Raw genomic sequence first — 57671 nt, 5'->3', positions numbered from 1 at the left:
TTCAGTACTTCCTTTAAGAACTACTTTCGCCTTAATGTCTTTTTCTTCCAGGTCGGATCCCTTAAGTGTGAAAGTTCTCTTTCCGTCCTCAGTAGGAGACATAACAGTTGAATCTTCAACTTCAGTTAAAGCACTTGTCTCTTTTGCATAACTACTTATTCCGATAGAACTGAATGTTATTGAAAACAAAAGTACAAATGCAAAGATTTTTTAAGCATTTTCATTACAATGCTACCTCCTTAAAAATATTTTATCACCTATAGATTATATATTATAAAAAATTTTTTTGCAAATATTTTATCAATCAATAAGTTTTTCTAATGAATATCCCCTTATTTATTAGAATTTCTTATTAAAAACTCTTTCAAAAGTAAATTAAGCATATTTTTGTCTTTTATATTGACAATGTTTATTATTTATGTTATACTCAACTTGTCTTCAGGGCGAGGGTCGTTTCCTCACCGGCAGTAAAGTCTGCGAGCATTATGCTGAATTGGTGAAATTCCAATACCGACAGTTAAAGTCTGGATGAGAGAAGAAATTGTTATGCCCTAAAGATGGCATTTTTTTTGCTAAAATTTAGGAGGTTATTATGAACAACAAAAAATTTGGTATTTCAGAAATTACAAAAATTGCAATTCTTGCATCAATATCAGTGCTTTTAATGTTTATTAAAGTCCCACTACCTTTTGCCCCGACATTTATGGAAATGGATATTGCAGAATTACCTGCATTAATCGGTGGATTTGCAATGGGACCGTTAGCAGGATTTTTAATTGTATGTATAAAAATTTTACTTAATATTGTAATTAACGGAACAAAAACTTTTTATGTCGGAGAGCTTTCAAACTTAATAGTTTCATCAGCTTTCGTTTTAACAACTGCTTTTATCTATAAACACAATAAAAGCAAAAAATCTGCTTTACTAGGACTTGTAATAGGTAGTATTTCAATGTCAATAATTGCAACTTTGAGCAATTATTTTATAATATTTCCACTTTATGCAAAACTTTTAAAAATTGACTTAAATGCTTTTGTCGGAATGGTAGCAAAAATTAATCCACTGGTAAAAAGTTACTTTACATTAATGCTATTCTCAGTATTACCTTTTAACTTAGTTAAAACAGCTGTTACTTCAATAGTAACATCATTATTATACAAAAGAATATCACCAATATTAAAAAGAAAATAAAAAATTTAAACATAAATACAATCAAAAAACGACAAATCTTTTAGATTTGTCGTTTTTTATATTATTTGTTAATATTAATTTATTCCCTTTGATTTTTCCATTCTTCCATAAAGATATAGTGCAATTAAAGTAAATACTAATGGTCCTGCAACTGACATTATAGTTGTTAACCAGTCTCCTGATGTGATTGCAGGTTCAATAACTGTAAATAAATTTGCAAAACCTACTATAAAACAAGCAACCGCAACCGCAACTTTAGCTGATGCATAAGTTTTGAATTTTACAAAAGGTCTTTCTATCTTATCATCTCTTTTAAACGCCAAGAATGAATAAGCGATGAAGAAATATGGTAAAGTCATTGAAACATTTGTCATTGAAACTAAAACTTGGAAAAATTGTTGTGCACTTTTTCCACCGAATGATACTATAAAGATTATTATAATTACACAAACTGCTTGATAAACCATTGGTTTAGTATAAATTCCATTTTTTTGTTCAGTCCATGATTTTGGCCATAATTCTTTAGGAGTTCCACCAATTAATTGTTTTAGTGGAGAATAAATAAGAGCAAAGAAAGCTCCTGTTAATGCTAGGAACATTGAAATACCCATATAACGAGAAACCCAAAGTCCTACATTTCTAGCAGCAGATTCTGCAAGCCCAAAAGCAAGACCTAATTGATATCCCATATGGTTCATAGCAATATATGATACATTACCTAAAGTAATTTTTTGACTAGAAAATTCTGCAAATGCAAATGACCATTTAGTAAATGTACCAAAAATTAAAATACCTAATGAGTATCCTAAAGATATTACAATGGCTGAAATAACAACTCCTTTTGGAAAGTTCTTTTCAGCATTTTCAGTTTGATCAACAAGTCCTCCGACAATTTCCAAACCACCGTATGCAAATATAGCATAAACAACAAATGACAAAACTTGTAAGCCTCCGGCATAAGCAGGATTTGGTGAACGAACAAAAGCATCAGCAGTTATAGGATCTCCAACTCCACCTTTATTAAGGATTAACATTAAAATTCCACCAACAAATAAAAATACATTAATCAATGCTACGGCACTACCCCCAAAAGATGTGAACTTCTTAATTTTATCAACACCCTTTGTGGATATGAATGTTAAAACAATAATCCATATAATAGCAAGAATACCTAATGTTTTTACAGAGTCAAGTCCGAATAGTGACCAGCTTTGAGTTTTATCAATTCCAAAAATTGCATTTGATAAAACAATCCATATACCTGAACCAACATTTACCATCCATACAATAAATGCTGAATACCACATAAATGTTACAACAAATGCATACTTACCTCCTGAAGTTCCTTCAAGCCAAGAATACATTCCACCTTCAGAATCCTTAAAAGCTGCTCCGTATTCTGCAATCATAAATGCAAATGGTAAAAAGAAAGTTAAACAAGATATAATAAACCAAGGAATAGCTGCGTATCCCATAAGATAATATGATCTTGTTACATTAGTAAAACCAAATACAGAAGTGAACACCATTAAAACGAGTGCTCTTAAACTCAATTTCTTTTTAGACATAATATCCCTCCAATTCTTAATTTATTCAATTTGAATGATAACACAAAATAACAGGTATGTCAACATATTATAAATAAATTTTATACTTTTTAATAAAATTAACTTTTAAAGTGTTGAATTATAATTTTTAAAAATAATAATATTTTATGAAAAATAGTCAGTTAATTTTAAAAATAATTTATTATAATAAGAATTTAAAGTCTATTTACAAATAAATTATAAAGCTTGAAATTGAATATCATAAGAAATTTTAATAAAATAAATCAATATAAACTTAAAATAGACATTATCTTGTATTTTAAATAATAATTTTTAAAATAATCATTTATCTTTCTATATTATATATTTTAAAATTATAAAATAAAAAACAGCTATTTTCAGAAATTAACCGTTTTTTTAAACTATTTTAAAAATCTACTTTTTTCATAATTACATTTCCATCTATCACCTTAATTATATTATCAAATTTTTTAAGATGCTCAGTAGATGTATTATGTGTTACAATCAAAACTGTTTGATCAGATTTCAATAAAATATCTTCTAGTCTTGAAACACTTTCCGTATCAACGCCCGTAAAAGGTTCATCCAAAACTAGTATTTCTCCTTTTCTGCATAATATACGAAGTAATGCTAGAACTCTTTTTTCACCACCACTAAAGTTTGAACAATCAGGAGTATTTCTACCGAGTATATCTTTGACTATCGTAACTTCGTTGGCATTATTAGGAATATAATCATAGGAATATGAATCAAAAACAGTTATATTTTCTTTTACAGATGCACGATAAATATGCTCATGTTGACTCATATAAAGCAATGTATTTGATAAATTAAGCTCTTTTACATTTTCTCCATCAATAATGACTTTCCCCTGATTTGGCTTATGTATTCCAAGTAATAAATTTAAAAAAGTTGACTTTCCTGCACCTGATTTACCAACAATTGCATATTTTTTTCCTTTTTCTATTTTTAAATTTATATCTTCTAGTTGTAATTTATCAACCGTGAAATTTACATTATCAAAAATAAGCTCGTTTTTAAAAGTTTCTAATTCTTTTTTATTTATTATTTCTGATTTTTGATTTAAAAATGAAAGTATATTTTGTTTTGTAGAATTAACTGAACGTATAGCAGTAATGTCATATAGCAAACTATCAATAGGGTCAATAAATGCAGAAGAATAGCTTAGTGTCGCTATTGCCACACCTACTGTTATCTCTTTTTTATAAAATAAATATCCTACAATAGTAAAAGTTAACGCCCTAACCATTTTGGTCATAAAATCACTTACTCCAAGTACAAGAGCCTTTTTCTTCCCAAATTCATACCTTTTATCTGCTGTTTTATATAGAATTTCATTATGTCTATTTTTTATATTTTCAATTGTTTTAGAATTTATTAAACCAAAACCTTCAAGCAAATCGGAAATAGTTGAAGTATATTTTCCAAGATGTTTTTGATAATTACTTCTACTATTATCCAACATTTTTCCAAATATCTTTGGGATAAAAATCGCAAAAATAGAAGATAAAACTACAACTAAACCAATTTTATAGTTGATATTCATAAAAATAATAACTCCATAAATCAACATCATATTTACAGAACGAATTACATCTACAATAGGTTGTAAATAATCTTGTTCTAATGCAGTAATATCATTTGATTGAATAGAAATATATTCCCCTATCGGCTTCTCTTGAAAAACTTTAGCATTCATATTAAAAATTTTATCAAAAAAACTCTTTTTAAGTCTTGTTTCAAATGAAATTCCTGATTTAAATGCTACTAAAATGCAAAAATATTGCATTAGAGAATAAATTCCAAGTAATAAAGCATATAATAGAATGGCTAAAATTATTTGACTTGACGTACTTTGTAATCCATAGTCGAATAACCACTTTTGAATCAATGGAGTTAATGCTAAACAAATAACTCCAATAAAATCCAAAATTATTTGAAGAATAATATATTTTTTAACTTTAGATAAATAATCTTTCATTTCTTACTCCTAAATAATTTATAATAGTATAAAATAATACCTTCATACCTTTATATTATATCATACTTTTCATTTTTAAAATGATTTTAACTTAAAAGTATGATGACATTAAGTTTCCTTTTTGAAATGTTTAATGTAAACCTAATTATAGTAAGCTAAAACTCAAAATGGAAATTTTAATTTTTAATGATATTCTTTAATTTTTATAGTTTTTAAAACTTTACTTTTTGTTTTTTATGATGTATAATTGTAAAGATAAATTTAAGGAGGTAAGTTATGGCAAATTTAGTTAAGTTTTTTAAAACAAATCTATTTAACTTTTTTAACTTTGTTTTAACGATACTCTTTTTCAATTTTAATAGTGGACTTACTGTCTTTAAAAATATTTTACTTAATTATTAATGGAATAACTGTTGTTATTTCATTTTTTTATATGTTTTTAAAGCTTAAGTCAAAGGAGGATTTATGAATAATAAAGAAATTATCGGTGTAAGGGATAAAGTTCCCGTAACAATGCTTATACCTTTGAGTTTACAACATACTTTTGCTATGTTTGGAGCTTCAGTTTTAGTTCCAATTTTGTTTAATGTAAACCCTGGCATTGTTCTTTTGATGAATGGTATAGGTACATTATTGTTTATTTTTATCACAAAAGGAAAAGCTCCTGCATATTTAGGTTCAAGTTTTGCATTTTTAGGAGTAGGTACTGTTATTATTAATACTATGGGTTATAGATATGCACTTGGAGCATTTGCAACAACAGGATTTTTAGGTTGTATCTTGGCTTACCTAATATACAAATTTAGAACTGATTGGATAAATATTGTACTTCCACCGGCAGCAATGGGTGCGGTTGTATCTCTTATTGGTCTTGAACTTGCAGGAAATACAATAACAGGCGGAAAAATCGGTGCAAATATATTGACTGAAACTTCAACAAGTGCAGACGTTTGGGTGTTCATGATTACACTTTCAGTTGCAATTTTAGGCTCAGTTGTATTTAGAAAATTTTTAGGAACTATACCAATACTAATTGCTATCATCTGTGGATATATAGCAGCCTTAGCTTTTGGAATGATTGACTTTTCTACAGTTACATCTTCAACATTATTTACAATACCGGAATTTCAATTCCCGATTTTTGACTTCAAAGCAAGTTTGATAATGTTTCCTGCATTACTCGTAATAACTTCAGAACATATAAGTCATCAAGTTGTAACAAGTAATATAATCGGACAAAATCTTTTAGAAGATCCGGGCTTACATAGAAGTATCTTTGCTGATAACTTCTCAACTATGTTATCCGCTCTTGTAGGTGGAGTTCCAACAACAACTTATGGAGAAAACATAGGTGTAATGGCAGTTACTAAAGTTTATTCAGTTTATGTAATTGCCGGTGCAGCAGTAATCTCAATATGTATGGCATTTATCGCCCCTTTAAGTATGTTAATTCAAAGCATACCGGGAAATGTAATTGGTGGAATAACATTCTTACTTTACGGAATGATTGGTACTTCCGGAATAAGACTTTTAGTTGATTCAAAAGTTGACTATTCAAATAGCCAAAATTTGATTTTGACTTCAGTTGTATTTGTAACAGGACTTAGTGGAATTTCAATTAATTTCTTTGGAATGCAATTAAAAGGAATGGTTCTTGCAAGTATGGTTGCAGTGGTACTAAGTTTAATATTCCATTTTCTAAACAAGTTTGGACTTTCAAATCATAAATAAATAGGACAAAAACAAAAACTCAGCTTTTTTCAAAGTTGAGTTTTTTAATTCTATAAAAAGTTAATTAATACTTTCGTTAAGATTTCTTTCAGAAATATAAACAAGCAATAGTTGAGATCTCCATTATTGAATGTATCTTCGATACATTTATTTTTGCTTGTTTACAAGCAAAAATATGAGATTTCTCCATTCCGCTATCGCTACAGTCGAAATGACGTATAAGGGAAATCCCTTTGTTTAAGAGATAGACGTGAACAGTAAATAAACTTCAAAATATATTTATATTCTGAATAAAAATGTAATATTTCACGTCTTAGTACCTAGCAAAACAAATCTCCCCAACACGTCATCTTGAGCGAAACGTAGTGTAGTCGAAAGATCTCAACTATTATTTGTTTACAAATAATAGTAAGTCCTGTACAGGACTTATAAAAAACAAAACAGCTATATAATTACAACGAAGTTATCCTAAAAATTTTTAGTTAATATATTTTTTATCCGATGTATCTTCGATACGTTTACTTTTGCCATTACAAAAGTATGAGATTTCCACAGTCGATTGTACTCAAATTAAAGATTTGAACAATCTTTGTGTCAGACCTACTTTTTGTTGTTTATGAATAGACAACAAAAGTTAGGGCTAGATTCACTACGCCAAAATGACGTATAAAGAATAATCTTCGCCTATTAGCTTAACGTGAACAGTAAATAAATTCTAAATACTATTTGAAAAAAGTAAAAACTCAACTTTTCGCAAAGTTGAGTTTTTCTATAAAATCCATAATTTTATAAGTTATTTTCTAGCCATTTTTGTAATTCATCAAAATCGTAAAATGCACTTAAGGCTAATCCATCTTTTACTGTATAATTTTTACATCTATATTTTTCATTTTCTCCTTTACTCTCCTTCTAAATTTCAGCAAAAAAACAGCAAACCAATTTGATTTACTGCTTCATGAATTACTATGGTATAGCATGTTATTTGTTAACTACGCTATAAAAAATTTCAATCATAAAATCTTTTTTACTTATCCCACTTTGAACCTTTTTTACATATATAAAAATCACAACAATCTGCACCGGTAGCTATTGTTCCTTTTCTTTTTAGTACACCGCCCATCATAGCAATAGTCTCATAATCCATCTTACACATATATGGTATCAATTCCTCGTGATGTTCCTGTTTACCCAAGGCACAAAGCCCACATCTATGATATATCACTGTATATTCATTTTCGTCTCTACCTAAAATGAGTTCTGTATTCCAATTAAACTCACTATCAGAAACTGCATTTGCAATCTTGTTTTTTTCTATTTTCTTTTTTTGCGTTTTTATATCAAAAGCCTTTTGTTTTTGGAAGTTTTTCTTTAATATAGGAGCTTCCATTGTAGCGCTGACCATTTCTCCAAACTGTTCTTGATCCATTTTTCCTTCCATCGCTTCATATATGGACAGCCACAAAATTCCGCTGGTAAGACACACTCTCAGAGGATTTTTTCTAAGGCTTCCTATATCCGGTGTCCGTTTAATCATATCCTTATAATTTTTTTAGAAATCCTTTTTACATTCTTTATATCAATATCTTTCCAATATTGTTTTATAAATTGAAATATGGTAGGCGATAAGACATACCACATTATCTTTTCGCATAAAGAATTTTTCATAATTTCCCTTCCTTTCAAAATTTTTCAATATATAAGTATTATAGCAAATTTAGGTTAATTTTACCATTGATATGTTTGCCGTCCGCTACGTTCTGTTCTTTGATTTTTCTGTTTCGAACGTTAAGCTATAAATAGAAGAGTTTTCTTTATACGTCATCTCGACCGGAGTGAAACGGAGTGGAGAGATCTCATAGTTTTGCTTGTAAACAAGCAAAATTAAATGTATCGTAGATACATATATAGATAAAATTTCGCAAGGTTTTATATTCAATTATAATTGAATAAAAAATTTAAAATAGTATAAAACTTTATAAAACTAGCATAGAAAAAAACTCAACCTTTCACAAAGTTGAGTTTTTCTATAAAGTCCATAATTTTATAAATTATTTTCTAGCCATTTTTGTAATTCATCAAAATCGTAAAATCCACTTAATGCTAATCCATCTTTTACTATGGAATTTTTACATTCTTTCTTTATATCATCAATCATCATTCCAAATCCCCCACCACCATGAGTGCAGAAAGGAATAATTGTTTTGCCATCCAAATTTGCATTACGTAAAAAAGTAAGAACTGGTGGTGCAAAAGTCTTAAGCCAATTAGGTGAGCCTATAAAAACTATATCTACATCATCAATATTTCCTATTTCTTCAGTTAAAGGCGGACAGTATCCCTTATCAATTTCAATTCTAGCTTCTTTTACTGCTGTGTTATATGAAAATGAATAAGGTCTTAGTGGTTTTAATTCCAATAAATCTCCATCTGTAATCAAAGCGATATCTTCCGCTAATCTTCTAGTTATTCCTGAATAGGAATAATACACAACTAAAATTTTCATCAAAATCTCCTTAAAGTTTCAAATTGAAACTAAATTTTTAATTATTTTTTAAGATAGCTTTGAAGAATTCTTTATTGTTTTCAGTTTTCTTTATATTTTTTACTAAATTTTCCATAATTTCATTAGTATTTGTATTTGAAAGTTTTCTACGAATTAAATTTGCAGATTGCATTTCTTCTTCACTCAAAAGTAAATCGTCTTTTCTAGTTCCTGATTTATAAATATCTATGGCAGGGAAAATTCTAAGTTCTGAAAGTTTTCTACTCAAATGAATTTCCATATTTCCCGTTCCCTTAAATTCTTCATAAATCATATCGTCCATTTTACTTCCCGTATCCACCAGAGTTGTCGCAATTATGGTTAAACTTCCACCATTTTCAACATTTCTCGCAGAACCGAAAAATCTTTTAGGCTTATGCAAAGCAAAAGGATCAAGTCCACCTGTAAGAGTTTTTCCGGAAGACGGTGTATTTACATTGTATGCTCTTGAAAGTCTTGTTATGCTGTCAACCAAAATAACTACATCTTCTCCGAGCTCTACAAGTCTTTTTGCTCTTTCAAGTACAAATTCTGCAAGTCTTATATGATTTTGAGGCAATTCATCAAAAGTTGAAGCTATTACTTCCGCTTTTGTAAATCTCTTCATTTCCGTAACTTCTTCAGGTCTTTCCCCAATAAGTAAAACAAAAATCTTGCTCTTTGGATTATTGATTTCTATGCCTTTTAAAATTGAACGAAGTAGGCTTGTCTTTCCTGCCTTTGGAGGAGCGACTATTAAAGCTCTCTGCCCCTTTCCAATCGGTACTAAAAAGTCAATTATTCTAGTTGAAACCTCATTCTTTTCAGTTTCTAAAGTATATTTTTCATTCGGATAAATCGGAATTAAATCGTCAAAATCTTTTCTAGTTTTTAATTCTGAAACCTTAATATCATTTATTTCATTTATATAGATAAGCGGAGAAAATTTTTCACTTTCTTTACTTTCTCTAGTTAAACCTAAAATTTTATCTCCCTTTTTAAGCCTAAATCTTCTTATCTGAGTTGGTGAGACATAAATGTCTTCTTCTCCTGAGTCATATCCATTTGAACGCAAAAAACCATAACCGTCTGCAGTAATATCAATAAGCCCACAAACAGTTTTTGTATTAGTCTTTAAGTCATTTTCATTTTCAACAGGCTCGTTTATCGTCACCTTTTCAGATTCTTCACTTTCAAAGCCGTTATCCGCCTTTAAAATTTCAGATATCAATTCGTTCTTTTTATATTTTGAAACATTTGCAATTCCATAAGACTTTGCAATAGTTTTTAATTCATCAAGATATTTTCCTTTTAGTAGTTCTATATTCATACTATCTCTTTATCTTTGCATATTCAGGTTTTTTAGAAATTCTATGAGTTGCTTCAATATTTCTAATTGTTCCTGTTTCTGCTCTCATTACAACAGAGTAAGTCTTAACTCTATCATTACCGATATGTCTAACTCCGTTTAAAAGTTCTCCATCAGTTACACCTGTTGCAGCAAATAAAACTTCATCACCATTTACCAAATCATTCATTTCTAAAACCTTTAGCGGATCTTCAAGTCCCATAGCTTCACATCTTTTGAATTCTTCTTCATTAGCAGGAACAAGTCTTCCTTGGAAAACTCCACCTAATGCTTTAATAGCCGCAGCAGCTAAAACACCTTCAGGTGCCCCGCCGATTCCAACCATTAAATCACAACCGCTATTTTCAATACAAGTCGCAATGGCTTGAGCAATATCTCCCGCTTCAAAAAGTTTTATTCTTGCACCAAGTTTTCTAACTCTATCTATAATATCTTGATGTCTTTCTCTATTTAAAATACTAACTGTAACTTCCCCAACTTCTTTTCCTAAAGCTCTCGCAAGTCTTCTTATATTCATTTCAATAGGTAAATCAATATGTATGCAATCAACAGCCAAAGGACCGGCTGCAATCTTATCCATATACATATCAGGAGCATGTAATAAACAACCTTTTGGAGCACAAGCAGCAACTGCAATCGCATTTGGCAATCCATTTGCTACAAGAGAAGTCCCGTCAACCGGATCAACTGCAATATCAACCTTTGCAACACCTTCTTGTCCATTTCCTACAACTTCGCCAATATACAACATAGGAGCTTCATCCATTTCTCCTTCACCGATAACAACAGTTCCTTCCATTGGAAGTTCATTGAACATTGATCTCATTGCTTCAACAGCCGCTCCATCTGCACCGTTTTTATCGCCTTTTCCTAAAAAATATGAAGAACGAATTGCTGCAGCTTCTGTAACTCTTACTAAATTTAAAGTTAAATTTCTATCCATAGCTTCCTCCTATTATTTAACACTTTCCCAATCTTTTAAAAACTTTTCAATTCCTATATCAGTTAATGGGTGTTTTAACATTTGTTTGAACACCTTATAAGGTACTGTTGCAATATCTGCTCCACTCTTTGCAATTTGAAGAACATGCATTGGAGTTCTTACAGATGCGGCAATGATTTCAGTTGTAATCGCATAATTACTGAAAATTTCAAAAATATCTTCAATTAAAATCATTCCTTCAGAGCTAATATCATCAAGTCTTCCTAAAAAAGGACTTACATAAGTTGCTCCAGCCTTTGCTGCAAGAAGTGCTTGAGTTGCTGAGAAAATCAAAGTAACATTTGTCTTTATTCCGTCTTTGCTCAAAACATTAACTGCCTTTAATCCCTCTTCAGTCATAGGAATTTTTATTACAATATTCTTATTTATCTTACAAAGTTCTCTAGCTTCTTTTACCATTCCTTCCGCTTCAAGACTGATAACTTCCGCTGAAATAGGACCGTCAACGATTGAGGTGATTTCAGTTATAACTTCAACAAAATCTCTTCCCTCTTTTGCTATTAAAGATGGGTTCGTAGTAACTCCATCAAGAATACCCCATTTACTTATCTCTCTTATCTCATCAACATTCGCCGTGTCAATAAAAAATTTCATCAATTGCCTCCTAAATATAATTAATCTATTCGAATATATTTTACCACAAAACAATGCAAAATGCTAATTAAACAAAAAGTTGTTTTAAAAAATTTGGGTATAATCAATTATAACATTATATTTTTTAGAATGGAGGTTTATATGAATAAATTTTATAAAGAAATATGCAAATACTACGAAGATATTTTTCCAACAAATGAAGCACAACTAAATTTTTTAAATAATATTTCAGATGGAAAAGACTATTTAGACATAGGCTGTGCAACAGGACTCGTTGCAAAAAACTTAGAAAACTTAGGAAAAAATGTAACTTGCATCGACTTAGAAGAAAGCATGGTAGAAGAAGCAAGAAAAAAAGGACTCAAAGTATATGAAAAAAATATGTTAGAATTAGACTTTGAAGAAAAATTCGACGTCTGCTATTGCATTGGAACAACAATTGCACATTTGGAAGACATAAACCAAATATGTAGCTTCATCCTAAAAACTATGGACTTACTAAAAGAAAATGGAAAACTAGTATTAAGCTGGGTAAACTTTAAACCTTTCATTCTTAAAAACGACCTATTCCTTGGAGCCTTACCGACTCTAGGAACAAAAGTAAAATTTACAAGAAATTATTACAGAGAAAACAGCAAAATCCGTTTCAACACAGTCCTTACAACAGAAAACGAAAGCTTTGAAAACACACAACTCCTAGTTCCACTACTGGTTGATGACCTAATTTCATTCGTAAACCGACTCGGACTAAAATACGAAATCTACGGAAACTTTAAAAAAGACAAATTCGACGAAGAAAACTCTCCGTCAGTAGTATTTGTAGTGAGTAAATAGAGAAAAAACAAACCTACTCGTGAATCACGAGTAGGTTTGTAAATTGGATTAATATAATAATTTTTATATAATTTTTTATTAATATAATAATAATTGATTTAGTTTCCATCCATTTTTGTGGAGATAAAGTAAAAGCATTACTGCCAGCTTCATTTTTAAACCTATCGAATTCGATAGGTTTAAAATTTATATTATTCATTGATTCCCACAAACCTAAAAATTCAATTGTATCTTTGCTTCTTAACCAATTATTTATAACAACTATTTTAGTAAAAATTTTTTACTCATTTTTTATAAATTTACTAAACCATTTATCCAAAAAATTCATTTGTTCTTCAGTGTGAAAATAATGCTCTCCATTTTTCATAATAGTAAGACTAGAATTAGTTTTATTTGCAAAATTCGTCATAGTCTCCAAAGAAGTTAGAAAGTCATTTTCTGCATAGAGAATATCTGTTGGTACATTCCATTCTATTGGATTATTCCTAACATAGCTAAGATATTCCCAAGACAAAGTTTCACCAAAGGATGTTGCAATTTCTTTTTTATTATATAATTCTTCCTCTGAAACATTAGACAGTTTCATCATATTTAAAATTATTTTTTCCATATCTACAACTGGTGAAATAAACATAGCTTTTTTAATTTTCTTATCTGATAATGCAATCATAGAATAATAAGCTCCCAAACTATTTGCTATTAAGTAAATATCATCATATTCAGAGACTATAGAATCAAAAAACTTTGAAAATTCTATCTTTGCATCCCAAGGAAATTCAGATTTGTAATCAAAGCCAATAATTTTACATTCATTATTAAAAAATTTTTTATAATATTCGGCTTCAACAGAATTTCCGCCTTTCCCATGTATGTATATAACTGCATTTTTCATTATAACACCTCTATTTTTTATAAAATTCGGGATTAAATACAATTGTTCCATATTTTAATTTAGGTAATTTAATTATCTCATCATATAATTTATTAACTTCTTTAAACGGCTTAATAGATAAATGTTCTATATTTTCAAGACTTAAAAGTGGAGTGTAATCCTTACTTTTTACAATACTTGTAAAAAACCTAAAAAATCTTAATTGCTTCATATCTTTCAAAAAATCAATAGAATCTATATGAATATTCTTTGGGGCAAAACAATCCCCCTCAATTGTAAGACTTTCCAATTTTTTAAGTTTTGTAAGTGGACTATAATCGTCAATTTTTTGAAAATTTTCAACTGTTAAAGCTACTAAATTTTCTAATTTCGAAATTGGTTCAATACTTCCCACACTTGAACCTGAACCTAAATGAAGGAATTCAAGATTTACAAGATTTGAAATCTTAGAAATATCTGGATAAACTCCCCATTTAATATATAATTTTTTAAGATTTTGTTGTGAACAAACCGCATTAAACAACTCTTGTGGCATTCTTGTACAAAATGTAAGTTCTGTAAAAGCCGTTGGATTTTTAATTAAAAAATCACACCATTCATTTACAACATTTTTTCTTGCCTTTGCAGTTTTATACTTTGAATTAGAACTATCATCCAATTGAGTACAATTTATTATAATTGCACTTTCTCCATTATATTCAGAAACCTCTATAATACTTCTAGGTCTATTTTCATTTTTGAAGTAATAATCATAACCATATATTAATTGTTTTTCATTTAAAACCATTTTTTACTCCTTTCTATTTAAGAAGATTATATCTAAATTTTCATTGCTAATACTTTATTATGATTATATCATAAGTATATATTTCATTCAATTTGAGTTGATATGTTTGTTTTACATATTTTATGTATCTTCGATACATTCACTTATGCTTGTAAACAAGCATAAGTATGAGATCTCTCCATTCCGCTCTGCTCCAGTCGAGATGACGTGTTTGGGAAATATCTTCGATTAGTAGCTTAACGTTAATAGTAAATAAACATCAAACTATATTTATAACCTTATACAACGATATGTTTCACGTCATAGCAACTTGCAAAACAATGCCCCTAACACGTCATCTCGACCGGAGTGAAACGGAGCGGAGAAATCTCATAAAGCTCCTTTTAGAATTAATTTACAATTATTTATGTTTCAAAGATTCCTTTTACTTTTGATTATACACAGGCATAAGTATCAGATTTCTCTACTTCAATTTGCTACGCGGCGTTTCGGTCGAAATGACGTATAAAGAAAAATCTTAAATTAAGAGCTTAACGTTAAAAGTAGATAAACTTCAAAATATATTTATAATCTTAATATAAAATAAAATCTTTTACGTCATAGCAACTTTAAAACAATGTCACTCGACTGTAGTCGATCTAGCGCTAACTTTAAACAAAAGTATGGCTGACGGAGTAATTGTCTCTTAGATACAATTTCTCTGAAAATCTCATGTAATGAACTTGAAATCTAACATTTCTAACAAAAAAGACGATAGAAATATCGTCTTAATTTTTTATCCTTATCAATAGCATTTAACTAAAATAATTTTTTAATATTTAATCAGTATTTAAATTTTTTCAATTGTAAAACTCATTGGTTCAAAATCATCTTCATCATATTCATAATCGCCTGGATTAGACATATTTAAGATTTATGCACCTGTTCTCTGATAACCTTGAAGCTCATATGCATATTCTTTAGCTTCTCGCTTTGTATCAAATATTAAATCTTCTTCTCCTATTTCCCAAACAATTTTATACTTTGCCATGCTTTTCTCCTTATTCTATTTATTTTATAATATCTTTTTATACCAAATTATTAAATTTAATTTATTAATATGCGACTAAAGGACAATTAAATTTTGATTTTATATTTTGCCAATTTTGTTATATATAATGCTCAAAATGTACATCTATAGATTATAATTATTTTTTTCGCATTTTTCCCAAAACTCATCACAGTAATTATTATGTTGATAATAATTTAATATTGGTACATTTTCATCTACCAAATACTTACCTATACAATGTTCTACACCATTTCGACATTTTAGTATATTTTTTACATTCTTATAACCAGTAATTTTAATGTCTAATCCTCTTATTGGAATAACTATTACTTTTGATTTATCCCATTTAACATTAAGGTGGTCTAAAAATCTCCAAGTTCCATAGTTTTTATTAGTTAAAAATCCTATGTCATTACCAGCTCCTACCAAAGCAACGTGCCCGCTTTCTAGAAATGTAATCCATATAATATGTTTTTTATTGTTAATTTTTGAGCTTTTCATTATTTTATTATAATCAATCTTTTCAGTAATTAAATCAAACTCTATTATATCTCCATCTATATTTTTATTTTTAAAACATTCCGATAATATATTCTTAATTTTGTTCAAATCAACTATTGGTTTTTTAAATTCTTCTGTAGCTTTTTCTTTTCTCTTATCAATAAAAAGCTTTTTAAACATGTTAGTCTTTTCTCCTTATTATTAGATTATATTTTATTTAATATTTTTAATATTTTTAAATCAATAATCAATTTACGAGTTATCTCTACATATTTATTTCTATTAGCTAAATACATATATAAACGAAATATCCCAATACTAATTATTAATAAAATTATTAATGCAAAAGAAATAGTATATGTTTGTACTTTATTAGTTTTAAAACTTTCTGATATTACATTTGGAATAATCGCGCCAATAATTAAATAAAAAATTTTAGAAAAAAATCAATAATTGGTTTCATAGAATTAGATTCATTATATGATTTACTTATAGGTTCTATTTTTAAATTAAAATAGTCTATCACATAATCAATATTATCACAATTAATATTATATTTATTCAAAATACTACAAAATTCATTATCTCTAATTTTATTTATATCATTTGTATAATCATTAAATCCTTTCAAATTTTTTACTATTATTAATATAGTTAACATTATTAAAATCATCCACAATATAATTGTTATCTTTGGTTTATTATTCGATATAAAGACTAATCCCATTATATAAAATATTAAATCAGCAAAAAGTATAATGATAATACGGTTACAACTTTTATTATTATTACTTTGTTTAGCACGTTTTAAGACACTTGTTAAAGAAGATAAATTCTTATAATCTTTATACAAATTTGATAAGTTAATTTTTAGAATATCTTTATTTTCAAAAATTTTTTTATTATTTCTATTTTTAATCATAATTGTTTATCCTAGTCAAAAAATATTCCTTTCTTAAAATTTTTCTTTTAACTTATTCTTTTGAAATGTTAAAATGCATTTCCCATAATTTTTCAACATCCTCATAACTTGCATTTTTTGCTTTTGGTGTATTAGTGTCGCCAACCCTAGTATATATATGAAAAGGGTTAACATCCCTGTACCTTTCAGCTAAATATATAGGGATATATTTAGATTTTTTACATACAAGAACATCTATTTTTTTACTTTGATAATATATATGTTTTATTTCAACTTTTGGCATATGATCTCCCGCAAACTTTATACTCTTGAGCAAATCATAAATTTCTTCACTATTTTTTTGTTTATCAACACCACAGATTTCAAAGTTATTTGAGACTCCAAATATCAAATAAGAATCTTTTCCTCTTGTGTTATTAGACAAACACAAAATATCATGAATTAAATCACCCAGTTTCTTGCTATCATGCCATTCTCTTTTAAAATCATAATTTTCATCTTCTTTTTTACTATTAATTAAATTAACTATTTCAGAATTAATAGAATCAATTTCTATTCTTTTACATTTAATATTATCGACTAATTCTTTAAGCTCCTTTTTTTCTTCACCTTCACATTTTCCATTAACACATGTATTATTCTTATTATTTGTATCATATATGTTAACAACCGCTCCGCTATTATGGAATTTAATTTGCCAAAATTTTCCATTATTTTCTTTTTCTATACAGTCAGAAATTTGATATCCTATTTTTGACAAACAATCTTTTACATATTCAATATCTATCGTTATTTTTGACATTTTTACAAAAATCCTCCCTCAATTATACATCATTTACAATAAAAATCGTTTCCATAGAACTTAACAACATACAAACCTATAATTAACATATTTAATCGATTTTAATATCTATTGTTAAATTGTTCATAAAACAAAATATATATTTATAGTAGTTATTAAATTATGTTGATTATAACATATAATTAATATATTATCAATTTTAATTATTCAAAACTCCATAAAAATTTCTTAATTTTCAAAAATCATAATAATTATTGATGAGAGATTTCACGTTATTATTAACTAGCAAATTAAAAAGACGATTCCTATCGTCTTTTTATATAATTATTAACTTTTTAATCTATAACTTCAAACTCTATTTCATCATAAATATCTATATCATCATAATCTTCAGTTTTAACATCACTATCAAAGTCTCCTTCAAAAAACCATTTATATGACCTTGAAGCTATAACCTTAGTTTCAGCATAATCTAAACTACCACTAACTGCTGCTCCAACTACGGGTATTAGTTTCCCTATATTAACAATTCCCTTACTTCCAAATTTTGTTAATAATCTGAAACCAACTTTTTTATTAATAGCAATTAATACTTTTCCAGGTATCTTCCCTACTAATTTTGTGGCTACTTTTTCCCCTACTTGTATCCCTGCTTTTTTTAAGAATTTATTAATAGATAATCCAGCTAGACATGAATAAATATAAGTTTGTATTTGGTCGCTTTGCAAGTCATAACCTGCCATATAAGCTGTACAAGCTATCATTCTTATTTGCACATACAAAACATTAACGATATTTGCAGGTAAAGCTATTGGTAATGTTATAAGTCCTCCAAGACCTGTAACCACTCCAGATGTTGTGCATTTTATTATTTGCATATCCATCATATCTTTACAAGCCTCTTCTCTTGAATTATGCTTACTTAAATAATCATTAGCAAACTCTTCAATTGGTGGACTTACTTTTGGAATTCCACCTAATACTTTTGCATATGTATCATCCAATAATTTCGTCATATCATCTACTGAAATAAAACTTTTTTCTCCATAAATACTATCCCCTAAATATAATTTTTATATTATTAATTATATCATTAAAAAGTTTTTTATTCTATATTTAGATGTATCTTCGATACATTCACTTATGCTTGTAAACAAGCATAAGTATGAGATCTTTCGACTACACTACGTTTCGCTCAAGATGACGTATAAGGAAAATTCTTCGATTAAGGGGTTAACGTTAGTAATAAATAAAATTCAAACTCTATACAGCAAAAAACAGTAAATCTTACGACTTACTGTTTAAAAGAATTCTTTAAATTCTTCTTTAAATTCTAATATTTCATCTTTCGGAAGATGATGTATATAGTCATTAATGTCATTTGAGTCAGTATAACCACTTAATATTTTATCAGGACAATCATAACCAAGTTTTCTTGCAACATGTACTGCAAATTCATTAAATGCATTTCCAACAGCTGTTATAATATTTCCATCTTCAACTACTGATTGTGGTAAAAAATTATTTTCTTCAATAAAGGCAAAGGATTCTCTCATCTCAACAAATAAAGAATCCGTATATTTTTCCCTTTTAACAAGCCTGCTTGTGCTAGGAATATCGGACTGGAGCAAATTGCACCAATCACAAAATTATCATCATTTACAAAGCTTCCTAAAAATTCTTTGATTTTTTTATTTCGTATGGGTTGTCTTAAGTCACTACATCCTGAAAGAATCAGGCAATCATAATCATCTTTACAAAAATCAGAACAAGTTTTTACAGGATTTATCAAAATTCCCTCTTCACTCCTAACAGGATTTAATTCTGGATATATGACATCAGTAAAAGTATCAAAATACCAACGAAATATATACATTAAATTTGCAACTTCTTGCAAACTAAAATCAGGATAAACCAATAATGCAATTCTTTTTTTCATTTCCTATCCCCTCACTTTATAATATATTTATTTTTATAAACCTAAACCAGTCCTTCAGCCTTCATACGAATTGCATAGAACTCCTGAAATGTATCAGGCTCATTTTCTATTGTATCCTTCATTTGAATCAACTTTCTTTTTCCAACTCGTCTATCTAAAATCGCAAAAATTCTTACTAGTAAATTTTCACTTTTTAGGCTTATTTCTATGCTTTGATTGTCAAATTCTGCAAAGGCTTTATAAAAACAACGTTGGTCAAATACTCCCAATTTTAAAGCTGTATCGTCCATAAATGCATTTTCTTTTTTCATTCTTTCTTCGTATTTTTCATCTTTAGGAAATAAATCGGCTTTAAACCAGTTATTCCAAAAACAACCTTTGATGATTTCTTTTCCGTCATATCTTATTGCTGCTCGTCCCTCATGGTCAGGACTTTTGCTATAAGTTGTAGCAAAATATTGAATATGCCCTTGTAGGCTTTCAGCAAGATATTCTTTTTCAAGTTTTTTCCTAATACCGCTCCAACTAGCCAATATTATCTCCCCCTTTTAAATCAATTTTATTTAGCTATATTTTGACTATTTTCTAAAAATAGAAATCGGAACAAAATTTACGTAAATAGAAAGGCCAATGCAAATTAATACATTTTTAGAATCTCCAGGCATTGTCTCTAAAAAAGTCCTCCAACTAGTATTGGAAAAATAGGAATTATAAATTATAGCGGAATATATAAAATTAATAAAGCATAATGCGGTTATCAACAAACTTATCCTTTTAAAAACTATGAAATTTTCACCTTTATATTCCTTAATACGACCTATTAAAGCAAAAACAATTCCTCCAATTGCTATTATTAACCACATATCTGCCTCCTAAAAATATTTTCTTATCATTTTATATTTTACATCATATTTATTGATATTTCAAACACAAAAAACAGTAAATCATATTGACTTACTGTTAAACTGCTATATTTTAGCTTAAACAAAATCAAATTTATAAATCTCTACGCAAATAAATCATATCAACCAATTGGATACCGTCTTCATATATTGGGTGATTATAATTATCCGTAAAAAAATTTTTGACAGTATGCGAGCGAGAAAATCCACATTTCAAATAAAAATCAATAGTTTTAGGACTATCTCCCGTACCAACTTGTAATGTAGAAAATTGATTTTTATATTTAGTAACAACAAAATCAATTAGAATTTTTCCGTAACCCATTCTTTGAAAGTTAGGGTTTGTAGCAATATTTTTTATTTCAAGAACTCCATTTCCCTCATCAGTAACTACACATTCAGATTTAACACCATTATCCTCTAAAACAAACATAATTCCTCTATCAATATATTTGTCAATCATATCTTCTTGTTCATCAGCAAGAATCAGAAGCTCCATATACTGCTTTTTGTTTTTTCTAATTTCCAATATCTTCATAATTTTATCCTACAATTTCAACTTATTTAATCCTTTATATTCATCATCACATTATTATACATATTTTTCAAACCTAGACTGTTCAATTACCTTATCTCCAAGCAAAGTAATTGCCTTTTGTGGACATAGACTTATGCATCTATAACACATTGTACATTTATTTTCAGGAACTGCTTTTTTATCTTTTATGCGAATATTTTTCATCGGACAAATCCTACTACATAAACCACAACCATTACAATCATCACTTATTTTTAATTTATCAGTATATCCTATAGTTTTACGATAAAACCATAATCTTTGCCCAAAAAGTCCCTTCAAATGTGATATGAAAGTCAGTCCTTCTCTTGGATATTTTCCCTTTTTAATCTGTTCTGCAACTTCTTCTAATCGCTTATCTGTATTTTTTACTATTTGCCTATTTTCTTCAATATCTTTTTTCAACAGCTTACTGTCGCAAACGGAATCAGGCATTTTTATCTGTATGCCTCCCAGAATTTCTGCTCCATATTTTTTTAAAATTCTTGCAGTACATCCCGTTCCATCTCCACTGAAAAGTCCCATTGTATTTACACAAAAAACTTTTTTACCTTTCCAAAGAGAACTATTTTTCTTAATAAAATCTCGTACCATAAATGGAGCATTAGAAAATTGAGTTGGGTAGCCTAAAAAAATTACATCCTCTTCTTTTAATAAATCTATAATCTGTGGAAATTCTAAAGGAACACATTTTGACTTATCATCTATCAAATTTACAAGTTTTTCAACACAATGTTTCGTGTTTCCTGTTCCACTTAAATAAATGCCTATCATATATTCCTCCAATGAATTCTAATCTACCAATTTTACTTTTCTATATTATATAAAAATTCTTCTACTTTTTCCAAATATTCTTTTGGCTGATCCCCGTGAATGTCGTGCATAGAATCGAATCCCTCAATTAAAGTACTACCTTTAATCAATTCTTTAACACGCTTTGCATCTTTTTCATCCATTGCAGAAATCAGAAGTCCATCTTTATTATAATAAGAAGGAGCTGTATTTTTTGGTGGTTTTACATGTAATATACAAGTTGGAACAGTAATTTCTTTCAATAATTCCTCTTGTTTTATCCCCTTAAAGAAACTGAAATCATAGAATGCATCTCCGAATCTTAAATCATAATCACCTGTTTTATCTTGTAAATTAGCTGTTAATTGAAGTAAAGTATTTACTCCTAACTTTGGTGGATAATACCAAATAACCGGTATTTTAGTCTTATCCTTTTGAAATCTTTTCATTGCAGGTTTAGCCACAATTTTATCCCAATTATCTTTTCCACCCTCATTAAACAGTTTTCGCATCGGATCATTCTTTAGATAATGTTCAAAATAAGTAGTATTAGGTTTTTCAGTTAAATAATTGTGAATATTTTCAAAAGTTTTATAAGAAAATGTGTTTTCTGCACGTCCTTTTTCTGTTGCAAAAAATGGTCCGTCTTCTAAAATAATCGCTTTTACATTTTGCGGGAATTTAGCTCCTGTATAGGCAGTAATAATTGCACCTGAAGAATGCCCCGAAATAATTGTTTTTTCTCCAATTTTTTCTTGAATAAATGATGCAATATCGGAACCTATGCTTTCAATATTATATAAATCAGGATTTTTACTTGACTTTCCATGTCCATAATAATCAAGTGCAAAGACATGATATTTTTTTACTAATTCAGGAAATATAGTACAATAATCCTTCCAATCTACCATTTGTCCATGCAATAATAGAATAGCCGGACCATTCTTTGGACCTTCAACATAATTTATTACATTTCCATTTTTTAAATTAAATTGTTTTTCTTCTAAGCCTAAACTTGAAGCCTTGTTTTTCCTGAACTTTTCACCTGAATAGTCATAATTTAGATTATAAATTGCATAAATTACAACAGAAACAACTACAACTAAAAATATTATCACTATAAATTTCAATATTTTAATCTTCCTCACTTAAATCACCTTGAATATTCATCAAAAATTTTGATGCAACATCTCCATTCATAATTGCCAATCCTCTTCTTTCATCTCCAAGAATTAGCAAATTATCTCCAGTTTCTATGGAAAAAATTTCTCTTGCCTCTTTCGGAATAACAATTTGTCCTTTAGTTCCTACCTTTGCAGTCCAAGCATGAAGTTTCCCATCTTTTTTACTTTTCATATCTTCCTCCGTATAATAAGTATGTTTATTCATACTTATTATACCAATTTAAAATAAAAAAGCAAATTATAACACAAAAAAACAGTAGCTTTTTAATTTCTACTGTTTAAATAAATTTATCTTCTTTAAATATATTCTCTTTTTATAAGCAGATAGCTCTTTTATTGCAATGTTTAAAGATAGCTTTGATTTTTTCTTTTCTTTTAAAGAACCTACAAAGACGATTTTTTGTTCAGGTAATTTTAGTATATATGTAGTATATAAAATTGCCTGTGGTTGTGGAAATTTAATCTCCAATTCACCTTTTTGGATTCTAATTTTTTCATTTTTCATCTTTAAAATTGCATAATCGTCATATAGTTCAAGCTCTGCTTCTTCATCTTCTCTACTCCAAAATTTAAAGACAATCCAAAAAGGTACTAACATTGAAATCGGAATTAATCCAAAAATCAAATATACTGCATGCTTAGGATGGTCTTTAAAATATTGTGGCTCATTTGTACTTGCAAATCCTAAATAAATAAGAAACTCATAACAAAGAAGAATTCCTATCACTATTCCTATAATAACCATAATATATAGCAAAGTTGGACTATTTTTGTTATATCTAAAATTTATTTTTCTCATTTTAAATTCTCTCCTTTATAATATAAAATTCAAAACCCTTACTAATTTATATTTTACATTATATAATCTAATATTTCAATTAATTCCAAAAAAAGACTATGAATTTAGATTCACAGTCCTTTGTTTTAAAAAATTATTTTCTTGATGCTTCAAATATACTTTGAATTGAGCTGTCTAACATTTTATCAAATTCTTCCCCAGTTTGATTTACATTAAGTCCTTCTGTTAAAGCTCTTGAGAAACTTGCTATAACTCCGTGGTTTTTAGCAAGAAGTTCATTTGATTCTTCTCTTGAGTAACCGCCTGAAAGAGCAACAACTCTAACGACTCTCTTGTGGTCAACTAATTCTTTATAGAAGTTAGGAACAGTTGGTAATGTAAGTTTTAACATTACTTCTTGTCCTTCTTCTAATTTATCAAGTTCTTTTAATATTTCCCTTTTTAAAATTTCTTCGCATTTTTCCTTTTCTGCTGAATTTATATCAACTTCTGGTTCAACAATTGGAACAAGTCCACCTGCGATAATTTGTTTTGCAAAATCAAATTGTTGCGCTACTACTTCTTTGATAGCTTCTTCATTTGCTTTTTTAATTACTGAACGCATTTTTGTTCCGAAAACTCCATATTCAACGCCTTTTTTTACAGTTTCAGCCAAGTTAGGAATTTCTTTCATAAGTTGAACTCCGTTCTTTTCTTCAGCTAAGCCCTTGTCAACTTTTAAAAATGAAACAATGCCTTTTTCATTCCATAAATAGTCCGGAGTGAATTTACCGTTAACTTTTCTTTCCATTGTCATTTCAAACAAAATTGCTCCTAATATACGTTCTTTAGTAAAAGCCTTTGAAGTAACAATTCTTGTACGCATTTCGTGAATTAAATCGAACATTTCAGCTTCATTTGAATAAGCATCTTCATTTACACCATATAATCTAAGTGCTTTTGGTGTACTTCCACCACTTTGATCTAAAGCCGCTATAAAACCTTCATCGTTTTTGATTCTGTTAAATTTTTGTAAATCCATATCTTCGCTCCTTAAAAATTATTAAGTAAATTTTACTCTAGCTATATTTTAACATATTTAAGGTAATTTCACAAACTCATAAATCATTTATTTTTTAATATTTTTTTACTTAATTACTATAAAAAAAGCAAATATCATCTTGATAATTACCTTTAAACAAATTGTTTACATTTTTAATATACTCTCAGTTAAAACTTTTGAAAAATTTATTCCCAATCTTGTTCCTTTATCGTTCGCCCATTTAGGTATTGATAAAGTCTTTTTTACTAAAGATGTATCTTTTAGAAATTTTTCTAAATCTATCTTTATTAATGTAACAAATTCATCATTCTTTGTCTTTACATTTTTTATTGGAGTGGCTTTAGGTAGCTCAATTCCTTTTTCCACATATTCAGACAAAACAAGACCTAACACTTCTTCTGCCATTGAAATACCAAAAGAAATATCATCAGTATTTATTCCTGTATAAGCTTCTTTTATATCGACACTCTCAATAAAGTAACCTTGTGGACTTTCTTTTTTAAATACAAATGGATACACAACAAACATAAAATCACTCCTCAAAATTTTAGATACAGGACTATTTTTTTAGTCCTGTATCTTTTAAGATTCTCTGCTCAAGACCTTTACCTAAATCTTGGTTCCCATGAACCGGCACTACAATTATTGCACCATCTTTTTCTAAAATATGATGTGAACCCTCTTGCCTTAATTCTTTCCAACCATTTTTCTTTAGGAGCTTAAGCATTTATTTTCCAGTAAGTGGCATGTGCACTCTACCTCCTTACGTAATATATTATAGCACGTATGATTACGTAAGTCAAATTTTCTATATAAATCTATTTATATTTAATTTTATGAACAAGTATTATTAAAACTAAAACAAATGAAATGCTGTTAGCAAAAATAAGAGCAAAATCTTTTATCTTTAATCCATGAACTAGCCAAAGGAAAATTCCTGTTGTTTGCATAATACACATAATCAAAGAAAGAGATTGTGTATTTTTATCTTTTATTATCTTTATAACTTGCGGTGCAAATGCAAAAGTTGTAAGACAAGCCGCTACTATTCCTATCATATAACCTCCTAATATTTCATTTAATGATTTTACCATATTTCGACTAAAAAATACAACTTGACAAAAGATTTTATTTATTATAGTATAAACTAAATAACATATAAATTAGGAGGTAAATATGGAATTTAAAACACTTTTTCCCGAATTTGAATCATTCGACAAAGGACATTTAAAGGTTGATGATATTCACGAAATTTATTACGAACAATCAGGAAATCCAAATGGAGCTCCAGTTGTATTCGTTCACGGTGGTCCAGGTTGTGGTTGTGGAGAAAAATCTAAAAGATTTTTAGATCCATCATTTTATAGAATAGTAACAATAGACCAAAGAGGTTGCGGTAAGAGTAAACCATTTTTGGAATTAAAAGACAATAATACACAAAATCTTGCAGAGGATATGGAAAAGATAAGAGAACATTTAAAGATAGATAAATGGCTTGTTTATGGCGGTTCTTGGGGAACTACTCTATCCTTATACTATGCAGAAAATTATCCACAAAGTGTTGTAGGCTTAATTTTAAGAGGAATTTTCTTGGGAAGAGATGAAGATATTAAGTGGTTGTATCAAGGCGGAGCAGGAATGTTTTTCCCTGAAGCTTTTGAAATCTTTAAATCTCCTTTTAATGAAGAAGAAAGAAAAGATTATGTTCAAAGTTATTACAAATACTTAACTTCAGATGACTATGAAACAAAGAAAAAATACGGAAAATCTTTTAGTGCATTTGAAAATTCAGTTGTTGCTCTTGAACCGAGAGTTATTTCAGAAGAAATCACTGATGAAGATATTTCAATGGCAATTATGGAATGCCATTACTTTGTAAATCATTGTTTCTTTGAAGAAAATTACATTTTAAATAATGTTGAAAAAATAAAAGATATTCCTACAATAATTGTTCATGGCAGATATGATGTAGATTGCAGACCTGTTGGGGCTTATTTATTGCACGAAAAACTAAATAATTCAAAACTGATTTTTCCAATTTCAGGTCACACTTCTTTCGATCCTGCAATGACTCACGAGCTTATTTTAGCACAAGAGGAATTTAAAAAACTTTTTTAGATTTTTCTTAATAAAGGAGGAGCTATGAAAGCAAAAAAAGAAAATTTATCTATGATAATATATTTATTTGGTACTATAGTAGAAATAATTTTGTTGCTGTATGTAAAATCCTTTAAAACAGGACAAGGAATTCACCTTTCAAATTATCTTAAATATTTTGGAGTACTTTTCCCACAAGTAATGGGTGCAATTGGAGCTTTATATTCAAGATATGCAAAAATACAAATATTGTGGTTGTTTTTAAACATAGGTTTGATGCTTTCTGCTACCTACTTTTATGTAGCCTTTGTTGAAGCAGTTGGTTAGGAGATACAATAATTATTAAACGAATTAAATATAAATAAAGGAGGTCAATATGGAAACAAAAAAACTAATTTACCAAAAATAGTTTTTACTCTATCTTTGATTTCATTTTGTATCATAGTATTATCATTTATTGTAATTCATTTTACAAATTGGGTAGATAATTTGAGTTCGATATATTTTTATATATTATATATAACAACTTTTATTTTGCTTGGGCTCTCAATGTATTTTACAAGAAATTTAAGTAAAATTTATTCTATAATAAGTGTAATTCTTTTCTTAATTACATTTAATATTAAACCTATAATGTTTTTTATATTAAGTTTAGGAGGTTTGATATGAAAAAAGAAAATTTATCAACAATTTTGTTTTTACTCGGTACAATAATGGAATCAATTTTGCTACTATATGTAAAATCCTTTAAAACAGGACAGGGAATTCACCTTCCAAATTATCTTTTTTATTTGGGATTCCTTTTCCCACAATTAATCGGAGCAGTGGGTGCTTATTTTTCAAGATATTCAAAAAAAGTAGGATTATGGTTATTTTTAAATCTAAGTTTAATCATTTCAACTTTATACTTTTTTGTATCATATCTTGAAGTCATAGACTAGGAGATAAAATGTTAAAAAATGATTATATAATGAGAAAAATTGAAGAATGGATAAGTATGATTTTAGAATTTGTCTTTAAAATCGACAAAAGTTCTTCACCTGAAAAACTATTAAAATTAGAAGCAAGCACTGAAATTTTAAAAGACTTAAAATTAAAAATAGACAATGGAAATATAAATGAAGCTGAAGATGCTTTATTTGAAATATTGAAATTCAAAACTCAAGACAGCTTGTTAATGGGTCTCCTTTTTTACTCATATCTAAATGAAAAGGATTCAAAATTTTTAAATGAACATAATTTTGAAAGAGATGAAATAAAAACGGGATTAAAAGACTTATTAGACGAATTTAATATGAATAATTTATCAGACTTGATTTAACTAAAAGCTGACTTGAATGGTCAGCTTTTTGTATTAAATTGAGTATCAAACTGGAAATTAATAGATTTTTATGTTAATATAATTATATAAATTACAAAGGAGGCTTTTATGTTTAATCCGATTAAATACGAAGGTAATTTAGGAGAACAATACTCCTATTTAATAAAAGATTTGTATGAATTATGTAGTAATGAAGAAAACACAATAGCTAATTTAGCAAATGCATCCGCCCTATTAAATTTCTTTTTAGAAAAAATTAATTGGGTCGGTTTTTATATATTAGATGAAAAAACAGATACTTTAGTTCTTGGACCTTTTCAAGGACTTCCTGCCTGTGTAAGAATACAAAACGGAAAAGGAGTTTGCGGAACAAGTTCAGGTCTTAAAAAGACTTTGAATATTGAAAATGTCCATAATTTTGAAGGTCATATCGCCTGTGATGGAAAAAGTAATTCAGAGATTGTTATTCCGATTTTTAAAAATGAAAAACTTTTTGGAGTTTTGGATATAGATTCACCTATTTTCAATAGATTTTCAAAGGAAGAGCAAACTTATCTGGAGGCGTTTGTTAAACAACTGGAAACTCACATATAAGGAGGTTAATATGAAAAACTTTTTAAATTTTTATTCTTCATAGGTTTGTGTTTGATTGTATTTATTCAAGCTTTAATTTATCATTCACAAAAAAATGAGATAGATACTTATGAAGAATATGTATTAGTCCTTGGAGCAAAGGCAAACAACGGAAAACTTTCAAAAACTTTAATCAACAGACTTGATACAACAATTGAATATTTAAATAAACACAAAACTGCAAAAGCTGTTTTATGCGGTGGAAAAGAAAAAACAATGAATACTCCCAAGCCGAATATATGCAAAGATATCTTATTGAAAAAGGAATACCAAAAGAAAGACTAATTGCTGAAACAGAAAGTAAAAATACTTTTGAAAACATAAAATTTGCACTCGAAAAACTTGATAAAAAACCTTCAGAAATTATGGTAATCTCATCAAGCTATCATCTATTTAGAGCAAAATTTATTCTTTATAGATTTGGAGTTTTAGCAAGAACAGTTCCAGCAAAGACTCCTACAGGTGCTGTGATTTCATCGTATGTAAGAGAAACTTTTGCGGTTGTAAAGACTTTTCTATATGATAAACCTACAAAAGATGATTTAACAAAATTATATCAAAAAAACAAATAATTACGATTTAAGTATATTATAATAACGATAGAGCATAAAAGAATTGAAAAAACAAAAAAATTTCAAAAAAAGTGTTGACAAAAATGAATAAAAGTTATATAATATACAAGTAATCGTAACGGGGTGTAGCGCAGTTTGGTAGCGCACGTGGTTTGGGACCATGGGGCCGGGAGTTCGAATCTTCTCACCCCGACCAATTCCTATGAGTTTTGCTCATAGGAATTTTTTTATGTAAAAAATTTTAAAAATTTTTTCTTTTGTTTCAAATGCAACAGATTTTCAATATAAATTAGGCTATAATATTATTAACATAAATAATAAATCATATATAAAATTATTAAATTGATTAGAGAAAAGGAGAAATACTATGAAATTAGAAAAAAGTACAAAAATTGGTGAATTAGTTGAAAAATATCCAGAAGTTAAAAACTTCTTAAAAACATTAAGCCCAGAATATTCAAATCTTGACAATGAAGAACTTTTTGCAATGATGAAAGATATTGCAACTATAGAAATGGTTGCAATTAAAGGCGGATTTGAATACGACGAATTAAAAGAAAAGTTAGAAAACTTTATTAATGCTTAAACGCATCCATACTAAGACAAAAAAGCAGGGTTTCCCTGCTTTTTTACTTATTTAAAATATGGTTTAGCATTTTTACTTAATGTATCTTCGATACATTTACTTTTGCTAAAGCAAAAGTATGAGATCTCTCCATTCCGCTCTGCTACAGTCGAGATGACGTATAAGTGAAATAACTTTGGTTAGGAGCTATACGTTAAAGGTAAATAAAATTCAAAAGTTATTAATTCTTTTGATATGAGATTTCCACAGTCGATTGTTACCAAATCAAAGATTCGGACAATCTTTGTGTCAGACCTACTTTTGTTTAAAGTTAGGGCTAGATTCGTTTCGCTCTGCTACAGTCGAGATGACGTTTAAAGGAAGTCCCTTTGTTTAACGGCTTGACGTGAACAGTAACTAAACTTCAAGAATTCTTATAAGAAATTATATAAAAATAAAAAGTTTCACGTCATAACAACTAGCAAAGAAATGCCCCTATCACGTCATCTTGAGCGAAGTCGAAAGATCTCAACTATTGCTTGTTTACAAGCAATAGTATTTCTGAAAGAAATCCTAATAAATTATTGATGTATCTTCGATACATTTACTTTTGCTAAAGCAAAAGTATGAGATCTCCAGAGTCATTGTATCAAAAGATACAACGACCCCGTCAGACCTACTTTTGTTTACAAGTAAACAAAGTTAGGGCTAGATTCACTTCATTCACTTCGTTCATTTTGGTCTGGATGACGTATAAAGGAAGTCCCTTTGTTTAACGGCTTGACGTGAACAGTAACTAAACTTCAAGAATTCTTATAAGAAATTATATAAAAATAAAAAGTTTCACGTCATAGCATTTTGATAAGAAAAGCCCCCAACACGTCATCTTGAGCGAAGTCGAAAGATCCCACTACTATTATTTGTTTACAAATAATAGTAAGTCCTGTAAAGGACTTATATAAAAATAAAACAGCTATATATAATTACAACGAAATTATCCAAAAGACTTTTAGTTAATAAATTTTTTTCGATGTATCTTCAATACATTTACTTTTGCTAAAGCAAAAGTATGAGATCTCCAGAGTAATTGTATCTAAAGATACAATTACCCCGTCAGACCTACTTTTGTTTACAAGTAAACAAAGTTAGGGCTAGATTCACTCCGTTTCACTCCGGTCGAGATGACGTGTTAGGGGAATTTTTTTCAAATATTATGACGTAAAAAATTTTGTTTTATACTCATATTATTGATGTATATTCTATATATTTAGTTTTGCTAAATCAAAAATATGAAATTTCCATAGTTTATTTTATAGAAATGTAACAAAAAAGCAGGGATTTCACCTGCTTTTTACTTTATTTCTTATTCTTTTTCCGTAAATTTATACATTGCTATCGAACTTGCAATTGGCAAATTAAAGCTGTCTATATCTTCGCTTTGTTCTATGAATACCGGCGTTGTTCCTTTTAAGTCAAAGTTTTCAAGTCCATGTGATTCATTTCCAAACATCAATGTAAAAGGCTTTTTAATTTCAACATTTTTTAGTGAAACTGAATCCTTATTTAAAATGAAAGAGTAAATATTATTTTCTTCAAAAGTTTTTTTGTATTCTTCAAAAGTTTTAAAGATTTCTACATTCATTTTAAAAATTGCTCCCATTGAAGCTCTAACAGTCTTAGGGTCAAAAACATCACAACCGTCAATTATTGCAATATTTTTAAAGCCAAAGCCCAATGCAGTTCGTAAAATTGTACCTAAATTTCCCTTATCTCTCGGCTCACATAATAGTATGTGATTGTCTTTTTTTATCTTTACAAAGTTTTTTTCAAAAACTCCAATAACAAATGTATTTTCTTTGCTTTGAAGTTTATTTACAATTTTATCATTATAAATTAAATTAATTCCTTTTTCATCACAGATTTTTTCAAGTCCTGCTTTATCGTCATATTTTGAATGTACCAAAACAGCTATTGTCTTGTAATTTTTTGAATGTAAAAGCTCGATTGTCGGGAAAGCTCCCATTGTGTATGAAAAATTCAAATCTTTTTTATATTTACAAAATTCCATAATTTACCTTAATTTTCTTGAAAAATTATCTTCTCTTTTTATCACGTTTGGACTTTTCGTCTTTTTTATCCTTTTTATTTTTCTTATCTTTTGGTTTTGCAGAAAATTTTGAAGAGTCTTCCTTTTTATTGGCAAGTTCAACTAAAACCTTAAAGCCCTTAATATGAGCATTGTTTAAGTTGTTTACTGCATCTTTAAGTGCATTTTTATGGATATTTACAAAGCTGAACTTTTCAAAAATTTCAATATCTCCAATATCTCTTGAACTTATATTAGCATCGTTACAAAGCGCAGAAACAATATGTCTTTGAGAAACTCCCTTCCTTGAACCTATGTTGATATAAATTCTTCCGGAATTTTTTTCAGTAACATTTGATTTTCCACCCTTGTTTGAAATGGAAGTCTTATCATTTCCTTTTTCTTATTTTTCTTAATATCAACATCCATAAGCTCTTCGTGATTGTTAAGCTTATTATTTTCATTATAATGTTTTAAAAGACAAGCTGCAATATCAATCGGAGAATAATCTTCACTCATTAGAATATTTATAAGATTTAACTCTTTTGTATGTTCATTTTTATTGATTTCTTCCTTAATGTCTTCCATAAATCTTTCTTCATGTCTTTTAATCAAGTCTTTAAGAGTTGGCATATCTCTTTTTTCTATTTTAGTCTTTGTGTATTTTTGAATTTGAGATAAAGTATTCATTTCTCTTGGTGAAACAAAACTTATTGCAGTTCCTTCTCTACCCGCTCTTGCAGTTCTTCCAATCCTGTGAACATAGTATTCCACATCTTGAGGCATATCGTAATTTATAACTAAATCTACATCGTCAACGTCTATACCACGGGCTGCAACATCTGTCGCAACTAGAATATCAATTGTAGAATTTCTAAATTTATTCATTACCCCATCTCTTTGGATTTGTTTTAAATCCCCATGAAGTCCGTCCGCAAAATATCCACGGGATTGAAGTCCTGCAGTTAAGTCATCAACCATTTTTTTAGTATTACAAAAAACTACAGTAAGCTTTGGATTTTGAACATCTAAAATACGGGATAAGATTTCAAGTTTCATATTATGTTTAAGTGCAAAATAGTATTGAGTTACCTTTGGAACTGTCAATTCCTTTGGTACAACTTTTATAAGTCTCGGCTCACTTTGATATCTTGCTGCAAAGTCCATAATTTCTTGATCCATTGTAGCAGAGAAGAAAGTTGTTTGTCTTTCATAAGGCAAAAAGCCTATAATTTTTTCAATATCTTCTCTAAAGCCCATATCAAACATTTCGTCCGCTTCATCTAATACAAAAGTCTTAATATTTTCAGTTTTTAGAGTTTTTCTCTTAATATGGTCAATAACACGTCCAGGAGTTCCTACAACAACTTGTACTCCCATTTTTAAAGAACGAATTTGTCTTTCTATTGGTTGTCCCCCATAAATTGGAACAACAGTAACTCCCTTATACTTTGCAAGTTTTGAAATTTCTTCTGCAACTTGAATTGACAATTCTCTTGTTGGGCAAAGTACCATTGCTTGAGTTGTTTTATTGTTTTTATTTACTTTTTCTACTATCGGAATACCGAAAGAGGCTGTCTTTCCTGTTCCCGTTTGTGCTTGACCGATAATGTCTTCATCATTTAACATAGTTGGAATAGCTTGTTTTTGAATTGGAGAAGGTTCTTCAAAACCCATTTCAACAACGGCTTTTAAAACTTCCTTCGACAAATTAAAATCATTAAAATTTTCTATCATATTTTTCCTTTCTTTTTTCGTGAACCTTAACGTTAGTTCCGAAAGAAAAAGACAAAAACAAACTACACATTAAACATCACGACATATTACGAGCAAAAAATTTAGGAGTATAATTACTCCTTGATTGCTCAAGTGTATATTATACCATAAAAAGATATCTATTTTCAAGTAATATCTACAATTTATTAGACTTATCCACAAAAATTGTGGATAAATCTCGATAATAAGTTAATTGTTAAAAAATTAATTTATATATAAATGTATAATACATTGACTTTGTTTTTTTTGTGATATTATAGTAGTAAGAAATCAGTTCACCTTAATGATGTAAAATTTTTTGGGAGGGTAGTATGTTTTACATTAACTATAGTAGGTATAAAAACGGAGATTTTTTTAATATTTTAACTTTAGTAGTTAATTAATTTTTTATTGTGAAACAACAAGGTTCCCGGGAACCCACCCGATGCGAAGCATCGTGGAAGGGTGGGGTTCTTATTTTTAGTGGGAGGTAAGATATGAAAAAAATTAGTAAAATATTATTATGTTTTATGATTTTACTTTTAACTTCTTGTACGGGAAGTAATGAAATTAAAAATTATTACGGAAGAAAATTTGTTGGTAAAAACGGCGGAGATATTATTATTACCGAAAAAGTTGTGATATACTCAGGAGAACCGAGTAAAATAAATCCGAATTCAACTCCTGAAGATATTAATAAGGCAAAAGATAAAATGAAAAAAGAAAATGCAGCAACATTTAAAAATCCTAAAATCGTAAAAAAAGGCGATAAAAAATATTTAACAGCAGATAAGTTGGAATACAAACTTTCATTTGTAGATGATGAAACAATTATTGATGAAGATGACAATTATGAATTTAAATTATCAAAAGATAGCATTTACAAATAATAATTAAATAAATAAAACTTACAACAAAAAAAGTTATGAATTATTTTCATAACTTTTTTCGCATTTATTTATTTATTTTTACGGAGGATTTATAAAAAAATCTCTACTAATATGCTAATTAATTGTTGTTGTTACTGTTGTTATCATCATTTCCATCAAAATCTTCTTCATTTCCATTGTAATTGTCATTGTTACGATTACGATTTGGATTAAAACTGTTTTGATTTTGATTTTGTTTTGTCTTATTCTCAACTTTATTTAAGTCAAATTGTGAGAATTTAACTTCTATTGTAGTTGTTTTTCCATCTCTGTAAACTTCAATTTTAACTTTATCGCCAATCTTATAGTTTAATAAGGCAGCTTTTAAAGTTGAGTTTGATGTAACTTTTGTATCTCCAACTTTTGTTATAATGTCTTTCGGTTTTAATCCTGCAGACTCTGCCGGAGAACCTGATAGAACTTCATGAACATATACACCTGAGTCAACAGGTAATTTTTCTTGTCCTAATACATTATATCTTGAAACATCTATACCTCTTATACCAAGTGATACACTTTCAAACTTACCGTTTTTGATTATTTGTTCTAAAATCGGTTTTGCCAAATTTGAAGGAATTGAAAATCCGATTCCATCACTATTTCCGGCTTTTGCTGTATTTATTCCGATAAGTTGTCCTTTATCATTAAATAATCCACCACCACTATTTCCAGGATTTATTGCCGCATCTGTTTGGAATAAACCTTCCATAGTTGAACCATCTTGTAATGTTATAACTCTATCTTTTCCTGAAATGTATCCGGAAGTTAAAGTTGATTTTAAATTTATACCAAGTGGATTACCGATTGCTATAGCTTTATCCCCTATTGAAACTTTTGAACTGTCTCCAAATTCAACAGGTTTTAAATCAAGTCCTTTAGGATCTATCTTAATAACTGCTAAGTCTAAAGTTTTATCACTCCATAGAACTTTGGCTTCTCTCTTTGTTCCGTCACTTAAAATTACTGTTACGGATTTTGTCTTTGAAGGGTCAACAACGTGATTATTAGTTAAAATATATCCTTCTTTACTTACGATAACCCCTGAGCCAAGTCCACTTGTTTGTTTTTGAGTTGAGAACATATCTTCAGAAACCCCTACAGTTGTTATCCCTACAACTGATTGCATAGCTTTTTGTGCAACAGCTTTTTCTACAGTTGTTCCGCCTGATGTATCTGCATTTGTTGTATTTGCATTTTGATCAGTTGGAGCTTGATTTAAAGCTGATTTTTCACTATTATTTTTCTTTAGATAATAACTTGTTCCACCTATACTAATTGAACTAGCTAAGATTATAGCTAAAACAAATTTTGAGAAAGATTTAAGTCTATTTCCTTTTTTCTTTTTTCAAATTCCTTTTGAACAAGTCCGTCAACATAAGCTTCAAATTTTTTATCTTTTTCATTTGAGTCTTCCATATATTCTTCATCGTAAATTTCCTGTTCAACGGAACAATCATAAGGTTCTTCAATCTGCTCTTCGATATATTCTCCATAATCTTCATCACTTATATTATTTATTTCATCTATATCATCTTGATTGAACAATTTTTGTGTTTCATTTATTTCATCCATATTAGACATTTCATTTATTTCGTCTATATCAGATGATTCAGTAATATCATCTTTTACTTCTTCATTTATTTCGTCTTTTGTTTCTTCATTTATTATATCTTTTACTTCTTCTACTTTTTCTGAAGTTTCTTCTATATTTTCTTTTATATTTTCAGTATTATTTTCATTTTCATCAAAAATATTGTCTTTTTTATTATCCATAATAAATCACCTCTTTTTTAATCTCATTTATTATCTTGAATATATTATAATCTGTCAACCTTAAAGTAAGCTTAAAGAAAAAACTTTTTTTAAATTTTTTCGAAAAATATATTCAAAAAAATAAATTTAGTTATCAACAGTATAATACAATGAATTTTAATATAAAATATATGTATTGTCTATCAACTGTAAACATTATATCGTTAAAAACTTAAATGTACTTAAAAAAGAGGAGAATTCTTCTCCTCTTTAAAAATTTTGATAATATTATGAAAAACTATTATTTATACTAGATGATTCCCATATCTTTTCCAGCTAATTCAAATGCTTTTACAGCTTTATCTAATTCTTCTTTACTATGAGCTGCAGAAATCATACAACGAATTCTTCCTGTTCCTCTTGGTACAGTTGGGAATACTATTGCTGAACCGAATACTCCGTATTCTCTTAATTTTTTAGAAAATTCCATAGTCTTTGCTTCTTCTCCGATAATTACAGGAGTAATAGGAGTTTCTGAATGACCTGTGTTAAATCCTAATTTTCCTAATTGTTCTTTAAAGTATTTAGCATTATCCCAAAGTTTCTTTTGTAATTCATCTGATTCGATTAAAGTTTCTACAGATGCGATACAAGCAGCAGTATCTCCAGGAGATAAAGTTGTACTGAATAGTACAGGTCTTGCTCTGTGGTTTAACCATTCGTAAGCAACTTCGTTACAAGCAACATATCCACCTTTAACTCCGATAGCTTTTGAAAGAGTTCCTATAACAAAGTCAACTTTGTCATGTAATCCGAAATGATCTACAGTTCCTCTTCCGTGGCTTCCCATTACTCCTGAACCGTGAGCATCATCAACATAAGTTAATGCATTATATTTTTCAGCTAATTTTACGATTTCAGGTAATTTTGCAAGGTCTCCGTCCATTGAGAAAACACCGTCAGTAATAATTAAGATTGTCTTATATTTTCCTTGAGCTTCAACTAAAACTCTTTCAAGGTCTTCCATATCGCTGTGTTTGAAAACTGCTTTATCAGCTTTAGTCATTCTAATACCGTCGATAATTGAAGCGTGGTTTAATTCATCAGAGATAATTAAATCGCCTTTTTCTGTAATTGCTTGGATAGTTCCTATATTACAATCATAACCTGATTGGAAAATGAATGCTCTTGGAGATTTTTTGAAAGTTGCTAATTTCTTTTCTAATTCTTCGTGTAAATCCATATTTCCGATGATAGTTCTTACAGCACCTGCTCCAACGCCATATTTTTCAATAGCTTCTTGAGCTTTTTTCTTTAAAACAGGATTATTAGCAAGTCCTAAATAGTTGTTTGCTGATAAATTTACCATTTCTTTTCCGTCAAGAATAATTGTTGATGAATTCTTTCCGTTTAATACAGGTAATGTACGATAAACTCCATCTTCTTTTAACTTATTAACTTTTTCTTGTAAAAATTCTAAATCATGAATACTCATATCTCTATCTCCTATCTATAACTATTTTAATTTTTTCTCAAATTTTCTAACATATCAACTGTCATCTTGTCTAAATCAAAACTTGGTTTCCAACCCCATTGTTCTCTTGCTGCAGAGTCATCCAATGAATTTGGCCAGCTTTCAGCTATAGCTTGTCTGATTGGATCTACATCGTAGCTTAGTTTAAATTCAGGCATATATTTTTTGATACTTTCTTCTAAAATTTCAGGTGTCAAACTCATAGCTGTAATATTGAAAGCATTTCTGTCCTTAAGTTTTGAAGGATCAGCTTCCATTAAATCAACAACTGCTTTAAGTGCATCAGGCATATAAAGCATATCCATTTGAGTTCCTTTACCTATATAAGAAGTGTAAGCTTTGTTTTTAATTGCTTCATAATAAATATGAACTGCATAGTCAGTTGTTCCTGCACCAGGTAATGTTTTATAAGAAATAATTCCCGGATAACGAACTCCTCTTACGTCAACGCCAAATTTATTAAAATAGTAATCACATAAAAGTTCTCCTGAAACCTTTGTTACTCCATACATAGTATTAGGTCTTTGAATAGTAACTTGTGGTGTATTATCAAGTGGAGTACCAACTCCAAATGCTGCTATTGATGAAGGAACAAATACTTTTGCATTTAATTCTCTTGCAACTTCTAAAGTATTTACTACCCCGTCAACATTAACCTTCCAAGTTAATTGTGGCATACTTTCTCCTCTAGCAGAAAGTATTGCTGCTAAATTTACAATTGTATCAGCCTTAAATTCTTTCGCTAATTCAAACATTCTCTTTGGATCAGTAACATCTAATGTTTCAAAACGAATATCTTCGATAGCCGCTTTGTTTGCATCTGAACAGTCTGTAGCTAATATATTTTCTCTTCCGTAAATATCCCCCAAATAAAGAGCCAATTCAGTACCTATTTGTCCAAGTGCTCCTGTCATTAAAATCCTTTTCATTATTCATTCTCCTTTCAAAATCATTGGGTAAAGTTTTTACTATCCAAATGTATTATACATCAATTTTAATTACTTTACAACACCTTATATAGAAAAATTTAATATTTTTATATGGCATATACGGATAAATAATTCAAATAATATCATAATAATAAAGCAGAATTTGTAATATCTTTTTTAAAGCTATAAAACTTTTATTTGCCTATTAATACTATTTGTCATTAAAAATATCGTTGTCCTGTAAAATTTTAAACAGAAAATCTTTTGAAATAATATATCAACTCATTTTTTCGTCTTTAAACTTCATTTTATTGTAAAGATATTTTTATATAAATATAAAACCAATAAAACATATCCAACAAAAAACTAAGGAGATTATCCTTAGTTTTTTACTAAATTTACTATTCTGTTCTCAAAGCTTCAACAGGATTTTGTTTTGCCGCACTCTTTGATGGAATAAATCCACCTATTAATGTTAAAATCATACTGATTAAGATTAAAGTTATAGCCTGTGGAATAGATAGATAAGCAGTTATATTCGGCATTTCGGTAACTTCTCTTATTATAATATTTATAGGTATCAGTAATAAATATGTTATTCCAATTCCAAGAATCCCAGCGAATAAGCCGATTATTCCGGTTTCTGCATTAAAGACCTGTGATATATTTTTCTTTGAAGCTCCGATTGACCTTAAAATCCCAATCTCTTTTTTTCTTTCAAGTACACTTATATATGTTATAACCCCAATCATAATAGAAGAAACTACTAGTGATATGGATACGAATGCAATTAGTACATAGCTTATTACATTTATAATTGTCGTTACAGAAGAAAGTATTGTTCCGACTAAATCTGTATAAGTTATCACTTTATCATCTTCGGAGTTATTTTTTCTCATCTCATTGTATTTATCGAGCAGAGAAATTATTGACTGTTTTGTTTCAAAATCTTTAGGATAAATACTGATTTTAGAAATATCCTTATCTTCAACATAGTTAAATAACTTCATATTGTTCTCATAAGAACTTTCATTACTATTAGTCATAGCAGTAATTAGTGATTTTATTTCTTCCTCATTTAAGTTCATAGAAAAGGCATTCCCGAATTTACTTGAATCTATTGATAATGCCTTTGGCAAATTTTTCATAGAAGATGTTAGAGCCTCTCTAATGCTATTAGCTATTGCTGATGAAATATTTTTAATTAAACCATCTACAAAATTTTGTGAAGAATTTTGATTTCCTGATAAACCGGAATTAATTAAATCTTTTACTCCCGAAGAAATCATATTTTTTGCATCTGCTGTTCCAATATAAGAATTAAAAGACTCTTTTAATTTAGATGGATCAGGCTTGTTATTTTCTTTGGCATATTTCAAATATCCATTTGACAGAGCCTTTGCTAATTCTGCTATATCATTATTATCGAGTTTTAAATTTTCTCCTAAAGAATTTAATAGTTTTCTAGTTTCAGCTGAAACTTTTCCTCTAGCTTCAGGAGTTTTAAAATACTCTAATAAATATTGATTAAATTTATTAGGATCAGTGTAATTATTCTTTTTCGCAAATTCCGGATATCCTGACATAATAGATTTCATTATATCAGTTATCTTTTCATTTGTAATCAAAGTTCCACTATTTTTAGAAATCATCTTTCCAAAAAATTCCTTTAGAATATTTTTTGCATCATCAGTTTTCATATAATCACTTATTGACTTTGGCAATTCAATATAATTAGTTGAAGGATTTTTAGAAGAAAATTCTAAATATCCTTTTAAAATATCACTGATTAATCGAATTAATTTATCCGAATCCAGTTTGATGTCTAAATTTTTAAAAAATCATCATTTCCGATATTATTCAAAATTTTTGAAAAATCAATATTATTCATTGAATTTACATTAAAATTTAATTTAGAAGTATCTATTTTAAATACTTCAGATAGTTTTTTCTGATCTATTGAAAATAATTTTGCAAAGTCTAAATTTTGTTTAATTTTTTCTCCAAAAGGAGTATTTGTTAAAATATTGGTATTTGGGTTTTCTTTTTGAGCCTTTACAACTTCACTTTCTTTAGATATTTTTCTTAAACTTGTTTCTAACTCATCTCTATACCAAATACCTGTTGGCAAAATAGAAGAATTTTCATCACTATTTGGAGAAGCTATTCCAACTATTTTTAAATTTATTGATTTGTTTTTTAAAAGATTTTCAACAAATGACAAATCTGAAGAATTTTCTATATATACTTTATTTTTAGAGTCATAAGAATATAGCTGTGAGCTACTTAAAACTTTAAATTCTCTCCCAACAATATCTTCATATTTCCAAGAAATATTATCCTCTTCTATAACATTTTCTTCTCTCTTTTCAAATTTTTTAGCCATTTTTGAAAGCTCATCATTATCACGAAGTCCCAAAGAATAAAAAATAAAATCGGATAGAGAACCCTTTGAATTAGTTATTACTATAGCTTCATTTTCATTACTAGGCCAAGAGCCGAATTTTAAAGTATATTTATCCTTATATATTTCTTCGTTTTTAGGCAATTTAGAAAAAGCCCTCATAGAATTTCTTGAAAACATAAAATTATTAGATGAAAAACCCATAGACTTAAAAGCCTCATTTGGATTTACTTTAACATATTTCTCATTATTTAAAGTATAAATAATAGGTGTAATATCGTATTTATATTCAATTGTCTTAGCATAATTATTGATCGCTTTCCCGTCATTTTCAAAATAATTTTTTAAAGAAGATAAATCATTTTTATTAATTGCTTTTAACATTTTTTGAATAGTTTTTACTTCGCTTATATCTCCATCATCTTCTTTACTCGAATTTTCAAAGATTTTAGACATTGAAAAACTACTGCTGTCAATCTCTATCGGATATGAAACCATAGTCTCCTCTTCGGTATCCTTAATAAACTGATTTACACCATTGGATAAACCCAAAATTAAAGCTATACCGATTATTCCGATTGACCCCGCAATTGCAACCATAAGAGTTCTTTTAAATTTAGTTTTTAAATTATTAAAACTCAAAGCTATACTTGTAGAGTATGACATAGAAGATTTTCCAAAATTTTTATGAACTCCATTGCTCTCATTTTCTAAAATAAAAGGATTAGAGTCGGAAATAATTTGTCCGTCATTTAATTCAACAATTCTAGTTGAATATTCATTTGCCAACTTTGGATTATGAGTAACCATTATTACAAGTCTATCTTTTGCAACCTCTTTAAGTAACTCCATAACTTGAACACTTGTTTCCGAATCAAGAGCACCTGTAGGTTCGTCTGCAAGTACAATGCCGGGATTATTTACAAGAGCTCTTGCTATAGCAACTCTTTGCATTTGCCCACCGGATAGCTGATTAGGCTTTTTATGCATTTGACTTTTAAGCCCAACCTTATCCAGTACATCAATAGCTCTTTTTTCTCTTTCAGCTTTAGATATTCCGGAAATGGTTAAAGCCAATTCCACATTGGCTAAAACAGTCTGATGAGAAATTAAATTATAACTTTGAAAAACAAAACCTATTGTATGATTTCTGTAACTATCCCAATCTTCATTTTTATATTTTTTAGTTGATATTCCATCAATTAAAAGCTCACCTTGTTCATATTTATCTAATCCACCTATTATATTTAATAAAGTAGATTTTCCACTACCACTCGGACCAAGAATAGAGACAAATTCATTATCTCTAAAATTAAGAGATACATTATCTAATGCTTTTTGAATTAAATCCCCTGTTTTATAACTTTTACTGATATTCTTAAGCTGTAACATTCCCGTCCTCCTTTACTAAAATAAAATTCTTAACATAAGAATAATATACCCTTTTATATAAAAAATTAATTGAACATAGAAAAATTATCAATTCCAATTACTTTAAAAAATTAAAGTTGAAAAAAGTTGGCTCTGATGTTATAATAAATATAATTTAACTTTGTTAAATTATATTTATTTCATCGTGTTTACCTTAAAAATTTATCAAAATGAAAACACGATATAATATCCAAGTAACTTTGTTAAATTATACATATTTCATCATATTTACCTTAATTTAGTTATCAAAAAGAAAATATGATATAATTAATATAGTTTAACTTCGTTAAACTATATTAATTTCATCGTGTTTACCTTAAAAATTTATCAAAGTGGAAACACGATTTAGTAAATTTAATTAGATTATCAAAAATAGAACATATTATGAATTTAAGCTAATAATTATTTTATAATTTAGATATAAAAATACAAAAAGAGGTGATTTTATGAAAATACTTATTATAGGTAAGGGTGGTCGTGAACATGCAATGTTAAAAGCATGTCAAAAAAGCAAATTAGTTGAAAAAATTTATGTTTTACCGGGAAATTGCAAGATGGAAGGTGCTACAAAGGTAGATATAGATATGTTTGATATTGAACAAATTAAAAATTTTGCAATAAAAGAAAATATCGACTTAACAATTGTAGGACCGGCTGATGTTTTAGCACTTGGAATAAAAGATGAATTCAACAAAAACGGCTTAAGACTGTTCGGACCTACAAAATCTGCAACAAGAATTGAATCCAGCAGATATTTTACTAAACAACTTATGGAAAAATTAAAAATTCCTACAACTAAATATGTTGTATTTACAGATAGAGAACAAGCCTTAAAATTCGTTTCCGGAATTGAAAAATTCCCTGTAACTATAAAAATTGACTCAATTCCAAAGAATATGGGAATTTTTATTGCTAGAAGTAATAAAATGGCAACAGATATAGTAAATGAAATCTTTGACGAAAATGAAAATTCAAAAATTTTAGTTGAAGAATTTATAATAGGTAAAGAATTTTCAATCTTTGCATTAGTAAAAAACAGCAAGGTTTATCCACTACAAATAGTTAAAGACTATAAGAGAACATCAGACAGCGACGAAGCTGAACATACCGGAGGTATGGGAGCTTGTAGCCCTGTTGCAAAAATTACAGATAATGAAATTGAACAAGTTGTAGAAAAAATCTTAAAGCCGATGGCAAAATCAATGTATGAAGACGGTTATGGCTTTGAAGGATTTTTATACGGCGAAATTGTTGTAACAAAAGACGGAATAAAAGTTCTAAGCTTCAATGCAAGACTTGGAGATCCTGAAGCAGAAGTGTTATTACCACGTTTAGAATCAGACTTTGTTCAAAATATTCTTGACGTAATGGACGACAAAGAGCCTGAAATCAAATGGAATGATAAAGTTTGCGTAGGTGTAGTTCTTGCATCAAATGGTTATCCGTCAAAAGAAAAATGTCAAGATAAAATTAATCTCGTTCCCGTAGAAAGTGATATTTACTTTATGGGTGTTGAAGAAAAAATAATGAAATCTATGCAAAAGGCGGAAGAAATTTAATCGTAACAGCTATGGCAGAAGATTTTGAAAAAGCAAGAGAATTAGTTTACAGAGATATAGAAAAATTAAAAACTGACTCTTTCTTCTACAGAGAAGATGTAGGAAAATTTTAATAAATAAATTAAAACAAAAAGCATACTCAATAAAAATGAGTGTGCTTTTTTTAAGTCCTTTATAGTACTTACTATTATTTGTAAACAAATAATAGTAATGAGATCTCTCCATTTTGCTCCGCTACAGTCGAGATGACGTATTAGGAATATCTCTATGCAAAACATTTTGACGTGAATTATTTTGTTCTATATAATATGTTAAAATACAATGATATTAATTTTTTCTATTTTATTTATAAAAATAATTTGATTTTTATTTACTGTTAACGTCTAGCCATAAAACGAAGTATTCACCTTTAAACGTCATTTCGGTCGAGATGACATGTTTGGTGGTATTTTTTATAACAATACTATGACGTGAAATATTTTTCTTTTTATACTTTTTTAGAATTATCATTTGTAGTTAATTATATTTTAAAACAGCAAAAAGAGAGCTTACGCTCTCTTTTTAGTTAACTATTTATTTCTTTTCTTTCTTGAAATTTGTAAAAGTCCAAGACTTAATCCAGCCATTGCAATGTATCCAAACATTTGAGTTCCTATTGATGTTTTTGGAACTCTAGGCACCGGTTTTTCTTTGTTAGTAATTACAAAACCGTCTTTTGCATTTCCTTCTATCTTGCTTTCATATCCTTTAACTTCTACTTCTTTTACTGTATATTCTATTTCTTTTCCATTTTCATCATATACAGGTAAATCTTTGAAAGTATGTTTCCAAGAATTTGCTTCGTTTAACTTCGCTGTTTGAATTTCTTTTCCATTTGCTAAAAGTTTAACTTCGATTTCATTTAATACTTTTCCTATCCATTTCTTTTCTACTGAAACTTCGGTTTTTTGAACATTTCTATTAGTAATTACGAAACCATCTTTTGCATTTCCTTCTATCTTGCTTTCATATCCGTCAATATTAACTTCTTTTACTGTATATTCTATTTCTTTTCCGTTTTCGTCATATACAGGTAAATCTTTGAATGTATGTTTCCAAGAATTTGCTTCGTTTAATTTAGCTGTTTGTACTTCTTTTCCGTCAGCTAAAAGTTTTACTTCGATTTCATCTACAGCTTTTCCTAACCATTTCTTTTCTACAGGAACTTCTGTCTTCGCTAAATTCTTATTTGTAATTACAAAACCGTCTTTTGCATTTCCTTCTATCTTACTTTCATATCCGTCAATATTAACTTCTTTTACTGTATATTCTATTTCTTTTCCGTTTTCATCATATACAGGTAAATCTTTGAATGTATGTTTCCAAGAATTTGCTTCGTTTAACTTAGCTGTTTGTACTTCTTTTCCGTCAGCTAAAAGTTTTACTTCGATTTCATCTACAGCTTTTCCTAACCATTTCTTTTCTACAGGAACTTCTGTCTTTGCTACATTCTTATTTGTGATTACAAAGCCGTTTTCTGCACTTCCTTCTACCTTGCTATCGTATCCGTCAACTTTAACTTCTTTTATTGTATAAACTATTTTTTTACCATCTTTATACTTGTCAAGATTTGTAAATTTGCCTTTCCAATTTTCACTCTTCTTTAAAGTTAAAGTTTTTCCTGTATCTTCATCATTAGCAAATAATTTCACTGTTACTTCTTCAACACTTGCAGGTCCAACCCAACGTTTTTCTACAGGAATTTCAGTTTTTTCAACATTATGTTTGTTTTTGATTATAAATCCGGCAGCACCATCTACATGTCCTGCAACTATTTCAGTATCATATCCTTCTACTACTGTTTCTTCTTTAACAGTATATTTAATTTCGTTTCCTTGTGCATCATATTTGTCAAGATCAGTAAATTCGCCTTTCCAATTATTTTGCTCATTTAATTTTATTGTCTTATCAGTAGGAACATCATTCTTTACTAATTTTACAATTATTTCTTTAACTCTCTTACCATCTTGGTTATTATTATCTTCCCATTTCTTTTCTACCGGAATTTTTGTCTTTGCTACATTCTTATTTGTGATTACAAAGCCATTTTCTGCACTTCCTTCTATCTTGCTTTCATATCCGTTAATTTTAACTTCTTTTATTGTATAAACTATTTTTTTACCATCTTTATACTTGTCAAGATTTGTAAATTTACCTTTCCAATTTTCACTCTTCTTTAAAGTTAAAGTTTTTCCTGTATCTTCATCATTAGCAAATAATTTCACTGTTACTTCTTCAACACTTGCAGGTCCAACCCAACGTTTTTCTACAGGGATTTCAGTTTTTTCAACATTATGTTTATTTTTGATTATAAATCCGGCAACTCCATCTACATGTCCCGCAACTATTTCAGTGTCATATCCTTCTACTACCGTTTCTTCTTTAACAGTGTATTTGATTTCGTTTCCTTGTGCATCATATTTGTCAAGATCAGTAAATTCGCCTTTCCAATTATTTTGCTCATTTAATTTTATAGTCTTATCTGTAGGCTTATCATTCTTTAATAATTTTACAATTATTTCTTTAACTCTCTTACCGTCTTGGTTATTATTATCTTCCCATTTCTTTTCTACAGGAATTTTTACCTTTTCGTTACTCTTATTAATAATTGTAAAATTATTCTTTGAATTTTCTTTTATTTCTTTATCATATCCGTTAATTTGTTCTTCTTCAACAGTATATTTAATTTCAGTTTTTCCATCATCTTTAAATTTATTTAAGTTTTTAAAAGTGTGCTTCCAATTATTTTGTTCGTTTAAAGTAACTTCAGCAACCTTTGTACCGTCAGCTAATAAATTAACTTTGACACTTGAAGCTTTTTTTCCTATCCAAGTTTTATTAACACTTACTTCAGTTTTTTCTCTCTTATTAGTTATTGTTTTTATTACGGCTACATCATCTTTTACTTCAACTTCAATTATATCTTCATTTTTTATCCAACCTGCAGGAGCTTGTATTTCTTCAATTTTGTAAGTTCCTTGAATTAATTTTTCAGAAACAGCTTCTCCATTATCATTAGTTACTAATTCGAAAGTTTTATTTGTTGCCTTATTAGTAATTTTAAATTTTGCACCTTTTAAAAGTAATTGATTATTTTCGGAGTCAACTTTAATAATCTTTATTTTACCAAGTAAATCACCTTCAATAGTTCCATTTGAAATCGCACTCTTATATTCACTTTGTGAAATATGTGTTTTTCCTTGAGAAAACATTTTTAGAATGTTTTTTACTTTAACATTAGGCTTATAAGTTGATCTATATGTTAAGATATATTGTTCTCCATTTATATCCCCAAATTCATATCTGAATTTTGTAAAATTATTTGAAAATTTAATTTTATCTGAGACATTTTTCTTCCAGAAAGTTTTTTTAACATTTCCGAGTTTATCAATTTCAACTTTTCTAAGTTCGAAACTACCTCTCTTATAACGAAGTCCATCAAAACTTCCTTCAATAACACTTAATTCATCTTCAAATACAACCTTCTTAAATTTATCTTTCTTTACATTTATACGAGCAGTCCAGCTTAATTCATCAACTTTATCATGAATTCTATTAGCCCATTTAGCTAAAATTTCATTTTCTACTGAACCCGGTTTTCCTATTTCAACTTCTGTCTCATGTTTTTTACCATTCAATTCTATTATAAACTTGTTTTTTCCTCCAAGAGTAATTTTATCTTGATTGAATGAAGCTTCCATAGAAACAGTCCCCTTAACATTATAAAGATTTTCAACCTTTTCATTTAAAGTTACTCTTACTGTTCCTCCACCAGTTTTTTTTACTGTAATTTTCCCTTGTCCGAAAACAGTTGTTCCATCTACTCCATAAATTGGGAAATTAACAGCTGCAGAATCTTCTATAAATCTGAAATTATCCGGTAATTCAATTTCAAAATAATCACCATTTTTCAATGCATTTCCATATTTTTTTGCATCCCATACTAATTTAATTTTAAATCTGCTCCAACGTGATGTTTTATTTAATTCTTGTCCCTGCCCATTTAGAATTTTAAACTCTGTAATATTTACATCAGGCGTAATGTTTTTAGCCCTATCTTCTGCTGAAACTTTAAAAGCAGGTAATAAAGTGCCCAACACCATAAGAACACTTAATAGCATACAATAAATTCTTTTTTTCATTGCGCTCCTCCTCATAGAATAATAATAGTAGTGATTAATATTTTAACTTAAAAATATCAATCCTTTTAAAATACATTGTTATTAGAAGCCTAAACTAATAACTAAACTTAAATAAATTTCATAACCTTAATGAAATACTATTTAATATACGTATTAATAATAACATTTTTGCGATTTTAAATCAAATATGCTAAATATATATTTAAATTTATACCGCTTAACGTCAATAAATTATTTCGTGTTTCTCTACCCGGAAATTAAAACAAAGTTAAAATTTACACAATTAATCAAGTTTTTATTGATTTGTTTCTGTATTTAATTAACAATATAATATTATGTTACATTATTATAATATGTTTTTATTGCATAAAAATTAAAATATTAAAAATATAATTAATTAAAAATTCATTACTAATTTAAAAACAAGACTAAATCCACTCTTTTATACAAAAATTTGGTTGTATTACAGTTTAATTTGCTTTTAAAAATGCTATGATGTGAATTATTTTGTTTTATTTATAATTTCGTAGTAATCCTATATCTATTTTTATTTTTTAAGTCCTTTACAGGACTTACTATTATTTGTAAACAAATAATAGTAATGAGATCTCTCCACTTCGTTTCGCTTTGCTTCACTTCGGTCGAGATGACGTTTTGGGAATATCTCTTTGCAAAACATTTTGACGTGAATTTTTTTGTTCTATATAATTTTTTAAAATACAATTATATTAATTTTTTCTATTATATTTATAATGATATTTTGATTTTTATTTACTTTTAACGTCTAGCCCTAAAACGAAGATGCTTCCCCTATACGTCATTTCGAGCGTAGTCGAGAAATCTCATACTTTTGCTTTAGCAAAAGTAAAATGTATCGTAGATACATCGATATTTTAATTTTATTTCTAAATGTGCTATGACTTGAATTAAAAAAACAACAAAAAAGCATACTCGACATATTATACTAGAGTATGCTTTTTTGATTTTTCTACAAATCTATGAAAATATTTTTAGAATTTTTTTCTGCTTCCCGGTTTTACAAGCTCAATTTTTCGTTCTTTACAAAGAGGGCAATCTTCTTTTTCAAATGCTTGAACATTTAAAGAAATTGCAGGGAAAAGTGGATATTCAATATCTGATTTTCCATTTGTTCTATCAACTATTGAAGCAATTCCAACAACATTTGCTCCATGTTCTTTTAGAACTTTTATTGTTTCCAATGATGATTTTCCTGTTGTAACAACATCTTCAACTACAAGTACATTTTCTCCCTCATTTATGAAAAATCCTCTTCTTAAAGTCATCATTTCATTTTCTCTTTCTGTAAACATTGCTCTTACTCCCAAGGCTCTACCCAATTCATAAGCAATTACAATTCCACCCATTGCAGGTCCAACTACTGCATCAACTTTTACATTTGCATCTTCAAGTTTTTTCTTAATTACCTTACAAACTTCTTCAGCTTTTTCTGGATACATCAAAAGTTTTGCACATTGAACATATTTGTCGCTATGTTTCCCTGATGATAATAGGAAATGTCCTTCTAATAACGCTTCACTTTCTTTTAATAATTCCAATACTCTTTGTTCCATAATTTCCTCCTAAATAATTCCTCTAATTTCTTCTAAATTTTTTATATTTTGTTCTTTACAGAATTTTTCCATTCCTTCAATTATATCAATCATAACTCTCGGATTGATAAAGTTTGCTGTTCCGACTTGAATTGCAGTTGCTCCAGCCATAATAAATTCAATCGCATCTTGCCAATTCATTATTCCACCCATTCCGATAATTGGAACATCTACAACCGAAGCGACATCTCTTACCATTCTTAAAGCTATCGGTTTTATACAAGCTCCTGAAAGTCCTGCCGTTACATTGTCAAAAACTGCTTTTCTATTGTAAATATCTATTGCCAAGGCATTAAATGTATTTACAAGTGAAAGACAATCCGCTCCCGCTTCAACACAAGTTTTTGCCATTTCTTTTATATTTTCAGCATTTGGAGATAATTTTACCATAAGGACTTTATCCGTATTTTCTCTAACTTTTCTTACGATTCCCTCTGCAATATCACATTTTATTCCAAAAGCCATTCCGCCTGATTTTACATTCGGACAGGATATATTTAATTCAATTATTTTTATATTTGTTTTATTTATAAGTTCAATAGATTTTAAATAATCCTCTAATTGTGAACCTCCAATGTTTGCTAAAATCTGTGTATCAAAACTTTCCATAAAAGGTAAATCTTCTTCAATAAAAGTTGGTACTGAAGGATTTTGAAGTCCGATACTGTTCATTATCCCTGCAGGTGTTTCGTAAATTCTAATTCCCGTATTTCCGTCTTTACCTGCAAAAGTAAGTCCCTTTGTAGAAATACCGCCTATTCTATTTAAGTCGATATATTCTGCATATTCTCTGCCGAAACCGAAAGTTCCGGACGCTCCGATAACGGGGTTTTTAAATTTAACTCCACAAATATCTACTTCCAACATTAAAAATTCACCTCCTTAACTTCAAATACAGGCCCTTCCTTGCAAATTCTTTTCATTCCATTTTTAGTTTTACAACTACAAGCTAGACAAGCCCCGATTCCACAACCCATTCTACTCTCTAAAGAAACATAGACAGGTATGTCAAAGCCTAAATTTTTTACTGAATTCATCATGGGATTTGGACCGCAACAATAAATTACATCATAATCATCTTTTATTATCTCAGTTATGAATCCCTTATGTCCTACACTTCCTGTATTTGTTGCGATATATGTATTTTTTGTAAATTCCTTAAATTCTTCAGTAAAATATATTTCATCTCTAAAGCCTGCATATAAATCGACATCCGCTTCCAATTTCTTTGCAAGATATAGCATTGGTGCAATTCCAATTCCCCCTGCAACAAGTGCAACTTTTTTTCCTTTGAATTCATCAATCGGAAAGCCGTTACCAAGTGGTCCTAAAATTTCTATGCTGTCTCCAACTTTCTTTTCGGACATAATCTTTGTACCTTTTCCTACAACTGCATAAAGAAAAGTCAATTTATCATCTTCCATATCACAGATACTTATCGGACGGGGAAGCATAGTCCCGTCCTCAAAGCATTTAACCATATAAAATTGACCAACTTTAGCTTTAAATTCCCCCTTGACATCCATTTTGTAAATGCCTTCGGAAATTTTTTCATTTAAAATTATTTCAACTTTTTCGTATGATTTATTCTCCATAAATATCCTTCCTCATATTCAAAACGGCTTCTCTTGTGTAATGAGCAAATCTTTCTTCGCCGTCTTCAAATTTTTGATAGTATTTTATAATTCCTCTTGAAGAGTTTACAACTCCGCCGTTAAAGTCATTCAAATAAGTTCTGACGTCTTCCGCTTTTGCACCTTGTGCCCCATATCCCGGTAATAAGAAGAAAATATTTTTATATCTTTCTCTTATTTTTTTGGCTTCTTCACTATGAGTTGCTCCTACGACAAATCCCAAAGGAGAATATCCACATTCAGAAGTCAATTCATCAGCAAATTTTTTAAGTTCATCTCCAACTTTGAAGTATAGAGCTTCTCCATTGTAGTCAAGACATTCAATATCTTTTGCTCCCTCATTTGAAGTTCTAAGCAATACGAAAACTCCCTTTTCTCCTGTTTTTAAATAATCTAAATAAGGTGTGATACTGTCCATTCCCATATATGGATTAAGAGTTATAAAGTCCGCTTCAAACTCTCCTTTAAAATGTGCCTTTGCATATTCCTTTGCAGTACTTGCAATATCTCCTCTTTTAACATCCCCGATACTTAAAAGTCCCTTTTCTTTAAGATATCTTAAAGTTCTTTGATAAGCAATAAGGCCTTCAAGTCCGTTTGCTTCATAATATGCAATTTGTGGTTTATAGATTGCTACAATATCACTTGTTGCATCAATTATTGTCTTATTGTATTCAAAAATTATATCTGAAATTTTTTCGTGTTTTTCTTTAATATAATTTGGAATATAGTCTAAATGGCTGTCAAGTCCAACACAAACAAATCCTTTTTCTTTTACTGCTTCATATAATCTATCTACTATCATTAAAATTCTCCTTTATATTTAATTTCTCCCGCTTTAATTGTCATAAGCACTTCTCCGTAAAGTTCCATTTTATCAAAAGGTGTATTTTTTGCTTTTGATGCAAATTTACTTGAATCTACAACAATTTTTTTATCAGTATCAACTATAACCAAATCTGCAAAATATCCCTCTTTTAAAAGACCTTTTTTAATTCCCATTAAATTAGCTCCACCATAGGACATTACCTTTGACAAAGTTCTTATGTCGATATTTCTCTCTTTAACCAATTTTGTATTACAAATCGCAAAGGCAGTTTCAAGTCCAACAAGTCCCGGACTTCCATTCGCCTTATCCTCTGCAGTATGTGGTGCATGATCCGTTGCAATCGCATCAACAGTTCCGTCCGAAATTCCATCTATTAAAGCCTCAACATCAGCTTTTTCTCTTATCGGCGGATTTACTCTGTATGAATTATCCCAAAGTGCAATATGATGTGGAGTTACTTCACAAGTAACCTTTACTCCCTCTTTTTTCCCACGTCTTACAGCTTCCAAAGAGTCGATTGTACTGACGTGGCAAAGATGAATTCTTCCATCCAATCTCTTTGCAAGATAAACATCTCTTAAAGTCATAAGGTCTTCTGCTATTCTATAATCAATTGGAGAAAGTTCACTTTCTGCATGTATCATTATTATTTTATCGTATTTTTTCGCCTCTAAAATCGCTCTGTACATTGTAGTTTCAGAAAGCACACCCTTACCGTCATCGGATAAAAATTTTGCATTTTCAAATTTTGAATAGTCAACCAAATTTTTTCCGTCAAAATTTTTAGTAACTGCAACTATCTGATTTATATCTACTAAATCCAATTCTTTTGCTCTCTTCATTATATCATTATAAGTTTCCAAATCACCGCAAATCGGCTTTGTGTTTGCCATTGTATTTACAGTTGTATATCCACCTCTTAAAGCTGAAAGTGAGCCTGTTTTTAAATCTTCCTTATAAGTAAAACCCGGATCTCTAAAATGCACATGTAAATCTACAAATGCAGGCATAACAGTTTTTCCCTTTGCATCTATAATTTCAAAACTGTCATCAAAACTTAAATTTTCACCAATCTCTACAATCCTTCCATCTTCAATCTTTATCTCTCCGACTTTATTTATATTTTTATCCACTAAGATTGCATTTTTAACTATTTTTTTCATTATGTCCTCCACAAGAATATAAATTATCACAGTAATTACATCTATAAATTCCCTTTTCTCTATTAACTAATATAAATTTATTTTGAATATTTTCGTGGCAAGTTATACAACGTGGGTTTTTACATTTTATAAAACCCTCTACCTTTTCAGGTAAAATCATTGAAACTTTTTCTTTTATTTTTTCGTTTTCTATGATATTTACAGTCAAATCCTTATCTATCAAGCCTAAAATCGCAAGGTCAACATCAATTACATTTTCAATTTTTATCATATCTTTTTTGCCATATTTTTTAGAATCTGCATTCATTATAAGTGCCACTGTATAGTCAGCCTTATCCAATTCTAAAAGTTTAAAAATTTCATAGCCAAGACCCGGTTTAATATGGTCTATTACAATTCCATTTGAAATACTATTAATATTTAACATTATTTTACCTCCAACAATTTTAAGATTAATGCCATTCTGATTATCATACCGAATTTAACTTGATTAAAATACTTTGCTCTAGGATCTTCATCAACTTCTGTTGCAATTTCATTTACTCTTGGCAATGGATGAAGAATTATCATATCTTCCTTAGCGGTTTTCATCTTCTTATTATCTAAAATGTAAGTATCTTTAAGTCTTACATAATCAGCTTCATTGAAAAATCTTTCCCTTTGAACTCTTGTCATATATAGAATATCAAGTTTGTCCATAACTTCCTCAATTGTTCTAACTTCGATAAACTCAACATTATGGTCATTTAGATACATCTTAATATATTCTGGAATAACAAGCTCAACCGGTGAAATAAAGATGAATTTATTTCCCTTAAACTTTGAAAGTGTCTTAACAAGTGAGTGAACAGTTCTTCCGAATTTCAAGTCCCCACAAAGCCCGATAGTCATATTTTCCAAACTTTTCTTATATTGTGAAATTGTAAGTAAATCTGTAAGAGTTTGAGTTGGATGTTGATGTCCACCGTCTCCCGCATTAATAAAAGGAACAAGTGTAACTTCTTTTGCAAGCTCTGCAGAACCCTCATGTGGATGACGCATAGCGATAATATCTGAATAGCAACCAACAGTTTTTATTGTATCTTGTAGGCTTTCACCTTTAGTCGCTGATGAAACTTTAGGATCCGGAACAGTTATGCAACTTCCGCCAAGTCTAAGCATAGCTGCTTCAAAGCTCAATCTTGTTCTTGTTGACGGTTCAAAAAATAATGAAGCTAAAACTTTTCCCCTACATTTTTCTGAAAATTTTTCAGGATTATTATAAATTTCTGCTCCTAACTCCATAAGTTCAAGTAACTCTTCACAAGAAAAGTCTTCACTACTAACTAAATTTCTAAATTCTTTCATACAATTCCTCCTATTAAGTCATTTTGTCATACACAAAAAAAGGAAATAACAAACAGTTATTTCCTAAAATTAAAATCATTAAAAACAAATATTGAATAAAAATGAGAATAAAAGCCCTTTAAAAAGCCTCTAACAGCTTTAACAAAAGGAGATTTTATAAACTCAAAAAAAATGTCGGAAATATCATTTTTAAAAAATGAATTACCGACAAAAATACCAAAATTATTAAAACGAGAAAATTTAAGACCAAAAACAGAAGAGTCAATTAAACAATTATTTTTGCTATTAAAAACTGACATTTTAACTGAATTTGTCATAAAATTTACCTCCGTCAAATTTTCTTTGACTATTATACAATAATAGAATTATAAAGTCAATAGATTTACAAAAGTTTCACAAAAAAACTCCACCATTTCGGGGGAGTGTTTTTATTGTGAAACAACAAGGTTCCCGGGTACCCACCCGATGAGAAGCATCGTGGAAGGGTGGGGTTCTTATTTATTCAATAAGTCCGGTTTAAATGTCGGAACCATATCTTTTAAGATATCTGTAATATCTTTTTTATCCAGAGTGTTTTTAACTTTATCAAGTCTTTCAAGTCCGTCTTTTAGTGCTTCTACATTGTGAACTATCGGTTTTTCTATAAATATTTTTTCGTAATCAGTTGCTACTGAATTTTCCATATTTAATAGTAATTCTTCATAAAGTTTTTCGCCCGGTCTAAGTCCTGTAATCTTAATGTCTATATCCTTATAAGGTTCAAAGCCTGAAAGTCTGATAAGGTTCTTTGCCAAGTCAAGAATTTTAACAGGCTCGCCCATATCGAGTATAAAGATTTCTCCCCCTTTGGCAATTGCCCCTGCTTGTAATACAAGTTGGCAAGCTTCAGGGATTGTCATAAAGTATCTTATTATATCTTCGTGAGTAACTGTAACAGGTCCACCCTCTTTTATTTGATTGATGAAAAGTGGAATTACAGAACCATTTGAACCCAATACATTTCCGAATCTAACAGCTACAAATTCTGTTTTAGATTTTTCATTATATGTTTGTACTAACATTTCGCAAATTCTCTTTGTAGTTCCCATTACAGATGTCGGATTTACAGCCTTATCTGTTGAAATTAAAACAAATCTTGAAACACCGTGTTTATCACAGGCTCTTATAACATTTAATGTTCCGAAAACATTATTTTTAATTGCAGAAGTTGAACTGTTTTCCATAAGTGGAACATGTTTATGAGCGGCTGCGTGAAATACTACATCAGGTTTATATTTTCCAAAGATAATATCCATTCTTACAGCATCTCTAATTGATTCAATTTCTACAACCAAGTCCAAGTCCTTATAATGTCTTACAAGCTCCATTTGAATTTCATAGGCATTATTTTCATAAATGTCTAAAATTATCAATTTTTTTGGACTGAATTTCGCTATTTGTCTGCAAAGTTCGGAGCCGATTGAACCACCTCCACCTGTTACCAAAACAGTTTTATCTTTCAAAAAGTCATTTAGCACTTCTTGATCCAATTTAACTTCATCACGTCCAAGTAAATCTCCAATTTCAACATCTCTTAAATCTCTTATATTTAATTTTTGATCATCAATTAATTCATACATTCCGGGAATTATTTTAATTTTCATAGAAAGTTTTGAACAAATATCAGAAATATCTTTTTGAATTTCTCTATTTGCTGAAGGCATTGCCAAAATAACTTCATCTATTCTATAATTACTTATAGCTGAAATTATTTTTCCTTTCCACCAACTACGGGAATTCCTAAAATTTCAGTTCCAACTTTATTTTTATCGTCGTCGATAAAAGCTACAACCTTATAACCTAATTCCTTATGTTTTCTAAGTTCATTAAGTACCAATACACCGGCATCTCCGGCACCTACAATCAAAACCCTCTTAAGCCTATCCACAGGAATTGAAAAAACTAAATTTTTTCTAGCCTTTGAAAGATATCTCGTGCCTGTAACAAAGAACATATCTATTACAAGTACAAGTGCCATAACACTTCTTGGAAATCCTACATTCATTGAGATTAAAAGCCCGGCTGTTAGAACATTTGCGACAACTATTGCCATAAAAATTCTAAATAGCTCTTTAAAGTCTGCATATCTCCACATTATTCTGTATAATCCGAATAGTGCGAAAACCACAATTTTAATTAAAACTATAGGCACTATCCATTTGATATACATATCCCAATAATGTGCAGGAATATGCCAGTCAAATTTTAATAAAAATCCCAAGTAGTAGCAAAAATTTATAACTATAATATCCAATATTATTAAAAATAATTTTCTG

The 57671-nt window shown here is 28.9% G+C and carries 59 protein-coding genes, 1 tRNA gene, 1 pseudogene and 1 riboswitch (2 of these 62 cut by a window edge); of the genes and pseudogenes, 15 read left to right on the top strand and 46 right to left on the bottom strand.

Annotated elements, in window-relative coordinates:
• A protein-coding gene (locus HMPREF9127_RS01380) for a hypothetical protein (protein ID WP_009447793.1) crosses the window boundary here: on the bottom strand, positions 1-189 show its start. It extends 3453 nt beyond the left edge of the window; the window shows 189 of its 3642 coding nt (coding positions 1-189); it begins with the start codon at positions 187-189; its stop codon lies beyond the left edge, outside the window.
• Between the two features lie 241 nt (positions 190-430).
• Positions 431-544: riboswitch (FMN riboswitch) on the top strand.
• A gap of 48 nt (positions 545-592) precedes the next feature.
• Between HMPREF9127_RS01380 and HMPREF9127_RS01375 the strand changes: the two genes are divergently transcribed.
• Positions 593-1192, top strand: a complete 600-nt coding sequence (locus HMPREF9127_RS01375; protein WP_009447923.1) for an ECF transporter S component — start codon at positions 593-595, stop codon at positions 1190-1192.
• A 74-nt stretch (positions 1193-1266) separates the two neighbouring features.
• On the opposite strand, the gene yjeM is transcribed toward HMPREF9127_RS01375, so the two are convergent.
• Entirely contained in the window at positions 1267-2760 is a 1494-nt protein-coding gene (gene yjeM / locus HMPREF9127_RS01370) for a glutamate/gamma-aminobutyrate family transporter YjeM (protein ID WP_009448056.1), read from the bottom strand.
• Between the two features lie 406 nt (positions 2761-3166).
• On the bottom strand, positions 3167-4762 hold the full coding sequence (locus tag HMPREF9127_RS01365) for an ATP-binding cassette domain-containing protein (protein ID WP_009448165.1): 1596 nt from the start codon (positions 4760-4762) through the stop codon (positions 3167-3169).
• Between the two features lie 465 nt (positions 4763-5227).
• Between HMPREF9127_RS01365 and uraA the strand changes: the two genes are divergently transcribed.
• Positions 5228-6493, top strand: a complete 1266-nt coding sequence (uraA, locus tag HMPREF9127_RS01360; protein ID WP_009448203.1) for a uracil permease — start codon at positions 5228-5230, stop codon at positions 6491-6493.
• Between the two features lie 1024 nt (positions 6494-7517).
• Here the strand turns inward: uraA and HMPREF9127_RS08315 are convergent.
• The 5 genes from HMPREF9127_RS08315 to fsa form a co-directional block, all read right to left on the bottom strand.
• Positions 7518-7919 carry an L-2-amino-thiazoline-4-carboxylic acid hydrolase gene (locus HMPREF9127_RS08315; protein WP_255261662.1) on the bottom strand — a complete coding sequence of 134 codons (402 nt, stop codon included), beginning with the start codon at positions 7917-7919 and terminating at the stop codon, positions 7518-7520.
• A gap of 615 nt (positions 7920-8534) precedes the next feature.
• Positions 8535-8996: a flavodoxin gene (locus HMPREF9127_RS01350; protein ID WP_009448016.1), complete on the bottom strand. Its 462-nt coding sequence runs from the start codon at positions 8994-8996 to the stop codon at positions 8535-8537.
• Positions 8997-9033: 37 nt separating this feature from the next.
• On the bottom strand, positions 9034-10344 hold the full coding sequence (rho, locus tag HMPREF9127_RS01345) for a transcription termination factor Rho (protein WP_009447706.1): 1311 nt from the start codon (positions 10342-10344) through the stop codon (positions 9034-9036).
• A 1-nt stretch (position 10345) separates the two neighbouring features.
• A complete protein-coding gene (glpX, locus tag HMPREF9127_RS01340) occupies positions 10346-11326 on the bottom strand; it encodes a class II fructose-bisphosphatase (protein ID WP_009447991.1) in 981 nt (326 codons plus the stop codon).
• Between the two features lie 12 nt (positions 11327-11338).
• Positions 11339-11980 (bottom strand): fructose-6-phosphate aldolase, encoded by a 642-nt coding sequence (fsa, locus tag HMPREF9127_RS01335; protein ID WP_004832661.1) that lies wholly within the window; start codon positions 11978-11980, stop codon positions 11339-11341.
• A 141-nt stretch (positions 11981-12121) separates the two neighbouring features.
• Between fsa and HMPREF9127_RS01330 the strand changes: the two genes are divergently transcribed.
• A complete protein-coding gene (locus HMPREF9127_RS01330; RefSeq protein ID WP_009448379.1) occupies positions 12122-12814 on the top strand; it encodes a class I SAM-dependent methyltransferase in 693 nt (230 codons plus the stop codon).
• Positions 12815-13094: 280 nt separating this feature from the next.
• Here the strand turns inward: HMPREF9127_RS01330 and HMPREF9127_RS01320 are convergent, their stop codons facing one another.
• The 19 genes from HMPREF9127_RS01320 to HMPREF9127_RS01235 form a co-directional block, all read right to left on the bottom strand.
• Entirely contained in the window at positions 13095-13706 is a 612-nt protein-coding gene (locus tag HMPREF9127_RS01320) for an alpha/beta hydrolase (protein WP_009448125.1), read from the bottom strand.
• Between the two features lie 10 nt (positions 13707-13716).
• Positions 13717-14493 (bottom strand): leucine-rich repeat domain-containing protein, encoded by a 777-nt coding sequence (locus tag HMPREF9127_RS01315; RefSeq protein ID WP_009447768.1) that lies wholly within the window; start codon positions 14491-14493, stop codon positions 13717-13719.
• A gap of 1174 nt (positions 14494-15667) precedes the next feature.
• A complete protein-coding gene (locus HMPREF9127_RS01310) occupies positions 15668-16225 on the bottom strand; it encodes a hypothetical protein (RefSeq protein ID WP_009448372.1) in 558 nt (185 codons plus the stop codon).
• A gap of 241 nt (positions 16226-16466) precedes the next feature.
• Complete coding sequence (locus tag HMPREF9127_RS01305; protein ID WP_009447945.1) at positions 16467-16967, bottom strand: hypothetical protein; 501 nt, start codon at positions 16965-16967, stop codon at positions 16467-16469.
• 52 nt (positions 16968-17019) lie between these two features.
• On the bottom strand, positions 17020-17769 hold the full coding sequence (locus HMPREF9127_RS01300) for an AlbA family DNA-binding domain-containing protein (protein ID WP_009448343.1): 750 nt from the start codon (positions 17767-17769) through the stop codon (positions 17020-17022).
• A gap of 335 nt (positions 17770-18104) precedes the next feature.
• On the bottom strand, positions 18105-18785 hold the full coding sequence (locus tag HMPREF9127_RS01295; protein ID WP_009448124.1) for an EcsC family protein: 681 nt from the start codon (positions 18783-18785) through the stop codon (positions 18105-18107).
• 285 nt (positions 18786-19070) lie between these two features.
• Entirely contained in the window at positions 19071-19325 is a 255-nt protein-coding gene (locus tag HMPREF9127_RS08675; protein ID WP_009447753.1) for a type 1 glutamine amidotransferase family protein, read from the bottom strand.
• Positions 19322-19708, bottom strand: coding sequence for a DJ-1/PfpI family protein (locus HMPREF9127_RS08670; RefSeq protein WP_009448319.1), 387 nt, complete (start codon positions 19706-19708; stop codon positions 19322-19324). Before HMPREF9127_RS08670 ends, HMPREF9127_RS08675 begins: the two co-directional genes overlap by 4 nt.
• Before the next feature lie 41 nt (positions 19709-19749).
• Positions 19750-20241 carry an SF0329 family protein gene (locus HMPREF9127_RS01285; RefSeq protein WP_009447987.1) on the bottom strand — a complete coding sequence of 164 codons (492 nt, stop codon included), beginning with the start codon at positions 20239-20241 and terminating at the stop codon, positions 19750-19752.
• A 45-nt stretch (positions 20242-20286) separates the two neighbouring features.
• Positions 20287-20571, bottom strand: a complete 285-nt coding sequence (locus HMPREF9127_RS01280) for a hypothetical protein (protein ID WP_039849347.1) — start codon at positions 20569-20571, stop codon at positions 20287-20289.
• Positions 20572-20704: 133 nt separating this feature from the next.
• A complete protein-coding gene (locus HMPREF9127_RS01275; RefSeq protein ID WP_009447730.1) occupies positions 20705-21148 on the bottom strand; it encodes a GNAT family N-acetyltransferase in 444 nt (147 codons plus the stop codon).
• A gap of 54 nt (positions 21149-21202) precedes the next feature.
• Positions 21203-21961 (bottom strand): EFR1 family ferrodoxin, encoded by a 759-nt coding sequence (locus HMPREF9127_RS01270; protein ID WP_009447863.1) that lies wholly within the window; start codon positions 21959-21961, stop codon positions 21203-21205.
• Between the two features lie 32 nt (positions 21962-21993).
• Positions 21994-23109 (bottom strand): alpha/beta fold hydrolase, encoded by a 1116-nt coding sequence (locus HMPREF9127_RS01265; RefSeq protein WP_009447796.1) that lies wholly within the window; start codon positions 23107-23109, stop codon positions 21994-21996.
• Between the two features lie 4 nt (positions 23110-23113).
• Complete coding sequence (locus HMPREF9127_RS01260; protein WP_009448051.1) at positions 23114-23335, bottom strand: AbrB/MazE/SpoVT family DNA-binding domain-containing protein; 222 nt, start codon at positions 23333-23335, stop codon at positions 23114-23116.
• A gap of 99 nt (positions 23336-23434) precedes the next feature.
• Positions 23435-23962, bottom strand: a complete 528-nt coding sequence (locus tag HMPREF9127_RS01255) for a hypothetical protein (protein WP_009448215.1) — start codon at positions 23960-23962, stop codon at positions 23435-23437.
• 133 nt (positions 23963-24095) lie between these two features.
• Positions 24096-24983: a fructose bisphosphate aldolase gene (locus tag HMPREF9127_RS01250; protein WP_009447729.1), complete on the bottom strand. Its 888-nt coding sequence runs from the start codon at positions 24981-24983 to the stop codon at positions 24096-24098.
• Between the two features lie 165 nt (positions 24984-25148).
• Complete coding sequence (locus HMPREF9127_RS01245) at positions 25149-25532, bottom strand: type II toxin-antitoxin system HicB family antitoxin (RefSeq protein ID WP_009447826.1); 384 nt, start codon at positions 25530-25532, stop codon at positions 25149-25151.
• A 31-nt stretch (positions 25533-25563) separates the two neighbouring features.
• Positions 25564-25731 (bottom strand): type II toxin-antitoxin system HicA family toxin, encoded by a 168-nt coding sequence (locus HMPREF9127_RS01240; RefSeq protein ID WP_009447886.1) that lies wholly within the window; start codon positions 25729-25731, stop codon positions 25564-25566.
• 91 nt (positions 25732-25822) lie between these two features.
• Positions 25823-26062 carry a SemiSWEET transporter gene (locus HMPREF9127_RS01235; RefSeq protein WP_009448346.1) on the bottom strand — a complete coding sequence of 80 codons (240 nt, stop codon included), beginning with the start codon at positions 26060-26062 and terminating at the stop codon, positions 25823-25825.
• A 118-nt stretch (positions 26063-26180) separates the two neighbouring features.
• Between HMPREF9127_RS01235 and pip the strand changes: the two genes are divergently transcribed.
• The 9 genes from pip (at position 26181) to HMPREF9127_RS01190 (ending at position 30213) form a co-directional block, all read left to right on the top strand.
• Positions 26181-27122: a prolyl aminopeptidase gene (gene pip / locus HMPREF9127_RS01230; RefSeq protein WP_009448397.1), complete on the top strand. Its 942-nt coding sequence runs from the start codon at positions 26181-26183 to the stop codon at positions 27120-27122.
• A 24-nt stretch (positions 27123-27146) separates the two neighbouring features.
• Positions 27147-27428: a hypothetical protein gene (locus HMPREF9127_RS01225; RefSeq protein WP_009448113.1), complete on the top strand. Its 282-nt coding sequence runs from the start codon at positions 27147-27149 to the stop codon at positions 27426-27428.
• A 338-nt stretch (positions 27429-27766) separates the two neighbouring features.
• Entirely contained in the window at positions 27767-28042 is a 276-nt protein-coding gene (locus HMPREF9127_RS01220) for a hypothetical protein (RefSeq protein ID WP_009448130.1), read from the top strand.
• 8 nt (positions 28043-28050) lie between these two features.
• Complete coding sequence (locus HMPREF9127_RS01215) at positions 28051-28422, top strand: DUF6483 family protein (protein WP_009447971.1); 372 nt, start codon at positions 28051-28053, stop codon at positions 28420-28422.
• Between the two features lie 108 nt (positions 28423-28530).
• Positions 28531-29016: a GAF domain-containing protein gene (locus tag HMPREF9127_RS01210; RefSeq protein ID WP_009447913.1), complete on the top strand. Its 486-nt coding sequence runs from the start codon at positions 28531-28533 to the stop codon at positions 29014-29016.
• 51 nt (positions 29017-29067) lie between these two features.
• Positions 29068-29340, top strand: coding sequence for a YdcF family protein (locus HMPREF9127_RS08665; protein WP_009448386.1), 273 nt, complete (start codon positions 29068-29070; stop codon positions 29338-29340).
• Positions 29295-29627: a YdcF family protein gene (locus tag HMPREF9127_RS08660; protein ID WP_009447700.1), complete on the top strand. Its 333-nt coding sequence runs from the start codon at positions 29295-29297 to the stop codon at positions 29625-29627. The genes HMPREF9127_RS08665 and HMPREF9127_RS08660 overlap by 46 nt, the downstream gene beginning before the upstream one ends.
• Before the next feature lie 119 nt (positions 29628-29746).
• A tRNA-Pro gene (locus tag HMPREF9127_RS01195) sits at positions 29747-29823 on the top strand.
• A 171-nt stretch (positions 29824-29994) separates the two neighbouring features.
• Positions 29995-30213, top strand: coding sequence for a DUF1858 domain-containing protein (locus tag HMPREF9127_RS01190; protein ID WP_009447834.1), 219 nt, complete (start codon positions 29995-29997; stop codon positions 30211-30213).
• Positions 30214-31555: 1342 nt separating this feature from the next.
• Here HMPREF9127_RS01190 and HMPREF9127_RS01185 read toward each other — a convergent pair.
• From HMPREF9127_RS01185 to HMPREF9127_RS01180, 3 genes are read right to left on the bottom strand one after another with little or no spacing between them, the layout of a single operon-like run.
• A complete protein-coding gene (locus HMPREF9127_RS01185) occupies positions 31556-32260 on the bottom strand; it encodes a TrmH family RNA methyltransferase (protein WP_009448102.1) in 705 nt (234 codons plus the stop codon).
• A gap of 25 nt (positions 32261-32285) precedes the next feature.
• Entirely contained in the window at positions 32286-32561 is a 276-nt protein-coding gene (locus HMPREF9127_RS08655; protein ID WP_255261690.1) for a DbpA RNA binding domain-containing protein, read from the bottom strand.
• Positions 32562-32590: 29 nt separating this feature from the next.
• Positions 32591-34015, bottom strand: a complete 1425-nt coding sequence (locus tag HMPREF9127_RS01180; protein ID WP_009448178.1) for a DEAD/DEAH box helicase — start codon at positions 34013-34015, stop codon at positions 32591-32593.
• A gap of 515 nt (positions 34016-34530) precedes the next feature.
• Between HMPREF9127_RS01180 and HMPREF9127_RS01175 the strand changes: the two genes are divergently transcribed.
• Entirely contained in the window at positions 34531-34923 is a 393-nt protein-coding gene (locus tag HMPREF9127_RS01175) for a hypothetical protein (protein ID WP_009448274.1), read from the top strand.
• A 118-nt stretch (positions 34924-35041) separates the two neighbouring features.
• On the opposite strand, the gene HMPREF9127_RS01170 is transcribed toward HMPREF9127_RS01175, so the two are convergent.
• The 5 genes and pseudogenes from HMPREF9127_RS01170 to HMPREF9127_RS09705 all read right to left on the bottom strand — a co-directional run bounded on the left by HMPREF9127_RS01170 (position 35042) and on the right by HMPREF9127_RS09705 (position 42973).
• Entirely contained in the window at positions 35042-36088 is a 1047-nt protein-coding gene (locus HMPREF9127_RS01170; protein ID WP_009448388.1) for a S1C family serine protease, read from the bottom strand.
• Positions 36089-36258: 170 nt separating this feature from the next.
• Entirely contained in the window at positions 36259-36735 is a 477-nt protein-coding gene (locus HMPREF9127_RS01165; protein WP_009448393.1) for a hypothetical protein, read from the bottom strand.
• 289 nt (positions 36736-37024) lie between these two features.
• Positions 37025-38209, bottom strand: a complete 1185-nt coding sequence (locus HMPREF9127_RS01160) for a glycine C-acetyltransferase (RefSeq protein ID WP_009447816.1) — start codon at positions 38207-38209, stop codon at positions 37025-37027.
• Positions 38210-38235: 26 nt separating this feature from the next.
• Positions 38236-39177: an NAD-dependent epimerase/dehydratase family protein gene (locus HMPREF9127_RS01155; protein WP_009447936.1), complete on the bottom strand. Its 942-nt coding sequence runs from the start codon at positions 39175-39177 to the stop codon at positions 38236-38238.
• A gap of 401 nt (positions 39178-39578) precedes the next feature.
• Positions 39579-42973 (bottom strand): annotated as a pseudogene (locus HMPREF9127_RS09705) (ABC transporter ATP-binding protein/permease).
• 485 nt (positions 42974-43458) lie between these two features.
• On the opposite strand from HMPREF9127_RS09705, the gene purD reads away from it, so the two are divergent.
• On the top strand, positions 43459-44571 hold the full coding sequence (gene purD / locus HMPREF9127_RS01145; protein WP_009448327.1) for a phosphoribosylamine--glycine ligase: 1113 nt from the start codon (positions 43459-43461) through the stop codon (positions 44569-44571).
• Positions 44572-44582: 11 nt separating this feature from the next.
• Positions 44583-44684 (top strand): hypothetical protein, encoded by a 102-nt coding sequence (locus tag HMPREF9127_RS08640; RefSeq protein ID WP_255261660.1) that lies wholly within the window; start codon positions 44583-44585, stop codon positions 44682-44684.
• 456 nt (positions 44685-45140) lie between these two features.
• On the opposite strand, the gene HMPREF9127_RS01140 is transcribed toward HMPREF9127_RS08640, so the two are convergent.
• The 11 genes from HMPREF9127_RS01140 to HMPREF9127_RS08635 all read right to left on the bottom strand — a co-directional run.
• Positions 45141-48752, bottom strand: a complete 3612-nt coding sequence (locus HMPREF9127_RS01140) for a Cna B-type domain-containing protein (protein WP_009448046.1) — start codon at positions 48750-48752, stop codon at positions 45141-45143.
• Positions 48753-49762: 1010 nt separating this feature from the next.
• A complete protein-coding gene (pyrE, locus tag HMPREF9127_RS01135; protein WP_009447723.1) occupies positions 49763-50344 on the bottom strand; it encodes an orotate phosphoribosyltransferase in 582 nt (193 codons plus the stop codon).
• Positions 50345-50353: 9 nt separating this feature from the next.
• Positions 50354-51250, bottom strand: a complete 897-nt coding sequence (locus HMPREF9127_RS01130; RefSeq protein WP_009448186.1) for a dihydroorotate dehydrogenase — start codon at positions 51248-51250, stop codon at positions 50354-50356.
• Positions 51250-51978, bottom strand: coding sequence for a dihydroorotate dehydrogenase electron transfer subunit (locus HMPREF9127_RS01125; protein ID WP_009447910.1), 729 nt, complete (start codon positions 51976-51978; stop codon positions 51250-51252). The genes HMPREF9127_RS01130 and HMPREF9127_RS01125 overlap by 1 nt, the downstream gene beginning before the upstream one ends.
• On the bottom strand, positions 51968-52822 hold the full coding sequence (pyrF, locus tag HMPREF9127_RS01120; protein WP_009447734.1) for an orotidine-5'-phosphate decarboxylase: 855 nt from the start codon (positions 52820-52822) through the stop codon (positions 51968-51970). Before pyrF ends, HMPREF9127_RS01125 begins: the two co-directional genes overlap by 11 nt.
• A complete protein-coding gene (locus tag HMPREF9127_RS01115) occupies positions 52822-54009 on the bottom strand; it encodes a dihydroorotase (RefSeq protein ID WP_009447845.1) in 1188 nt (395 codons plus the stop codon). Before HMPREF9127_RS01115 ends, pyrF begins: the two co-directional genes overlap by 1 nt.
• Positions 53993-54436, bottom strand: coding sequence for an aspartate carbamoyltransferase regulatory subunit (locus HMPREF9127_RS01110; RefSeq protein ID WP_009448277.1), 444 nt, complete (start codon positions 54434-54436; stop codon positions 53993-53995). The genes HMPREF9127_RS01115 and HMPREF9127_RS01110 overlap by 17 nt, the downstream gene beginning before the upstream one ends.
• Positions 54436-55356 (bottom strand): aspartate carbamoyltransferase, encoded by a 921-nt coding sequence (pyrB, locus tag HMPREF9127_RS01105; RefSeq protein ID WP_009447704.1) that lies wholly within the window; start codon positions 55354-55356, stop codon positions 54436-54438. The genes HMPREF9127_RS01110 and pyrB overlap by 1 nt, the downstream gene beginning before the upstream one ends.
• 56 nt (positions 55357-55412) lie before the next feature.
• Complete coding sequence (locus tag HMPREF9127_RS01100) at positions 55413-55673, bottom strand: hypothetical protein (RefSeq protein WP_009448251.1); 261 nt, start codon at positions 55671-55673, stop codon at positions 55413-55415.
• A gap of 177 nt (positions 55674-55850) precedes the next feature.
• Positions 55851-57059 (bottom strand): nucleoside-diphosphate sugar epimerase/dehydratase, encoded by a 1209-nt coding sequence (locus HMPREF9127_RS01095; RefSeq protein WP_255261659.1) that lies wholly within the window; start codon positions 57057-57059, stop codon positions 55851-55853.
• Between the two features lie 44 nt (positions 57060-57103).
• On the bottom strand, positions 57104-57671 hold the 3' portion of the coding sequence (locus tag HMPREF9127_RS08635) for a nucleoside-diphosphate sugar epimerase/dehydratase (protein ID WP_009448399.1). Its footprint extends 5 nt past the window's final position; 568 of the gene's 573 nt are visible here — the last part of the coding sequence; its start codon lies beyond the right edge, outside the window — the gene reads right to left on this strand; the stop codon is at positions 57104-57106.

The organism is Parvimonas sp. oral taxon 393 str. F0440, from assembly GCA_000223315.2.
Lineage (GTDB): Bacteria > Bacillota > Clostridia > Tissierellales > Peptoniphilaceae > Parvimonas.
Note: the sequence above shows the minus strand (reverse complement) of the source record. Positions and strands in the feature narration are given on the sequence as shown.

Coding starts and splice junctions, on each gene's coding strand:
- HMPREF9127_RS01375 (WP_009447923.1), top strand. CDS start 593: ATGAACAACAAAAAATTTGGTATTTCAGAAATTACAAAAATTGCAATT.
- yjeM (WP_009448056.1), bottom strand. CDS start 2,760: ATGTCTAAAAAGAAATTGAGTTTAAGAGCACTCGTTTTAATGGTGTTC.
- HMPREF9127_RS01365 (WP_009448165.1), bottom strand. CDS start 4,762: ATGAAAGATTATTTATCTAAAGTTAAAAAATATATTATTCTTCAAATA.
- uraA (WP_009448203.1), top strand. CDS start 5,228: ATGAATAATAAAGAAATTATCGGTGTAAGGGATAAAGTTCCCGTAACA.
- HMPREF9127_RS08315 (WP_255261662.1), bottom strand. CDS start 7,919: ATGGATCAAGAACAGTTTGGAGAAATGGTCAGCGCTACAATGGAAGCT.
- HMPREF9127_RS01350 (WP_009448016.1), bottom strand. CDS start 8,996: ATGAAAATTTTAGTTGTGTATTATTCCTATTCAGGAATAACTAGAAGA.
- rho (WP_009447706.1), bottom strand. CDS start 10,344: ATGAATATAGAACTACTAAAAGGAAAATATCTTGATGAATTAAAAACT.
- glpX (WP_009447991.1), bottom strand. CDS start 11,326: ATGGATAGAAATTTAACTTTAAATTTAGTAAGAGTTACAGAAGCTGCA.
- fsa (WP_004832661.1), bottom strand. CDS start 11,980: ATGAAATTTTTTATTGACACGGCGAATGTTGATGAGATAAGAGAGATA.
- HMPREF9127_RS01330 (WP_009448379.1), top strand. CDS start 12,122: ATGAATAAATTTTATAAAGAAATATGCAAATACTACGAAGATATTTTT.
- HMPREF9127_RS01320 (WP_009448125.1), bottom strand. CDS start 13,706: ATGAAAAATGCAGTTATATACATACATGGGAAAGGCGGAAATTCTGTT.
- HMPREF9127_RS01315 (WP_009447768.1), bottom strand. CDS start 14,493: ATGGTTTTAAATGAAAAACAATTAATATATGGTTATGATTATTACTTC.
- HMPREF9127_RS01310 (WP_009448372.1), bottom strand. CDS start 16,225: ATGTTTAAAAAGCTTTTTATTGATAAGAGAAAAGAAAAAGCTACAGAA.
- HMPREF9127_RS01305 (WP_009447945.1), bottom strand. CDS start 16,967: ATGATTAAAAATAGAAATAATAAAAAAATTTTTGAAAATAAAGATATT.
- HMPREF9127_RS01300 (WP_009448343.1), bottom strand. CDS start 17,769: ATGTCAAAAATAACGATAGATATTGAATATGTAAAAGATTGTTTGTCA.
- HMPREF9127_RS01295 (WP_009448124.1), bottom strand. CDS start 18,785: ATGACGAAATTATTGGATGATACATATGCAAAAGTATTAGGTGGAATT.
- HMPREF9127_RS08675 (WP_009447753.1), bottom strand. CDS start 19,325: ATGAGAGAATCCTTTGCCTTTATTGAAGAAAATAATTTTTTACCACAA.
- HMPREF9127_RS08670 (WP_009448319.1), bottom strand. CDS start 19,708: ATGAAAAAAAGAATTGCATTATTGGTTTATCCTGATTTTAGTTTGCAA.
- HMPREF9127_RS01280 (WP_039849347.1), bottom strand. CDS start 20,571: ATGTGGTTAATAATAGCAATTGGAGGAATTGTTTTTGCTTTAATAGGT.
- HMPREF9127_RS01275 (WP_009447730.1), bottom strand. CDS start 21,148: ATGAAGATATTGGAAATTAGAAAAAACAAAAAGCAGTATATGGAGCTT.
- HMPREF9127_RS01270 (WP_009447863.1), bottom strand. CDS start 21,961: ATGATAGGCATTTATTTAAGTGGAACAGGAAACACGAAACATTGTGTT.
- HMPREF9127_RS01260 (WP_009448051.1), bottom strand. CDS start 23,335: ATGAAAAGTAAAAAAGATGGGAAACTTCATGCTTGGACTGCAAAGGTA.
- HMPREF9127_RS01255 (WP_009448215.1), bottom strand. CDS start 23,962: ATGAGAAAAATAAATTTTAGATATAACAAAAATAGTCCAACTTTGCTA.
- HMPREF9127_RS01250 (WP_009447729.1), bottom strand. CDS start 24,983: ATGGATTTACAAAAATTTAACAGAATCAAAAACGATGAAGGTTTTATA.
- HMPREF9127_RS01245 (WP_009447826.1), bottom strand. CDS start 25,532: ATGTTTGTTGTGTATCCATTTGTATTTAAAAAAGAAAGTCCACAAGGT.
- HMPREF9127_RS01240 (WP_009447886.1), bottom strand. CDS start 25,731: ATGCTTAAGCTCCTAAAGAAAAATGGTTGGAAAGAATTAAGGCAAGAG.
- HMPREF9127_RS01235 (WP_009448346.1), bottom strand. CDS start 26,062: ATGATAGGAATAGTAGCGGCTTGTCTTACAACTTTTGCATTTGCACCG.
- pip (WP_009448397.1), top strand. CDS start 26,181: ATGGAATTTAAAACACTTTTTCCCGAATTTGAATCATTCGACAAAGGA.
- HMPREF9127_RS01225 (WP_009448113.1), top strand. CDS start 27,147: ATGAAAGCAAAAAAAGAAAATTTATCTATGATAATATATTTATTTGGT.
- HMPREF9127_RS01220 (WP_009448130.1), top strand. CDS start 27,767: ATGAAAAAAGAAAATTTATCAACAATTTTGTTTTTACTCGGTACAATA.
- HMPREF9127_RS01215 (WP_009447971.1), top strand. CDS start 28,051: ATGTTAAAAAATGATTATATAATGAGAAAAATTGAAGAATGGATAAGT.
- HMPREF9127_RS01210 (WP_009447913.1), top strand. CDS start 28,531: ATGTTTAATCCGATTAAATACGAAGGTAATTTAGGAGAACAATACTCC.
- HMPREF9127_RS08660 (WP_009447700.1), top strand. CDS start 29,295: ATGCAAAGATATCTTATTGAAAAAGGAATACCAAAAGAAAGACTAATT.
- HMPREF9127_RS01190 (WP_009447834.1), top strand. CDS start 29,995: ATGAAATTAGAAAAAAGTACAAAAATTGGTGAATTAGTTGAAAAATAT.
- HMPREF9127_RS01185 (WP_009448102.1), bottom strand. CDS start 32,260: ATGGAATTTTGTAAATATAAAAAAGATTTGAATTTTTCATACACAATG.
- HMPREF9127_RS01180 (WP_009448178.1), bottom strand. CDS start 34,015: ATGATAGAAAATTTTAATGATTTTAATTTGTCGAAGGAAGTTTTAAAA.
- HMPREF9127_RS01175 (WP_009448274.1), top strand. CDS start 34,531: ATGAAAAAAATTAGTAAAATATTATTATGTTTTATGATTTTACTTTTA.
- HMPREF9127_RS01170 (WP_009448388.1), bottom strand. CDS start 36,088: ATGCAATCAGTTGTAGGGATAACAACTGTAGGGGTTTCTGAAGATATG.
- HMPREF9127_RS01165 (WP_009448393.1), bottom strand. CDS start 36,735: ATGGATAATAAAAAAGACAATATTTTTGATGAAAATGAAAATAATACT.
- HMPREF9127_RS01160 (WP_009447816.1), bottom strand. CDS start 38,209: ATGAGTATTCATGATTTAGAATTTTTACAAGAAAAAGTTAATAAGTTA.
- HMPREF9127_RS01155 (WP_009447936.1), bottom strand. CDS start 39,177: ATGAAAAGGATTTTAATGACAGGAGCACTTGGACAAATAGGTACTGAA.
- purD (WP_009448327.1), top strand. CDS start 43,459: ATGAAAATACTTATTATAGGTAAGGGTGGTCGTGAACATGCAATGTTA.
- HMPREF9127_RS08640 (WP_255261660.1), top strand. CDS start 44,583: ATGGCAGAAGATTTTGAAAAAGCAAGAGAATTAGTTTACAGAGATATA.
- HMPREF9127_RS01140 (WP_009448046.1), bottom strand. CDS start 48,752: ATGAAAAAAAGAATTTATTGTATGCTATTAAGTGTTCTTATGGTGTTG.
- pyrE (WP_009447723.1), bottom strand. CDS start 50,344: ATGGAACAAAGAGTATTGGAATTATTAAAAGAAAGTGAAGCGTTATTA.
- HMPREF9127_RS01130 (WP_009448186.1), bottom strand. CDS start 51,250: ATGTTGGAAGTAGATATTTGTGGAGTTAAATTTAAAAACCCCGTTATC.
- HMPREF9127_RS01125 (WP_009447910.1), bottom strand. CDS start 51,978: ATGGAGAATAAATCATACGAAAAAGTTGAAATAATTTTAAATGAAAAA.
- pyrF (WP_009447734.1), bottom strand. CDS start 52,822: ATGATAGTAGATAGATTATATGAAGCAGTAAAAGAAAAAGGATTTGTT.
- HMPREF9127_RS01115 (WP_009447845.1), bottom strand. CDS start 54,009: ATGAAAAAAATAGTTAAAAATGCAATCTTAGTGGATAAAAATATAAAT.
- HMPREF9127_RS01110 (WP_009448277.1), bottom strand. CDS start 54,436: ATGTTAAATATTAATAGTATTTCAAATGGAATTGTAATAGACCATATT.
- pyrB (WP_009447704.1), bottom strand. CDS start 55,356: ATGAAAGAATTTAGAAATTTAGTTAGTAGTGAAGACTTTTCTTGTGAA.
- HMPREF9127_RS01100 (WP_009448251.1), bottom strand. CDS start 55,673: ATGACAAATTCAGTTAAAATGTCAGTTTTTAATAGCAAAAATAATTGT.
- HMPREF9127_RS01095 (WP_255261659.1), bottom strand. CDS start 57,059: ATGCCTTCAGCAAATAGAGAAATTCAAAAAGATATTTCTGATATTTGT.